The sequence below is a fragment of the Pseudomonas sp. MIACH genome, assembly GCF_001269925.1.
Lineage (GTDB): Bacteria > Pseudomonadota > Gammaproteobacteria > Pseudomonadales > Pseudomonadaceae > Aquipseudomonas.
The window spans coordinates 169,221-226,891 of sequence record NZ_LHVO01000063.1 but is presented as its reverse complement, the minus strand read 5'-3'; the positions used below and the strand labels follow the sequence as shown (position 1 = coordinate 226,891).

Sequence of the window (57,671 nt, the reverse complement as noted above, 5' to 3'; positions counted from 1 at the left end):
CGGCAGCATCGCACTGCCGGTCTTGAACACGGCGATCATCATGCTCAACAGCGTAAGACCGCGCGGCGCCAGCAGCGCGACCAGTTGGCCTTCGCCGGCACCGGCTTCGCGCAAGGCGTGGGCCAGTCGCGTGGCGCGCTGATCCAGTTCGCGGTAAGTCAGTGACTCACCGTTGCAAACGGCGGCAACCTGGCCCCCGCGCTCGGCCACTTGCGCGGCAAACAGCTCGGCGTAGCTTTTATCCAGGGGGAAGTCGTGTGGGTTGACCGCCCATTCGTCGAGCAACTGCTGACGCTCATCGGCCGCCAGCAGCTCGAAGCTGCCCAACTGAGCGTCAGGCGCGGCGAGCATGTCGCGCACGAGGCTGGCGATATGGCCGAGCAGGCGTTGTACGGCGGGTGCGTCGAAACGTTCACGGTCGTAAGACACGCGAATGCCCAGTTGCTCGCCGGGCAGAATCACCACGGTCAGGCCGTAGTGCGTATGCACGCTGTGGTCCATGCCGTCGAGGCTGAACTGGAAACCACCTTCGAGAATCTGTTCATCGATGGGGGCGTTTTCGAACACCAGAATGCTGTCGAACAGGGTTTCGCCGCGAGGGAAATCGCTCCAGCCCTGGATATCGGTGAGCGGCGTGTGTTCAAAGTCGCGCATATCGACGTTCACGCCTTGCAATGCGCTGAGCCAGTCGCCCAGCGATGCATCGGGATCAACCGAAACGCGCAACGGCAAGGTGTTGATGAACAGGCCGATCATTTCTGCGACGCCGGACAGTTCTGCCGGACGCCCGGCGACCGTGACACCGAAGATGACTTCACGTTGGCCGCTGTAACGCGACAGCAGCAGCGACCAGACGCCCTGGAAGAACGTGTTCGGGGTGATGCGCTGGGCGCGACAGAATGCGCCCAGCGCCTGGGTTTGCGATTCAGTCAGGTGAATCAGTTGGTCGTCCACCAGGACCGCGTCTGTGTAGCGGTCACGGGCCACGCCGTTGTCCACGGTCAGTGGGGTCGGCGCATTGAGGCCCTGTAGCTGGCGGCGCCAGAACTGCTCGGCCTTGCCGGCGTCCTGGCGTTGCAGCCACTGGATGTAGTCGCGAAACGGCCGTGGGCTCTTGAGTTCCGGCGTGCGGTCATTACACAGTGCTTCGTAGACGTTGAGGAAGTCCACGGTCACCAGGGAAATGCACCACGCGTCCATCAGAATGTGGTGGAAGCTGCGAATGAACTCGTAGGTTTCGTCGGCCAGGCGCACCAGCCGGAAGCGAATCAGCGGCGGTTTCGACAGGTTGAAACCGACTTTCTGTTCCTCTTCAAGCAACGTGCGGATTCGCGCTTGCTGTTCGTGTGCCGCGAGGCCGCGCAGGTCGAGGGTGTCGAGCGGCACCTTGACCTCGCGATGGATCACCTGCACCGGTTGCTTCTGGGTTTTCCACTGGAAACTGGCGCGCAGGGAAGGGTGCAGCGCCACGACCTGGCGCCATGATTCGAGGAACGCAACCTCGTCAATGGCGCCGCCGATGCGGTAGCGATCCTGCATCAGATACACGCCGGAGTCTTCGTGCAGCAGCGAGTGGAACAACATCCCTTGCTGCAACGGCGACAGTGGATAGATGTCTTCAATCGGGTTGGCAGTGGTTTTTTCGGTGGTCATTGAAAGCGTCCTGCAAAAATAGGGGCTGCGGCAACGGCATGACGACGAGGGCAATCCATCACAGGTCGGACTCGTTCAATTCGGCCATCAACGCCTGCATTTCGTCATCGGACAGGCCTGACGCGCTGAACTCGGTGCTCTCGGGCTGCGCTTCTGCCGCGCCCGCGACCAGTGGCTGCGCGACTTCGGCCATGGCGGCGATGGTCTGGCGTTCGAAAACGTGTTTGGCCGATAGCGCGATGCCTTGCTCATGGGCCTGCGCCACCACTTGCAGGCTGAGAATCGAGTCGCCGCCGATGGCAAAGAAGTTCTCGGTGACGCTCACGTTCGACAGCTTCAGGACTTTGCCGACGATGGCTTGCAAGGTGGTTTCCATGGCATTGCGCGGGGCCACATGGCTGTTCTCGTCGAGCTGGTCCGGGTCGGGCAATTGGCGGGTGTCGAGCTTGCCGTTGGGGGTGCGCGGGAAGGTCGCCAGGGTCAGCACCTTCGCCGGCACCATGTAGGACGGCAGGCGTTCGGCGAGGAAGCCCTTGATCGCCTCGGAGTCCGGCGCGTAGCCATGAGCTGCGAGGATGTAGGCGAGCAGGCGTTTGCCGGCAGCGTGTTCCTGCACGATCACCGCCGCTTCGCGCACGTCGCTGTGGCTGCACAGTTGGCGTTCGATTTCGCCGAGCTCGATGCGGTAGCCGCGCAACTTGACCTGGTGGTCCTTGCGGCCGAGGAACGCCAGGCGTCCATCCGCCAGCCAGCAGGCGAGGTCGCCCGTGCGGTAGGCGCGGGTGCCGTCGGCCAGAGTGACGAAGGCTTTGGCGGTTTCTTCAGGTTTATTTCGATAACCGCGTGCCAGCGTCGGGCCGGCGAGGACGATTTCGCCGGTTTCGCCGATGCCGCTGGCGATGCCGTGCTCGTTCAGCACGCGCAGGTCCATGCCGGCAATCGGTCGGCCAATGGTCAGCGTGCGGTTGGGCTCCAGTACCTCATAAGTGGCCCAGACCGTGGCTTCGGTGGGGCCGTATTCGTTGACCAGGCGCGCCTGCGGCAGCGTTTTACGGTGTTGCGCGACCAGTGAAGGCGGGCAGGCTTCGCCGGCCACGATCCAGCACTCGAAACTGTCGGCGCCGTGGGTGCGCTGCAACTGGTCGAGCAGCGCCTGGTAGAGCGAGGGCAACGACAGTCCGTGGCTGACTTGATACTGGCCGATCAGGTGGGCCAGGCGTGGCATGTCCAGCTCTTCGCCGGGGGCGGGCAAGACCAGGCGCCCGCCTTGGGCCAGGGTCCAGAAAATCCCGGCTACCGAGCTGTCGAAGGCAAACGAGGACAGCAGTAGATACGCGCGCACCGGTGCGTCATAGGCCGCCATGCGGACCTGGGTCGAGTAGCTCAGTGCGCCGTGGCTGATTTCCACGGCCTTGGGTGCGCCGGTGGAGCCCGAGGTGTAAATCAGGTAGGCCAGGTCATCCGCGCCTGGCATCGGCAGTTGCGGCAGGTCGTGGCTGCTCGGCGGCGTCAGGTCGTCGAGGACGAATCGGCGCAGGCTGGCCGGCACACTGTCGGCCAGCCCGGCGCTGACCACGATGTGCGCAATGGCGCTGTCGGCGAGCATGTAGGCGCGGCGATCTGCGGGGTAGGCAGGATCAACGGGGACATAAGCACCACCGGCCTTGAGCACCGCAAGCATGGCGACAATGGCCGCGTTGCTGCGCGCAAACAGAATGCCGACCGGTACGCCGGCGCCGATGCCGGCCGCCACCAACTGACGCGCCAGATGCGTTGCACAGGCATCCAGGTCGGCATAGCTGAGGTCGCCATCCTGGTCGCTCAGGGCAATCGCATCGGGCTGTTGCGCGACCTTGCGGGCAATCAGCTCAACCAGGGTCACTTGTTCGATGACCGGCGATTCCGCTTGCGTCGCGATGATCTGTGTTTGCAGCGGGCCGCTCAACGGCAGCTGTGCCCAGTCCTGTTGCGGGTTGGCCAGCGCGCTCTGAAGCAGTTGCAACCATTGCTCGGCGAGGCACGTGGCGGCCTCGTGGCTCAGCAGGTGTTGGTCGAACACCACGTGGGTCTGTAGGCGGTCGGGCAATTGGCGGATGTTCAGGCACGCCTTGACCGGGGCCATCACCGCACTGGCATGGTGTTCGCGGGCATCGCCCACACGCCAGGCGAAGGCATAGCCGCCGTCCAGGTTCAGGGTGTAATAGTCCTGCCAGCCCACCGCGCACTCGATCATGTCGCCGACGTGCCGGCTTTGCTCCAGCAGGGTCGACTGCGCAGCGAGCTCAATGCGCAGCGGCAGGCATTGTTCGAACAGGCCCAGGGCGAATTCCAGTTCTGCACCACGGCTCTCATGGATCAGCGTCAGCGGGACTTGCTGCTGGCCGGCAAGACGTCCGAGCACCGCCGCCCAGGCCGTCAGCATCAGGTTGGCCGACAGAGCCGGGTTTTGCGCAAGCTCAAGGGGCAGCGGCAAGTGCACGAGGGCCGGGGCAAAGCCTTGGCCGCTGACGGACTCAAGGGACAGCTGCAAAGCCGGTTGTTCGGTTTCGCTCAGGGGCTTCCAGAAACTCACGCCCGGATGATCCGGGGCGTCTTCCACCAGGCTCCAGCGCCACTCGGCGTAGTCGGCGTATTGCAGGGCTTCGCTGACATCCTCTGGGGTGTCCTGCAACAACAGATTGGCCAAGTGTTCCAGGCTGAGCAGGTCGAAGTGGCTGCTCGCAGCGGCGAGGTCCAGCAGGCATTGTTCATCCGACAACTGCACCAGCGTGACGGCCAGTGGTTCGGACCACTCGCGCGATTCGGTGGCGAGACGCTTCAATACAGCCGCTTGATCGGCGGCGTTCAACTGACGCAGGTCCTGCACGGCGACGGTCGGTGCACCGCTGTCGTGGATCACCTGGACCGGATGCCGCAGGCCCGGCACGGGCGTCAGCCGCGTGCGCAGGATTTCACTGGCGCTGGCCAGGGCCTGGAGACGCTGACTTAGCCTGTCGGCGTGCAGTGGCCGCGAAACGCACCACTGCAAGTGGCAACAGAACGGATGTTCGGTGGCGCCGTTGATGTGCGGGTACACAGAAGCCTGCTGCGGCGAAATTCGAAAACCTTGGAGTCCGCTCATGTTCAACTCGACTGGAAATTGGGCTTGAAAGCGGGGCACGCCAGCGGCGCCATGGCGTGCCCGTCAATAAAGGACACGCCACCGGCCAATCACCGGAGCACCCGTTGAAATCAGACGGCGACGTCGCTCTGCAGCAAGGCTTCCGCCATGCCGGTCATGATGGCGCGCTTGCCGGTAAAGGGTTCGCGACCGTGCACGGCGAGCATGTTGTCGATAAACAACACGTCGCCTTGCTGCCAGCTGAACTTCACCAGTGAGTCGAGGTAAGCGGCGCGCAGCGACTCCAGCACATCGGCTTCGATGGCCTCGCCGTCGCCGTAGAAGGTGTTGGTCGGCAGGTCAAGATCGGTGAAGTTGCTTTGCAGCGAGTCGCGAATCGACGGCGGTAGGGTGCTGATGTGAAAGAACGTCGCGTGGTTGAACCAGACCTCTTCGCCGGTGCGCGGATGGCGCACCACTGCCGGGCCACGCTGACGAGTGCGCAGGCGGTTGTTGTCTTTCCATTCCACTTCGATACCAACGCTGGCGCAGTAGGTCTCGACTTCCTGGCGGTCTTCGGACTGGAACACGGTTTGCCATGGCAGGCCGAAACCATCGCCGTAGTTGCGTACGTACAACACGCCTTTCTCACGGAAGCGCGCTTGGATTTCAGGGCTGATCCGCGACTTCACCGCACGGGTCGAGCCGATTGGCGTTTCGCCACCGGTCTCGGACGGAAGATGGCAATAGAAGAACAGGCGCAGCGGGAAACGCGGCGAATAGGAGTGTTCGTTGTGCGCAAAGATCATCTGGTCGGCCGGGTAGTCGGTCGAGGTGTAGATGTTGCCGCCGACCCGGGTGCGCGGCGAGGCGCGGAACATGTATTCCAGTGCGCCGGGAGAGAGCGCGGCGATCACCTGGTCGAACTGCTCCACGGACCCTACCGAAAAACCGCGGAACAGCACGGCGCCGTACTGGAGCAGCTTCTGTTCGATGCTTTCGCGCTCGCGGGTGGCCCAGGCAACCAGATCGACACCACTGACGGCGGGTTCGATCACCAGCGGCAGGGCGTGGTCCGGGCTGAGCAGACGCTCGCTGACCAGTTGCTGTTCCGAGACGTTCATGGCTTTGCGACGCACGGCGCCGAGGGCGCGAGGCGATGGGGGCACGATAGACATAAAGGCATCCAACTCGGTTAAAGGGGCAGGGAGCGACGTTTGGTTTGCATCAACTGGCCGCGACCGGCCTGGGCCTGGGCCTGCTGGCGTTCGCGTTGGAAAGTCTGGTCCCAGTTATTGATGCATTGCGTGATGACCGACAGGGGTTCGTCCAGAAGCGGGCGGGTTTCGTCGAGCAGGCGTGTCCACACATGTTGCAGGCGCAATGCCCGGTCCTGGTCGAAGTACTCGCCGCGATACTTGAGGTTCGCCTCGATACCCGCGCTGCCGTGCACCAGGTCGAGCACCAGATGGAAGTCGCCCGGCGCTTGTGCGACGTCCAGCGCCGACAATTGGGCGCCGGCGATAACGCTCGGCGTCACGCGTGACGGTTGGTAGTTCAACTTGACCTGGAACAGCGGCGAGTGACCCGCGCGGCGTTCCGGCGCGAGTGCCGAGACCACCAGGTCGAAGGGCAGGCCCTGGTGCGCGTAGGCCAGTCGGGCCTGATCGCGAACCCGTGCGAGGAAGCCGGCCAGTGTCAGCTCACCCTGGAGGTCGCACCGCAAGGTCAACTGGTTGACGAAGAAACCGATGACGTCGTGGTGTTCCGCCAATGGGCGACCACTGACGTCGGTGCCCAGCAGGAACTGCGACTGGCCGCCCAATTGCCGGATGACCAGTTGATAGCTGGCCAGCAACAGCATGAACAGGGTCATGCCGTGCTCGCGGGCCAACGTCGCAAGCAGCTGGCACGTGGCCTCGGGCAGGGTGAAATTCACACTGTGCTCACCGTGGCTCTGGCCTGGCCCACCCAGCGCCAGGGTTTGCGGAATGTGCGCCAGATGCTCACGCCAGAAGTCCTGTTGTTCAGCGATCCGCTGCGGGCTCCAGTAGTTGGCTTCCCATCGGGCAAAGTCCAGATATTGCACGGGCAGTTCAGCGCGGGCGCTGCCGGCCAGTTCTGCCAGCAGTATCTGCGCCGAGCGGCCATCGAACGCGATGTGGTGCAGGGTCAGGAGCAGGTCGTGCTGTTGATCACTGCGGCTGAGCAGTTGTGCACGCAATACGGGCCCGGCTTGCAGGTCGAGCGGCGTGGCGTGTTCCCTGGCCAGGCAGGCGTTGAGCGTTTGCAGCGACTGCGGCTCGGCCTGGCTGCGCAGATCGTGCCAGTCCAGCGCGACCGGACTTGCTGGCAGGACCTGCTGCTGCGGTCCGGTGGCGCTCTCGCGATAGACCGTGCGCAACACGCCATGACGTTCGACCAGGGTATTGAGCCGCAGCGCCAGGGTTTCGATGTCCAGTGGACCGTGCAATTTCAGCTGCAGTACCAGGTTGTGTCGGGTGTCGTCCGGGTTCAACTGGCGCAGGAACCACAGTCGGCTTTGGGCGAACGATTGGCGGTGGTTGCTCGATGGCATGTGCGCCGCAGGTGCCTCGCGGGTGGCGCGCGGTTGCTGGAGGAAATGCTGCAGCGCATGTGCCCATTCGGCCAGGGTCTGCTCGCCGAACAGGCTCTGGGTATCGAGGCTCCAGCCAAGGTCCTGTTGCAGGCGGGCGGCGAAGTCCGCCACGCTGATGGAGTCGAGACCCAGCCCGATCAAGCTCGATTCGACCTCCACGGCGATGTAAGGGTTGACCTCGCGCAGGGTCTGTTCAAGCCATTGCCGGCAAGCGGCGTACGCCGATGCGGGCGCCTGGCTCGCCCGTTGTTTGAGTTCGCTGAGGCTTATGGTGTCGACGGGGACGGCACTCTGGCCACCGCTCTGGGCGATGATGCTCAGCGTGCCGGCGGCGAGTTGTTTGCGCGCGCCCTGGCGGGCGATCTTGCCGCTGGTGGTCATCGGGATGGTGCCGGCCTCGACCAGCACGATCTGGTCAATGCCACAGTCGGCGGCTTCGCGCACGGCGTTTTGCAGCGACGCAAACAGCGCCGGATGATGCTGCGGGTCGACGAACTTGCGTTGTGGCTCAGCCACGATTACCAGCTTCTCGCGGCCCAGCAGCGGGTCCATCTGCGAAAACGCGGCGATGCGTCCGGTGCGAATACCCGGCTCGCTGTCGGTAATGGCAAATTCAATGTCGTGGGGATACAGGTTGCGTCCATTGAGGATCAACAGATCCTTCAAGCGTCCGCAGATCACCACCTGGCCCTCATGCATGAAGCCCAGGTCGCCGGAACGCAGGTAATGGCCCGGCTCGCCGACGATTTGCGCGGCGAACGCTTCGCGACTGGCTTCGGGGTTTTTCCAGTAGGCTTCGGCGTTGCTGGGGCCTTGCAGCCACACTTCACCCACCTCGTCGGGCGCGCAGCGTTCAAAGGTCTGCGGATTGGCGATGGCGATGCTGTGCAGCGCCTGGGGGAAACCGCAGGCCACGAACTCCACCGCCGGCGTATCCGCCAGTGCCAGGGCCGCGCGCCCAGTTTCGAGGACGGCTTTGTCCAGGCGCAGTACCACGGGCAAGGCATCGGCCGGTGTGGCACTCACACAGAGCGTGGCTTCAGCCTGCCCATAGCCTGGGCTGATCGCCAGTGGATTGAGGCCGCACGCGGCGAAACGCTGGGCAAATGCGTCCAGCGTGCCCGGATGAATCGGCTCGGCGCCATTGATCGCGTGCTGCCAGGCGCTCAGGTCGAGCTGGGCGATCAGGGTGTCGCTGACCACGCGATTGCACAGGGCATAAGCGAAGTTGGGGGCGAAACTGGCGGTGGCGCGGTATCGGCTTAACGCTTGCAGCCAGGTAGAGGGGGCGTTGACGAAGGTCTGCGACGCCATCAGGTAGCACGGCATGCCGCTGTAGAGTGGGGCGAGCAGGCCGCCGATCAAGCCCATGTCGTGGTACAGCGGCAGCCAGTTGACCATGCCGCCGTGCTCGTCAAAGCCGTAGGCCTGGCGCATCAGCTCGACGTTGGCGATCAGGTTGCGCTGGCGCACCTCAACGCCTTTTGGGGTGCCGGTCGAGCCCGAGGTGTATTGCAGGAACGCCACGCTCGCGCTATCCGTCGGCGGGCGCTGCCATGCACTGGCCGGCGGCGTGCCGAGGTCCTGAACCGTCATGACCTCCACGCGATGCTCGACCAGTTCCAGCAAGCCCTGGCAATGATCGGCGGGCGCGAGGATCAGTGCCGGCGCGGCATCCACCACCACATTGCGCACACGTTCCAGATGTCGAGGCTTGCGCGACGGCGGCGCAAACAGCGGCACGGCGATCAGCCCGGCATACAGGCAGGCGCAAAACGCGCGGGCATAATCGAGGCTGCTCGGCAGCATCAACAGCACGCGGTCGCCTGGCGCATAACGCGATTGCAGCGCCGCCGCGAGCGACTGCGACTGTTCGTGCAATTGGGCAAAGGTCAGGGTTTCGCCGATCTCGACGCCGTCCGGCAGAAAATGCAGGGCAGCACGCTGCGGGAAGTGCAGGGCGTTGGCCTCCAGCACTTCGATCCAGTGATTGAATGAGGACATGGTGGGATTCACGCCATGGCAACGATGACTTTGCGGTCACCGGTGAAAGGATTACGACCGTGTGCGACCAGCCGGTTGTCGAGCATCAGGATGTCGCCGGGCTGCCAGGGGAAGCTGATGGCGGTTTGGCGATACACCTCGCGCACGGTGTCGAGCAACTCGTCGGGAATCGCCGAGCCGTCGCCGAAGTAGACGTGGCGAGGCAGGTTCTCTTCGCCGACGGCGGCAAGCAGGCTGGCGCGCACGCCGGATTCGATCGCCGAGACGTGAAACAGGTGTGCCTGATTGAACCAGACCCACTCACCGGTCTCGGGATGCTGCAGCACGGCGGCGCAACGCTGGCGTGTGCGCAGGTCACCGTCGGCTTTCCATTCCCATTCGATGTCGTTGTCCTGGCAATAGCGCTCCACCTGGGCGCGATCTTCGGTGTTGAACACCTTCTGCCACGGCAGGTCCAGCGCACCGCTGTAATTGCGCACATAAAGCAGCTCGCGACTGGCGAACTGTTCACGGATTTCGGCGGGGATGCGCTGGTAGATCAGGCGGCTGTCGGCAATCGGTGTTTCGCCCCCGGTTTCGCTGGCCTTGATGCAGTGGAACCAGATGTGCGAAGGCCACGGCCGGGTGTAGGCCTGTTCGTTGTGCAATGGGATGAATTGGTGCGCCGGGTACTCGGTGGAGCTGTAGACGCCGGCGAACACCTTGCTGCGCGGCGTGGACCCGAACTCATAGCTGGCCAGCGGCGCGCCGAAACTGGCGGCAAAGCGCTTGAAATCAATCGGAGTGGGGACGCTGAAACCGCGAAACAGAACGCCGCCTGCCGTCGTCAGCGCATGGGGCAGCGCGTCGCGGACCGCCGCATCGAGATGATGAATCGACTGTCCCGGGGTCGCTTGCACCAGCACGGGCAGCGACTGCTCGCCGTCCGTTTCAGCCAGGCAGAAAGACTCGGAACGCCCGCTCAGGTGTTCGATTGAGATCATTCTTTGCACATCCTTTTTATCTTTATTCGTTCAATCGAGCAGCGTGGACGGGCCTTGTAAGCAGGGCAGAGGCTACCGGCGCAGTGCGCGATTGAAATGTATGCGCTCTGTTACATGGCGACATGTTAGTCGTGAATGAGAGCTATTATCAATCTTATTCCTTTAACTTTTTTTTTCGATTAGACTCCGCCACGCTGGGCCGAAAGAGCGTCTGGCCGGTCGAAAAACAACAAATATCTGTCGCATGGGAGCGGGGCGTGAATTTCAAAAAAAATACAATTGCGTTGGCTGTAGGGTCGGCCGTGTGCCTGGCTAACAGCGCGTGGGCTGCCGAACCGTCGAGCGCCATGGAGATCGCTCCGATCACGGTGACAGGTGAAAAGATCAACCGCACCCTTGAGCAGACCCAATCGAGTGTCGTGGTGGTCACCGAGCAGCAACTGCGCGATAAGGCCGATCACAGCCTGGTCGATGTATTCGCTCGCACCCCTGGCGTATATAGCCAGGCCGGCAACGAAAACTGGGGCATTCGTGGTGTGCCGGTTTCCGGTTTCGATGACCAGGGGCCGGCAACCATGAACGGTGCCGTATCGGTGTACGTCGATGGGGCCGTACAGCCTAACCGTGCATTGACCCTGAGCCCGAACCCTTTGTGGGATACGGAACAGGTCGAAGTGTTCCTTGGTCCGCAGTCCACCACCCAGGGGCGCAATTCCCTGGCGGGCGCCGTGGTTATCCAGACCAAGAACCCAACGTTCCAACCCAGCTTCTCTGCACAAACCAACGTGGGCAGCTATGGCGAGAAAGGCTTGGCGGTAGCCGGCGGCGGGGCGATCGTCGAGGACAAGATTGCCGGGCGTATTGCACTGGATCGGCAGGATGGCGACGGCTATATCGATAACGTTGCCCTGGGTAAGGATGCCAACCCGCACCGCACCAGCAATGCACGCGGCAAATTGCTGATCCTGCCTAACGATGATGTCGACGTATTACTGACTTACGCCCACAGCGAACACCGGCAGGGCGACAACTCGGTGATGCGCGTCAACGACAAGGTCCGCTATTACAAGATTTCGTCCGACACCCAGGCGTTCGACAACCTCAAGCAGGACACCGTCAGCGCCAAGGTCGACTATCGCCTGAACGATGCATGGTCCCTGACCAGCATGACGGTCAACACCCAGTCCGACTACAGCAACCGCCTGGACTTCGACCAGACGGCAGACGCCAACGAAGTCATTCTGCGCAGGCAGGACGGCAACCTGTTCAGCCAGGAACTGCGCCTGAACTACGCCTCCGATGATGTCAAAAGTTTTGTGGGCGCCTACTACGGCCACAACACCAACAATTTTCACGACCGGTTGTTATTCGACGATGTGCTGGCGGTGACGGTCAAGGGCGACACGACCATCGAGAACAAGGCGCTTTTCGGTGAGGTCAACTGGACGTTCGCCCCGCGCTGGACACTGGTCACCGGCCTGCGCTACGACCACGAAACCAACGACACCGACATCAAGGAGGACGACCTTTCCGAACCCGCGAAGGTCAACAAGTCGTTTGCCGCCTTGCTGCCGAAACTGGGGATCAACTACGAACTCGCCGCCGGGCAATACCTGGGCTTCATGGTGCAGAAAGGCTATCGCGGCGGCGGCGTGAATGTGCGCTCCGGCACCGGTCACGAAGCGTACGACCCTGAATACACCACCAACTATGAGCTGTCGTACCGCGGCTCATTCCTCGACGACAGCCTGCGCGCCCGTGCCAACCTGTATTACACCGACTGGAAAGACCAGCAGGTCAGCGTGCGGCAAGGCAACAGCAACATCATCAACGTGTACAACGCGGGCCGCAGTGACATCAAGGGCTTGGAAGTCTTTGTCGAGAAAGACCTCAGTGAGCAACTGACGCTGACCGTGGGTGGCGCGATCACCGATGGCAAGTACAAGGATTTCGTCGCAGGCAATGGCGAGGACCGCAGCGGCGAAGCGTTCCTGTATTCGCCCAAGTACAAGATGTCGGTGGGCGGTATTTACCGTTGGAACGATCGCCTGACGTTCAACACGGACGTCACTTACCAGAGCGCAGCACCGTCGGAATACGAGTTTGATTCCGCCGGCAAGGTCAACGGCGAGCGCAGGAGCGACAACTACGTGCTGGCCAACTTCAGCACCGAATACAAAGTCACCAAGAACATTGCCGTATCCGGCTTCCTGAAAAATGCCTTCGACAAGGAATACGTCACCAACAACCGTGGTGGCGACATCATCGACGCCGGCGCGCCACGCACGATGGGTCTGGCGCTGCGCTACGACCTGTAACCCCATGGGCGCGGGGAGGCTGACTCCCCGCGTTCGGTTTCAAGGTTGACGCGGCCCAGGGCATCCGCCGGCAGGCCGCTCCGTTTCCTTCCAAGCCCAGCCTCCCTGGAGGACATCATGAGTGTTTTTCCGAATGCCACAGCAGGTGGTGCGCTACAACTACGCCTGCTGCACACCGGTCTATCGGCGCCTTACTGCCTCGATCCCACGCCGATGCTGGAGCGCCAGCAACAGCAGGAGTCCAACGCCCGCAGTTATCCGCGGCGTATTCCGCTGGTGCTGGAGCGTGCTTACGGCATTTACGTGCAGGACAGTCGCGGGCAGGTGTTCGTCGATTGCCTGGCTGGCGCTGGCACGTTGGCGCTGGGTCACAACCACCCGCTCATTATCGAAGCCATCACCCAGACCATGGCAGCAGGTGTGCCCATGCACACGCTGGACCTGATGACGCCAGTCAAGGATGCCTTCGTACAAGAGATTTTCGGCAGCCTGCCGACAGCATTCGCCCGCAACGCACGCATCCAGTTTTGCGGCCCGAGTGGCGCAGATGCCGTCGAGGCCGCGCTGAAACTGACCCGCACTGCCACCGGTCGTCACTCGGTACTGGCGTTTGAAGGGGCTTATCACGGCATGACCCTGGGGACGCTCGCGATCAGCGGCAACCTGTCGCCGAAAAACGCCCTTGGTGCCCTGATGCCCGGCGTCCAGCGCCTGCCATTCCCGCACGATTACCGCTGCCCGTTCGGTGTCGCCGGAGACCAGGGCGTCACGCTGAATGTGCGTTACCTTGAGCACCTGCTCAATGATCCTGAAAGTGGTGTGACCGCACCCGCCGCGATGATTCTTGAACCCATCCAGGGGGAAGGTGGGGTGATTGCTGCACCTGATCGCTGGCTGCAAGAGTTGCGACGCCTGACCCAGGCTCACGGCATTCCGTTGATTGTCGATGAAATCCAGTGTGGCATTGCCCGCAGTGGCCGGATGTTCGGGTTCGAGCAGTCGGGCATCACGCCAGACGTGATTACCTTGTCCAAAGCCATCGGCGGTGGCCTGCCGTTGTCGGTGATGGTCTACAACGACTCGCTGGATGTGTGGCAGCCGGGCGCTCACGCGGGCACGTTCAGGGGTAACCAACTGGCCATGGCCGCCGGTACGGCGACGTTGCGTTTTATCCGCGAACAAGGCCTGGCAGCCCACGCCGAAACAGTGGGTGCCCACCTGCGCAAGCACTTGCTGGCCCTGCAGAGCGAGTTTGCCTGGGTGGGCGACGTGCGCGGTCGCGGCCTGATGCTCGGCATGGAGATTGTCGATCCGCAAGGCCCGCTCGATGTCCAGGGTCACCCGCCGGTGGACACGGCTCGGGCCAAGGCATTCCAGCAGGCGTGTCTGAAGCACGGCCTGATCGTCGAACTCGGTGGGCGTCACGGGGCGACGGTGCGGTTCCTGCCACCACTGATCATCACAGCAGAGGAAATCGATTTCGTCGCACAAATCCTGTTCCAGGCGGCGACCACGACCAACCAGCCGGCCCATTGATCGCGGGATTGCGGGCGACGAGCTGCAGGGGATTTGGGCTTGGTGTTCGGTCGGCAGACGCTGGGGACACCGCCGCGATAAGACCTTTGGTGCCGAACGCGACGGTGTAATGAAGGCTTTTAGTGCAGGGGGCCCGAGACTTGCCGATAACGTTCTTCGCCCTGCGGCGTCTGGCGGGTCAGGTTGATTTCCAGGCCAAGGGGATCGACTTTGCGGTTGCCGGCGAGCTGGCGCCAGCCCTGGCCCGGTTCCCAGATACGTACCTGCAGGTCACTGATGCCGGACAAGACGGCCAGCGCTTTTTTTGGGGCCGGGAGCGGGTATCGATCACTGGCCGCTGATATGGCGCGGTACAGCGTGTCACCCTCCAGCCACCAGCGCACCCGTTGCAAACCGTTTTCGGGAAGCGCTGCGCTACGAATGATATTCAGCTGAAAATCACGCCTGTCGGCGCTGCGCACGTTGATTGCGGAGAGACCGTCGGGCTGCTCGTCATCGTTAAGGCTTGGCGTTCGCAGTTCGATGCTGGCGCGCAAAGCCAGGTCGCGGTCCAACTGGTTGAGTGTGCGCAACAACGCCTCGGTCTGTTCAGTGCTGGCCTGCAGATGGCTGTCGGCCCGGCTCACGCTGTCGAGGCCGCGCCAGGCAATCAGGCTGACAATGGCCATCAGCATGATCGCCACCATGACCTCAATGAGGGTAAAGCCGTGCTGGTCTGTTTTCATGGTTGGTTCGCCACGCTTATTTGTCCGGTCGCCGTGCGCTCAAGGGTGAGGCGATGCTGGCCATCCGAAAGTTGCAGTTGCAAGGGGGAGGCCAACCATTCGGCAGTCAGTATCACCGTTTGCCTGGGGATTACGCGCACGCTCATCGAGGGGGTTTCCCAGGCACGGGGACGCAGTTGCGGGTCGTTGGTAAAGTGATCCCGGCCCTGGCCCGGCGCGTTGCGCCGACTGAAGCGAAACCCCTTATTGTCGGCCTGCCAAGTGATCGGGCGGCCATCGGCCCGGGCTTCGGCCTGGGCGATTTGCAGCATCTTGACCACGCGGTTGGCGTCCTTGCGCAGCAACTGCAACGGGTCGGGTTTGATGCTCAGGCTGATCGCCGCTGAGGCGATGCCGATGATCACCAGGACCACCATCAACTCGATCAGGGTGAAGCCTTGCTGATTGGCCTTGCTCATGACACAACGCTCCTTCGTCGTGGGTCTCTCCTGTAGACTGCCCGGCAGGACAACAAGGAGGTTTTGTCTTGGTCGCTATATTTCGTTTGACCGCGCCGCGTGTGGTGCAGGCAGTGGCATTGGCCACGGCATTCGCGGGTGTGTTGGTCTGGTCTTCAGTGTTGCTGACGTCGGCCGAGTCCCAGGTGCCGCAGGTCGAGCCGCCGGCTTTGGCCGCTCGCCCGGATACCCCGGCATTACAGTGGTTTTCCAACCAGCCGGCGACGGTGGATATCAAGGTCTCCGGCCTGATGGCGGGCGCGCGCGGGGCGGTGGCGATCCTGAGCCTGAACGAGGGGCCGCCGCGCAGTTTCCTGGTGGGCGAGTCGTTGGCCCAGGGTGTGCGCCTGGCGGCGATCGAGGGCGATGCGGTGGTGATTGAGCGGGGCACCCAGCACACCCGGATTAAGGTCAGCACGCTGCCGGACTCGGTGGTTCTACCGCGACTGACCCAGCCCTGAGCACGCTCACGGTGACGTTTGCTTCGGCGGGTTGAGCAGCGTTTCCACCCGCGCCAGCGGCGGCGCCTCGCGCTTGCGCTCCGACACCTGCACGGTGACGCGCATCAGGCGTCCATCGGCGCTCGGTGCGATGCTCTGCTCGCAGCGCAATTGCAAACGCCCCTGATCACAGTCAAACGCTTTGTGCCCTCTGGGCAGTTGCCCCTCCAGGCGCAGTTCGGCGAGCCTGCTTTGAGCCGACAGCAGCGCCATCGAACGGTCGCGCAGCAACCCATTGCTCTGGGTCATCAAGCCTGCCACGCGGACCGCCGCCGCCATCGCCACGGCAATGATCGCCAAGGCCACGAGCACCTCGATCAACGTAAAACCTTGCTCCTTGCGCGACAGCTCCATGGGTCACTCTTGGCGTAAAAACACGCCGTAGAGTAGCACTCAGAGCGCAGCGGGCAGCGGCCAATTATTTTTGCTATCCAGATAGTTAGTTTTGTTACACTGCGCGCCGAATTAGGATCAAGCCAAGGATGGTGGATATGGATTTCGCGCGCATCAAATATGGGCATCGCGCCCGCCACGCTCAGCAAGGATTCACGCTGATCGAGATCATGGTGGTGGTGGTCATCCTCGGCATTCTGGCGGCGATTGTCGTGCCTAAAGTGCTGGACCGCCCGGACCAGGCCAGGGCGATTGCGGCCAAGCAAGACGTCGCCGGCCTGATGCAGGCGCTCAAGCTTTATCGTCTCGACCATGGCACCTATCCCAACATGAACCAGGGCCTCAAGGTATTGGTCGAGCGCCCGGCAGATGCAAAAAATACCAACTGGCGTTCTTATCTGGAGCGCCTGCCCAACGACCCCTGGGGCCGTCCTTACCATTACCTGAATCCCGGCGCGAACGGCGAAGTCGATATCTTCTCCCTCGGTGCCGATGGCCAGCCTGACGGCGACGGTGTGAATGCCGATATCGGATCCTGGCAGCTCTAAGCGCCGCCATGAAATTCCACTCGCCGACAGTGGCGAAACAGCGCGGCATGGCGATTATCAGCGCCATGCTGATCGCGGCGGTGGTCGCCGTGCTCGCCGCCGGCATGCTCACCCGCCAGAGTGTTTTTACCCGTTCACTTGAGGCCGAACAGGCGCGAGTGCAGGGCAGTGCCTCATTGCTGGGCGGCCTGGAAGTCAGCCGGCGATTGCTCCGGGACGCCCGCGAGCAGGATGTGCTGACGCGGCTTGATCAGCCTTGGGCCCGGCCGATCAGCATCGCTCAGGACGGCGAATTCGAAGGTCGCGTTGAGGACCTGCAAGGCAAGTTCAATCTGCGCAATTTAATCGCCCAGGAGCATGTTGATCTCGGGCAGATGCGCAGCTTTGAGCGGTTGTGCGAAATGATCGGTGTCGAGGCACGCCTGGCGCAGCGCATCAGCCAGCGCGTGATTGCGGCCTACCCACATAGGCCGGTTGCCTCAACAGTGGGACAGCCGCCCCCGCCATTACCCGCCACCCAGCCAATGCTGCGCAGCCTTGATCAGTTAAGCGGTATCGAAGGCGTCAATGAGCAGCTCTTGGCGCGGCTCGATCGCTACGTCAGCATTATTCCGGTCAACACTTGGGTCAACAGCAATACCGCCAGCGCTGAAGTGCTGGCTGCGGTGGTGCCGGGTTTGTCCTTGGCGCAGGCCAAGGCGCTGGTCGCCGAGCGTGATCGCGGCCAGTGGTTTATCAATCGCGGCGACTTCGTTAACCGCGCGCGCTTGCCCAACCTGAACGTGGATCAACTCAACGTCGGGATCACCAGTGAATGGTTTCTGCTCCAAGGTCAGGCCCGCCGCAATCAGCGCCGTGTTCACATGGCTGCGCTGCTGCATCGTCCCGAAGACGCAATGCCCAGGGTCATCTGGTCGAGGTTGGGCGTATGACGCGCCTGCGCCTGGCCTTGCCGCCACTGGAGAACTTGACGTCAGACGCCGAGCTGGAGTTTGCGCAACTGGACCGCAAGGGGCGTGTCAGCCAGACCGGCATCAGCACCCTTGCTCAGTTGGGCCAGCAGGCCAAGTCTCAGGCCGTCGAGTGTTTCCTTCACCCCATGGACACGGTACTCACGCGCATAGAGCTTCCGCCTCTTTCACCCGCCCGTATCGATGCGGCCGTTGCCTGCGCCGCGCAGGCGTTGATCCTGGGGCGCAGCGAGCAGATGCATGTGGCGCACAGCGCCCGGCATGCCGACGGGCAGGTGTATTTGAGTTGGCTGCCCCAGGTTGGACTGGATCGCCTCGGTCAGTTGTTGGGGCAGCACCGGCTGAAACTGAGTGGCCTGTATCCCGCGCCTTACCGGTTAGCCGTGCCACCGGCCGGGCAGGTCAACGCGTGTGTGGTGGCGGGCCAGTTAGTGCTGCGTTTCTCCCGCGAACATGGCGCGGTGGAACCGTTGGTTGAGGCCCGTCTGGAGGCACTCGCCGCCACGGGCGCAACAGTGCTGTGGCCGACGGAGCACCCGCGTTGGGACGGTGCCACCCCAGGCTGGGGCTTGCACGGCGGCCTCGGTAAGCACGCTGCACAGGCGGCAGGGTGGGGGCGGGCGTTGGGTTGTTGTGCGTTGGCCGTGGGCGTCTGGGTAGCCGGACTCAACCTTTACGCCGCCCGCGAGGTTGCGCAGGGCCAGCAGCTCAAGCAGCAGATGAGCCAGCGTGTGAAGCGCGCATTTCCCGAGCTGCCGGTGATTCTCAATCCCCTGCAACAGGCTCGCCAGCAATTGGCGATCCGGCAAGGAGGCGGCCCCGCGCAGGCCAGTCACGACTTTGCTTACCTGGTGCAGCAAACCGCCATTGCGCTGCCGTTCATGGCCGGCAGCGTCCAGCAGTTGACCTTCAGCCAGCGCCAGTTGCAGGTGCAGATGACCGCCGAAGCCACTCCCGCTGCCGACAGCGCTGTGCACGCGGCCTTGAGCCAGGCGGGACTTTCTGCCAACCGTAATGAGCGCATCTGGACGCTGAGCGCGCTGGCCGAACCGACGTCGGCAGAGGGTGATTCCAGCGTGGAAAACGACGATGAATAATCAGATATGGATGCTCTTGAGAGGGCGCTGGAAAGCGTTGGCCCCGCGCGAAAAAGCCATGGTCAGCGGCGCGGCGGTGTTTCTCGCCGGCCTGCTGGTCTGGCTGTCGCTGATCCAGCCGGCGCTCAAGAACATTGACTATTGGCACGCCGAAACCCCGAAATTGCGCGCCCAGAGCCAGGCACTGGCGCTGTTGCTTCGCGAGGTCACCACGCCTGTCGGGCTGGACCTTGAACACTCATTGCGGCAATCCCTCGACGCCGCCGGACTGACGGGGCACTACCGGTTGCAGGCCCAGGATCTGTCCTGGCGACTGACACTGGACGCGGCCCCCGCCGATGCGGTACTCGGCTGGTTATTGAGTGACCCACGGCAATTTTCGCTGGAGGTGGTCGAGGCAAGTCTGCAACGCACAGGCGAAGCCTCGACCGATGACACGGCAGGCACTCTTTCAGGAACCGTCCGTATGGATCAGGTGAACGGCGCTAAGGAAGCATCATGAAGTGGTCAGGTTCCCATTATGGACGTACGGCTGCGCCGTTTCTGTTGCTCGCACTGAGTGCGTGCAGCTCGCAGCCCACAGCGGATGTGCCGCTGGACAGTGAACTCGGGCTGCCCCTCGCCACCACCCAGCGCAGCGGCGATGCACTGGTAGACAGGCAGCGTGCGCAGGTGCAGATCGAACGGCAGGCGCGGCCGTTGCATAAGGTCACCAACCCAGCACGCGCCGGCAGTGCTGGTCACAGCGGCGCGGCGCCGAGTGCGCCACTGGGCAATCAACCGGTCACGCTGAATTTCGTCGAGGCCGACATTCAAGCCGTGGTGCGGGCGTTGTCCCGCGCGACGGGGCAGCAGTTCCTGGTCGACCCGCGCGTCAAGGGTTCCCTCACGCTGGTTTCCGAAGGGCAGGTGCCGGCGCATCAGGCCTACGACATGCTGCTGGCGGCATTGCGCATGCAGGGCTTCAGTGTGGTGGACGTGGGCGGTATCGCGCACGTGGTGCCCGAGGCCGATGCCAAGCTGCTCGGCGGGCCGATCTACAGTGCCGACAAGCCGAGCGGAAACGGCATGCTCACGCGCACCTTCCGCCTGCAATACGAAAACGCGGTGAACCTGATCCCGGTACTGCGGCCCATCGTTTCGCCAAACAACCCGATCAACGCCTATCCGGGCAACAACACCATCGTTGTCACCGACTACGCCGAGAACCTGGCGCGGGTGGCGCAGCTTATCGACGGCATCGATACACCGAGCGCCATCGACACCGACGTGGTGCAGGTTCAAAACGGGATTGCCGTGGATATTGCCGAGATGGTCTCGCAACTGCTGGAGCAGCCAGGCAGTGACCCTACCCAGAAAATCACCGTGGTCGGAGACCCGCGCTCCAACGCGATTGTGATCCGCGCGGGCAGCCCGGAGCGGACCGAGCTGGCGCGCAACTTGATCTACAAGCTCGATAACGCCCAAGCCAACCCAAGCAATTTGCACGTGGTGTACCTGCGCAACGCCCAGGCCGCGAAACTGGCGCAGTCGTTACGCGGGTTGTTCACCGGTGAAAGCGACAGCGGTGGCGGTGACAATGCGCGGTCGGTGCTCAGCGCAATGGGCGCCAATACCTCCGGCAGCCAGACCGGGCAGGGCAGTGGCCAGAGCAGCACCACCAGCGCCAATGAGTCGGCGCAGACGACCAGCAGCTCGAGCAGCCAGCCCGGCGGGCAGTCGAATGAGCAAAACGTTGCCTTCACCGCCGGTGGCGTGACCCTCCAGGCGGACTCGACCACTAACACCTTGCTGATTTCTGCCCCGGAGCCGCTGTACCGCAACCTGCGTGAAGTCATCGATATGCTCGACCAGCGCCGCGCCCAAGTGGTGATTGAAAGCCTCATCGTGGAAGTCGGCGAGGACGATGCCAACGAGTTCGGCGTGCAGTGGCAGAGCGGCGACCTGGCCGGCAAAGGTGTGGTTGGCGGTACTAACCTGGGTGGTGCGGGGTTCAACCTGAATGGCAAGACCAGCGTTGACGTGCTGCCTGGCGGGCTCAGCCTCGGCTTCATCAACGGTACCGTGGATGTGCCCGGCATTGGCAAGGTCATGGACCTCAAGGTGTTGGCCCGCGCGCTTAAAAGCAAAGGCGGCAGCAACGTACTGTCGACGCCGAACCTGCTGACCCTGGACAACGAGGCGGCGAGTATTTTTGTTGGTCAGACTATCCCGTTTGTCAGTGGCAGCTACGTGACCGGTGGCGGCGGTACCAGCAATAACCCCTTCCAGACGGTCACCCGTGAAGAGGTCGGTTTGAAGCTGAATGTGCGGCCACAGATCTCGGAGGGTGGCACGGTCAAACTCGATATTTACCAGGAGGTCAGCAGCATCGATGAGCGTGCGTCCAGCAGCGCAGCGTCGGCCGGTATCGTCACCAACAAGCGCGCGATCGACACCAGTATTTTGCTCGACGACGGGCAGATCATGGTGCTTGGCGGGCTGCTGCAGGACGGTTACAGCCAGAGCAATGAAGCGGTGCCGTGGCTGTCGAGCATTCCAGGGCTGGGCGCGTTGTTTCGCAATGAGCGCCGGGCGGTCACCAAGACCAACCTGATGGTGTTCCTGCGCCCGTATATCATCCGCGACAGTGGTGCCGGGCGCGCGATCACCCTGAATCGGTATGACTACATGCGCCGTGCCCAGGGGCACTCCCAGCCGGAACACAGCTGGGCGATGCCGGATGTACAGGCGCCGCAATTGCCGGCGGTGGAGAAGGCGATTCCGGGCGGGCAGCAGCCGGGGCCGAGGGCGGTCATCCGCGCGGTGCCTGTAGGTGCACGACCATGAGCCTGCTCCCTTACGCCTGGGCCAAATCCCAACGCATCCTCCTGCGCCCCGGCGAGGACGGCATGCTGCTCACCGTCTGCCCCTCAACCCCCGGCTGGTCGATCAGCGAAGTGCAGCGCCAGTTCGGCCAGTCGCGGGTTGAGCAGATACGCGATGACGAACTCGACGGTCTGCTGGCCAGCGCCTACGCCGACACCGGCAGCGCCGCCGCTGTGGTGGGTGCGGCGGAAAACGAGGTCGACCTCGACCGCCTGATGCAGGACATGCCCGAGATCACCGACCTGCTCGACACCCAGGACGGTGCGCCGGTAATCCGCATGATCAACGCCTTGCTCACCCAGGCCGCGCGGGACGAGGCCAGTGATATTCACATTGAGCCGTATGAAACCCACTCCGTGGTGCGTTACCGCGTCGACGGCACCCTGCGTGACGTGGTGTCGCCGCGCAAGGCGCTGCATGGTGCGTTGGTGTCGCGGATCAAGATCATGGCCCAGCTCGACATCGCCGAAAAACGCCTGCCCCAGGACGGGCGTATCGCCCTGCGCGTGGCCGGGCGACCCATCGACATTCGTGTGTCGACCGTGCCCACCGGGCATGGCGAGCGCGTGGTGATGCGCTTGCTCGACAAGCAAGCCGGGCGTTTGCAGCTGGAGACCCTGGGCATGGAGCCGCAGTTGCTGGCGCGCCTCGACACCTTGATCCGCCAGCCCCATGGCATCGTGCTGATCACCGGGCCCACGGGCAGCGGCAAGACCACCAGCCTTTACGCGGCGTTGGCACGGCTGGATGCGAGCACCAGCAATATCCTCACCGTGGAAGACCCGGTGGAATACGACCTGCCGGGCATCAGCCAGATCCAGGTCAACGCCAAGATCGACATGACCTTCGGCCTGGCGCTGCGGGCGATTCTGCGCCAGGATCCGGACATCATCATGATCGGTGAAATCCGCGATCTGGAGACCGCACAAATCGCGGTGCAGGCTTCTCTCACCGGACATTTGGTACTCGCTACATTGCACACCAACGATGCGGTGTCAGCGGTCAACCGCCTGATCGATATGGGCGTCGAACCGTTCCTGTTGGCCTCGTCGTTATTGGGTGTCCTGGCGCAACGCCTCGTGCGCCGCCTGTGCCCGCATTGCAAACAGGAAGACCCGGCCGCGCCCGGCACCTGGCGTCCGGTGGGCTGCGCGCAGTGCAACCAGATCGGCTACAGCGGGCGGACCGGGATCCATGAATTGTTTTGCGTCGACGACGAGGTGCGCAGCCTGATCCACCAGGGCGCCGGCGAGCAGGATCTGCGCGTGGCGGCGCGCCGTGCGGGGATGTTCAGCATGCGTGAAGACGGCGAGCGCTGGGTGCGCAGCGGCGCCACCGCGCCGGAAGAGATCCTGCGCGTGACACGGGACGCCTGATGAATCGCTATCGCTATGAAGCCGCCGATGCCATGGGCAAGATCGAGAGCGGGCACCTGGAAGCCGATAGTCAGCGCGAGGCCTTCGGGATTTTGCGCCGGCGTGGCTTGACCGCCTTGTCGGTGCACCTTGAGCAGCCTACGCCGTCGGGGGCGGGCGCAGGCCTGTTCAGCGCCAAACTGTCGGACAACGACCTGGCCTGGGCCACTCGACAGTTGGCCAGCCTGCTCAGCGCCAGCCTGCCGCTGGAGGCCGCGTTGAGTGCCACGGTGGAGCAGGCCGAGCGCAAGCACATCGTCCAGGCCCTGAGTGCGGTGCGTGCCGATGTTCGCGGCGGCATGCGCCTGGCGGACGCCTTGGCCGCGCGGCCACGGGACTTTCCGGAGATCTACCGTGCGCTGATCGCGGCGGGGGAGGAGTCCGGTGACCTCGCCCAGGTGATGGAGCGGCTGGCCGACTACATCGAAGAACGTAATAACCTGCGCAGCAAAATCCTCACCGCGTTTATCTATCCGGGGGTGGTAGGGCTGGTCTCGATCGCCATCGTGATTTTCCTGCTCAGCTACGTGGTGCCCCAGGTGGTCAGCGCGTTTTCCCAGGCACGCCAGGATCTGCCCGGGCTGACATTGGCGATGCTCAATGCCAGTGATTTCATTCGCGGTTGGGGCTGGCTCTGCTTCAGCGCCCTGGTGGCAGGTTTCTGGGGCTGGCGTATGTTCCTGCGCAACCCGCCGGCGCGCTTGCGTTGGCATCGGCGCGTGCTGCGCCTGCCGCTGATCGGGCGTTTTGTGCTGGGCCTGAATACCGCCCGCTTTGCGTCGACCCTGGCGATTCTCGGCGGCGCCGGGGTGCCGCTGTTACGTGCACTGGAAGCGGCCCGCCAGACCTTGTCCAACGACTGCCTGAGCCAAAGCGTGAGCGACGCCACCGCCAAGGTGCGCGAAGGCGTCAGCCTGGCCACGGCGCTGGCAGTCGAGAAAGTATTTCCACCACTGTTGATCCACCTGATTGCCAGCGGCGAAAAGACCGGCTCGCTGCCGCCGATGCTCGATCGCGCCGCGCAGACACTGTCCCGCGATATCGAGCGCCGGGCGATGGGCATGACCGCACTGCTGGAGCCACTGATGATCGTGGTGATGGGCGCGGTGGTGCTGGTGATTGTGCTGGCGGTGCTGTTGCCGATCATCGAGATCAACCAACTGGTGCAGTAGCAAAAAAGCCCTCGTCACCGAGGGCTTTTCATTTCACGAAGGTGACACCGCAGCTTAGAGCTTACCGGCGCCGGCCTTGGCCTTGACGTCGGCGGCGACCTTGTCGGCGGCCAGCGGGGTGTAGCTGTACGGCGGGGTCCAGCCGATGCTCGAACTCCACGAGCAGCTCAATGCGCTGCCGTTGAGGGTCGAGCCGGTGTCGCGGTAGACGCTGCCACCGTAATCGCCGGCGATCTTGTCGCAACCGCTGATACCGCTGATCTCGAAGGCATTGCGTTCGGAGAAGATCTTCGAGTTCTTGCCCACGCCATGGGCGTATGAGAACGGGTACACCTTATGGCTGGTGCTGCCCACGTGGTAGTTGTTGTACAGGTGCACCTGGCCGAAACGCACCCGCGGCGCGCGGGCAGAGATGTTTTCAAACAGGGTGTTGTGGATGGTGACCTTGAGCTTGCCGTCATCGGTGGTGCGGCTGTCGCTGGAACCGATCAGGTTGTTCTTCTCGTGTGACTTGAACGCCGAGTACGAGATGGTCACGTAGTTGGCGCCATTTTTAACATCCAGCGCGCCGTCGTGATGCTGCTTCGGACGGCCGTTGGCACTGCCGTTCTGGTCATCGGTACGGCGGCCATCGGTGAAGGTCACGTGATCGACCCACACGTTGTTGGCGCCTTCAATGGTCAGGCCGTCGTATTCCGAGTTCCAGTTGCCGGCGCTGCCGTCTGTAGGGTCCCACTTCGGCTCGGGATCCCAAGGGTTTTCGATGGTGATGTTGCGGATGATGACGTCGTTTTCCTTGGCATAGAAGAAACCCTCACGGATCTCGGCATTGCTGGTGGTACCGACGATGGTGGTTTTGCCAGGAATATCCAGGCGACCGCGTACCTTCATATCAGCAGTCGTCGTATAAGCCTTGCCTTCGCTGACATCGATGATGCCGGTGATTTTGATGATACGGCCGTTGGTGCCCACCGAAGCGCTCAGTGCGGTTTTCAGCTCAGCCGCGTTTTTTGCCGTGTAGATATTATTCGCCGCAGCTCGCGAGCCGCCCTTGGTGCCGCCGTTCTGAGTGGCCCAGCCGGTGGTGGCCGAATCCAGCCAGATGTCCGCAGCATGCGCCGGAACGCTGGAAAAAAGCAGGGCACCGATAATGGCACTGGCCAGTTTGGAGGCAGTGAAGGTTGAGGGTTTTGTCATGAGTAATCAGATCCTTGATTAACTTGAGTGTTTAAACGCGCACAGGCATGCGCGTTTCTCGAGCGGACGTCCTTGCCACTGGTGCAGCGAATCGAACGTCCGCTGCATGAGAAATCCTATCATATGGAATTGCGTTGTCGTACAACTCATTTCAAGGTTAACGAGTAAAAAGTTTTATTGACTAAAATAAAATATCGGATAATTATTCCTGTGCATCTGCTCTCATGCAGAGTCATCTTCAGGGTTATCCCGATGAGTCTTAAAACCCCGTCTGTACTGGCGACTCTTTACGTCGAGGCCAATGAATCGTCACCGGCAGCGCGCGTGGCTCCTGTCCTGATGCAGGGCTTCCCGGCCGAGCCGAAACACCGAGTAACGTGGCACAACTGGATGCGCGCGCCCTTCAGCCAGTGGGGGTTCCGTCATCTGGCGCGGCTGCGTCCCACCATTGATGTGGCGGCGGGTTCAAGGCCTGCCACTCAGCTCAAGGAAGCGCCCAAAGCGCTGGACCAACTGTGTTTCGACAGCGAATGCGGGCTGAGCATCAGCGTTATCGAACACCTTGTGGCCAGCCAGACCGATGCCTTTTTGGTGATGCAGGGCGACACGGTGTTGTTCGAGCGCTACTTCAACGGCCAGCGCGTGGATGACCGGCACATCATGTTCTCGGTGACCAAGTCGCTGATCGGCACCCTCGGCGAACAACTGGTTTCCAACGGCCTGCTTAAGCCCGAGCTGCCCGCCGCGTACTACGTGCCTGAGTTGGTGGGCAGTGCGTTTGGTGATGCCACGGTGCGTCAGTTGTTCGACATGGCGGTGGGCATCGACTACAGCGAGGTGTATGACGATCCCCGCTCTGAGAGCTCGCAGTATGGTTATGCCTGCGGCTTTCAACCGGCACCGGCGGAGTACGCCCAGTTCGAGTCGCTGTACCAGTACTTGCCGTCGCTCAAGAAGCGCGGCAGCCACGGTGGTTTTTTCCATTACGTGACGGCAACCACCGAAGTGCTGGCATGGGTCATGGAACGTGCCTCGGGCAAGGCCTGCAGTCAGATGCTGGAAGCGATCTGGGGGCGCTTGGGCTGCGAGCGCGACGGTTATTTCATGGCCGATCCCTGGGGCCGTAACGTTGCCGGGGCGGGCTTCAGTGCCACCTTGAGAGACATGGCGCGCTTCGGTCGCCTGCTCGCCAACGACGGTCGCCAGGACGGCGTTGAGCTGCTGTCGCCCGAGACCGTGGCCCGTATCGCCGCCGGCGCTGATCCGGCGATCTATGCGCAAAATGCCGAGTTCTTCAGCTGGACGCCGGGTGCGTCCTATCGCAGCCAGTGGTACGTGTTCAACGACCACAGCCAAGCCCTGATGGCTGGGGGGATCCACGGCCAATACCTGTTTATCGACAAGCCGTCCGGTGTGGTGATCGTCAAGCAATCGTCGCTCACCGATGCGGTCAGCCCGTTCGATAACGACAGCGTGCGCATGCTGCGCGCGATCGCTGCCCACCTGAGTCGCTGACCCACGCCCAAAAAATAAGAGTCTTGCGTTCTATTCACCTGGCTTGCCCAGGTGTTGGCGGCGCTCTGCGTCGCCATTGACTGCCCTGTAACAACAATAATTCCACAGGAGCTTCTTATGGTTTTCACCAAGCGTTTTTCCCGAGCGCTGTTAGCGTTCGGCTTACCCTTGACCACCCACGTCGCGTTAGCGGGCTACACCTTTGAGGACGGCGATCTCAAGGGTGAAGTCAATCTCACGGCGGGTGGGGCGACGCTGTTTACCCGTGGCGTCAACTTCGGCAGCGGCCAGGTCGATGCGCGTAACGGTAAAAACGGCGGCGCCCGGATCAACTGGCAAGAGGTCTACGTAAAGCCGGGGTTCAAGCTTGAGTATGCGTTGCAACCGGATTTCAGCCTGCTCGCGGGCGGTTCCCTGGTGGCGGCGAGCACCTTCGGCGATGGCGATGCGGGTGGCTTCACCCGCAGCTCCGACGGCAAGGTCGCAGCCGAAGAACTCTACGGCGGTTTTCGCGCCGGCGAGTGGAAGTTCACCGCCGGCCGCCAGAACTACATGATCGGTACGGGGTTCATCGTCATGGACGGTAACCTCGACCAGTACAAGGATGGCGCCTACTGGCTCGGCCCGCGAACCGCGTTCAAGGATTCGGCGATCCTCGCCTGGGACCATGGCGCGCTGAAGTCCCAGGCCTTCACCTTGCGCACCGATGATGACTTGGGCGACTTCCGCATGACCGGCGTCAACCTCGATTACAACCTCGATGACCAGGTGACGCTCGGCGCCATGGCCATGAAGGTCAATGCCCTTGGCCCCCGAGGCAGCACGCTCCCGCGCCGTCGGGACGGCATGCAGGTGTACAACCTGCGGGCGCTCAACGCCAAGGTGCCCGGCGTACAGGCGCTGACGCTGAATGCCGAGTACGCGCTGGAGCGCGGCAGCGGCGAGGGCGTCGACTACGATGCCAACGCCTGGTACGCCCAGGCCGACTACGCCTTCAGCACCGTGCCGCTGACGCCGATTCTCGGCTACCGCTACGCGAGCTTTTCCGGCGACGACAACCTCACCGACAACCGGCAAAAAGCCTGGGACCCACTGAGCAAAGGCTTCGTCGACTGGAGCACCTGGCTGGTCGGGGACGTGGTCGGCAACTACCTGCTGTTCAACAGCAACGAAAACGTCCAGCAGTTCTCCCTCAAGACCCACCTCAACGACACCCTGACCCTCGGCGCGATTCACTACCAGTTCTGGCTGGACGAGAAAAACTACATGGGCGCACCGGTCAGCGATCGGCGCTTTGCTGACGAAAGTGTGGTTTTCCTCGACTGGACACCCACGCCGTCGTTCTATACGTCGCTGTCCTACAACTGGGTCAAGCCACTGGCCGCCGCCAAACAGGTGTTCGGCAACGACCAGATGTTCAGTGCGCTGGAACTGTATTTCACCTACCGCTATTAAGTGCTGCGAGCCATCGCGGCCGCGCTGGAGTGTTTTGATCATGAACAGATTTTTGCGTAACACCGTGCTGGGCACTGTCGCCTCGTTGCTCATCAGTGGTTTTTGCCTGGCTGAAGAACGCACCGTACGGATCTACAACTGGATCGAATACCTGCCACCCGAGGTGCTCAAGAGCTTCCAGGAGGAAACCGGCATTCGCCCGGTTTACGATGTGTTCGACACCGTCGAAACCATGGAGTCCAAGCTGCTGACGGGCAACTCCGGGTATGACGTGGTGTTTCCCGGCTCCGCCAACCTGGGACGCTTGATCACGGCCGGGGCCGTGCAGCCGCTGGATCGCAAGCAGTTGCCAAACTGGCAGCACCTGGACCCGCAATTCATGCAAACCCTGGAAACCGCAGGTGACCCCGGCAATCGCTACGCCGTGCCTTACCTGTGGGGCACCACGCTGATCGGCTACAACGTCGACAAGGTGCGCAAAGCCCTCGGCCCTGACGTGCAGATGAACAGCTGGGACATCATCTTCAAGGAAGAAAACCTCGCCAAGCTCGCCAGTTGTGGCGTGGGTTTCCTCGACGCCGCCAACGAGATCCTGCCGATTGCCTTGCACTACAAGGGCCTCGACCCCAATAGCCAGAAGCGCGAGGACTATGTACAAGCCCAGGCCCTGATGATGAAGATTCGCCCTTACGTCAGTTACTTCAACTCGTCGCGCTACGGCATGGACCTGGCCAACGGTGATATCTGTGTGGGCGTGGGTTGGTCCGGCGGTGTCGCACTGGCCACACGACTGGCAGATGCCGCCGGCAAGGGCGTCAAGGTCGAGATGGCACTGCCCAAGGAAGGCGCGCCGATGTGGTCGGACGTGATGACGATCCCGGCCAAGGCACCCGATCTGGCGGAGGCCCATGCGTTCATCAATTACATCCTGCGCCCGGACGTGATTGCGCGCATCAGCAACAAGATCGGCTACCCCAACCCGAACAAGGACGCCACTGCGCTGGTGGACGCCAGCATCCGCAACGACCCGAACATGTATGTGCCGGACGAAGCGCGCAAGACCCTGTTCGCCCTGGAGCCGATCCCGGCTGCTGCGGAGCGCATCCGTACCCGCACCTGGACCGCCATCAAGAGCAACCGCTGATCAGTGTGGCCCGGTGCGTACGCGCCGGGCTTGGAGCTTGCCATGACTGAACGGATGGACATTGCCCCCAACTTGCAGCGGGTGCTGACCCTTCGCGTCGCGATAGGGCCGGGCGTGATGCTGGGCGACAGCGTTGAAGGCCTGCGCTGCAATTACCCGATTGTGGGCGGGGATTTCGATGGGGTCGGCATCAGCGGCCAGGTCCTGGCGGGCGGAGAAGATTGCTTTCTTTTGCGCCCCGATGGCATCGGTCAACTGGATGCCCGCTACAGCGTGAGGACCGACGAAGGCGAGGTGATCAACATCCGTAACCGGGGTGTGCTGAGCATGACTGAGTACGGACGCCAACTGGAGCGCGACGGCCAATGGCCGATTCCTGAGACGGAGTATCGCTGCACCTGTACGCCGGTGTTCCAGGTGCCCAAGGGGCGGCTGGACTGGCTCACCCGTTCAAGTTTTATCGGCCTGGTGCATTACCCGTGCGCCGACCAGGTGGTGATTCGTTGCTATCGCTTTTACTGAGGCCCGACCCTGGAAGCGCTCAGGCCTGCATGCCGTAGAACAGCAACTCGGTGATACGCCTGACCTGCATCGAGTGCGCGTCGATATCCGGGTGTTCCTGGTTCACCAGCCGGAACAGTTGCAGGTGCGAATAATCGTTCAACAGGAACGCGGCCAATTCCACATCGAGTTGCGGGCGCAGCTTGCCGGCCTGTTGCAATTCCCGCAGCAATTCGCTGATCTCGGCCCTGAGCGCATCGTTCATGGCCCGATAGCCTTCGGGCAGTCCATTGCTGCCGCCGAACAGGATCAGCGGCAGCAGTTCACGCCACAGGCTGGGGTGCATGACTTCCAGTGCATAGCCGGTAAGAAGACGTTCCAGGTGGCAGAGCGCTTCGACCGGGTCGTCGATTTCGTGGATCCGGCTGCGGGTGTCGATGATCGCGCGTTGATCGGCCTGGTGCAGGATTTCCAGGATGATTTCCTGCTTGTTGCCGAAGTACTTGAACACCGTCGGCGGCGACACCCCGGCCTGGCTGGCGATCTGTTCGATGGTGGTGTTCTGGAAACCCTGGCGCTCAAACAACTCGATCGCGGCCTTGCTGATGGCTTGCCGGCGTTCGGCTTTCTGACGTTCACGCAGTCCGCTCACAGGAGATCCTTGTCACGAGTAAAAAGAGGGGCGCTTGTCGCCCCGGTATCCCTGCAAAATACTTAATTGGGTAAAGCTTTTAAAGCACTAATTGCCATTCAAGGGATTTGCCGCTGATGCTTTTTCAACCGGTAGGCGAATTGAGCACGGCTGAGCCCCACGAGCCGGGCGGCGGCGGCCAGGTTGCCGGCGTTTTGTTGCAGTGCTTCATTGATCAGGCGTGACTCCAGGCCGTCGATGGAAAACCCTTGGTCCAACTGGCCAAGGGTGTCCAGCAGCGCAGGGCGGGGCGCTGGCGCAGTGTTTGACAGGCTGCCGTGATCGTCCAGGCCATAGGGCGCGGCGGGCATCGGTTCGTTGCGAAACAGGTGCACCAGGTCAATGGCCTGGCCTTCGTCACTGGCGATCAGGCCGCGCTCTATCAGGTTCTGCAGCTCGCGCACATTGCCCGCGAAGTCATAGCGCAGCAGAACCTTCAGCGCGCGCATGGTCAGGCCCACCGGCGTTCTGGCGTATTCCTGGCAGAAACGCGTGAGGAACGCGTTGATCAGCAGCGGGATGTCGTCCCGGCGTTCGCGCAGCGGGGGCAGGGCGATGGGGTAGACATTCAGGCGGTAGAACAGGTCTTCACGAAAGGTGCCGTCGGCCACGGCTTTACGCAGGTCGATATTGGTGGCGGCCACCACGCGCACATCCACCTTGATCCCGCGCACCCCGCCGACCCGTTCGATTTCCCGCTCCTGCAAAGCCCGCAGCAGCTTGCTTTGCCCGCCCAGGCTGAGGCTGGTGATTTCATCCAGAAACAGCGTGCCGCCCTGGGCCCGCTCGAACCGTCCAGGGCGCGAGTGCGTCGCGCCGGTGTACGCGCCGCGTTCAACACCAAACAGCTCGGCCTCGATCAGGTTGTCCGGAATGGCGGCGCAATTGAGCGCCACGAACGGGCTGTCATGGCGTCGGCTGAGCTGGTGCAACTGGCGCGCAAACATCTCCTTGCCGACCCCGGACTCGCCGCTGATCAACACCGTTGCCGGGGTCAGCGCGACCCGTTGCAGGGCTTGCATCGCCGCGTTGAACGCCGCGCTGGCGCCTACCAACGGCTGTGGCTGGCTGAGGCCGCCGCCGCTGCGCAGCGGATTGGCGAGCGTGGGGGCGGCAGGGTGGGTGACGGCTTGGGACACATTCAGGTAGCGCAGGTCCTGCTCGACGTCACCCCATTGCTCGGCGGTCTTGCCGATCACCCGACAGCTGCGGTGGCCCATGCCCCGGCATTCGACTTCGCGGAAAATCACCATTTGCCCGAAGAGGCCACTGACAAACCCGATGGCATAGCCGGTTTCAGTCCAGCACACCGGGTCCTGGCCGATGCCGTAGGCACTCACATGTTCATCGGCCTCGCAGGAGTGGTGCCAGAGGAACTCGCCTTCATAGAAGCCCGAATCGGCATCGAATTTGAAGTGCAGCGGTTCAACCTTGGTCATGCCTTCCAGGGTGTGCAGGTGGGTCCCGGCGCGAAACACCGCGGCGGCATCCGCCTGTGGCCATCGCTCGCGGATCAACCGCGCATCCCGCGCGCCGGAGGCATAACCGGTGCGGGTGAACAGGCCGCGTGCCTGCTCCAGCCCCAGGCGCTCGATGACTTCCCGGCGCAGGGCGCCGAACGACGAACTGTGCAGCAACAGCATGCGTTGATCGTTGAGCCAGATACGCCCGTCTTCGGGCGAAAAGAACAGGCAGTCGGTCAGTTCCGCCGGGGTGGGGGAGCTGCTGTCACTGAGTTGGCGGCTGTCACCGCGCGGATGGTAGGGCGCGTTGGCCACCCGGTCGTCGGGCAGTGCGCTGGGGGGATTAGTCATTGTTATGCCCCTGCAAAGCGAGTGATCGATATGAGTAACTGCTCAGATAGTTATTAAACATAACCTTATCAATTGAACAAGTGGCAAGGCCCCGGTTTTTACAGGTGATCGGTGGGTGAGGTCTGAACGGCGCGTGGCAGGCCCCGTTCCAGAGCCCTCGACGCTGTATGTCGGCGTCGTTGCGTGCAAGCGGCACAGCCTTTGCTCAAGGCTAGATGCGGCGTTTGCACACTGTGCAGGCGATGACAATTACAAGAACCGGGAGTTGCCATGTCAGTGTCTGAAACCACCCACTTTCTACAGCGGGCCATTGCGTCCGAATGCCTGTTCAACGGCGATTGGATACCCGCTTCGGGATCCGTGATCCCGGTGATCGAACCTGCCACCGGCGAACCCCTGATGCGTTGCGCCATGGCCAATCCGGCTGACATCGCCGTCGCCTGCCGCAGCGCGGCCCTGGCCCAGCCGGCCTGGGCTGCACTCGGCCCACGGGAGCGTGCCGAGGTGTTTCGCAAGGCGGCGGACCTGGCCCAGCAGTCCTTTGCCGAGCTGGCGCTGTACGTGGCGCGGGAAACCGGCGGCGCGTTGTTCAAGGGCGAGCACGAAGTACGCGAAGCAATTGTGCTGCTGCATCAGGCGGCGGGGCTGTTGTCCCAACCTCACGGGTTGGTGCTGCCCAGTGAAGCAGGGCGGCTGTCCTATGCCCGGCGTCAGCCCCATGGCGTGGTCGGGGTGATTTCGCCGTTCAATTTCCCGCTGGTGCTGTCGCTGCGCTCGGTGGCCCCGGCGCTGGCGGCGGGCAATGCGGTGGTGCTCAAGCCCGATCCGCAGACCCCGGTCAGCGGCGGTTTTCTCATCGCCCGTCTGTTCGAGGAGGCGGGCTTGCCCAAGGGTCTGCTGCAGGTATTGCCCGGTGCCGCGCCGGCGGGGGAGGCGCTGTGCCGCGATCCGAATGTGCGGATGATCGCGTTCACCGGCTCCACGGCGGCGGGGCGCAAAGTCGCCGAAGTGGCCGGCCGACACCTGAAAAAAGTCGCGCTGGAACTGGGCGGCAAAAACCCGCTGATCATTCTCGAAGACGCCGACCTCGACCTGGCCGCGAGCAATGCCGCCTGGGGCGCCTGGTTGCACCAGGGGCAAATCTGCATGGCGACCGGCTTGATTCTCGTGCATGAATCCATCGCCGAACGCCTCACGCGCAAGTTGGTGGACAAGGCCCGGGAGCTCACCGTGGGCAATGCCGCCCGCGGTGAAGCCGCGCTCGGCCCATTGATCAACCAACGGCAATTGCAGCGCGTGCACGAGATCGTCAGCGACAGCCTGCAAGCGGGCGCGCGGTTGGAGGCGGGTGGCGAATACGACCGGTTGTTCTACCAGCCCACCGTGCTCAGCGGCGTGCGCCCAGGGATGCGCGCGTTTGAGGATGAAATCTTCGGTCCCGTGGCCACGGTGGTCAGTTTTGCCACGGACGAGGAGGCCATCGAGTTGGCCAACCGCACCGAGTACGGCCTCTCGGCCGCCATCATTTCACCGTCGGTCGGGCGCGCCATGGCCATCGGCGAGCGGCTTGACTGCGGCCTGCTGCACATCAACGACCAGACCGTCGCCGACGAATGCATCAACCCCTTTGGCGGGCGCGGCGCTTCCGGTAATGGCGGCAGCGTGGGCGGGCCGGCCGACTGGGACGAGTACAGCCAGTGGCAGTGGGTCACGGTGAAAAACACCCCGCCTGCCTATCCGTTCTGAATCCCGGCGCATCAATTTGATTTACCCATGCCTATACAAAAATAAGAGGGCTTGAACATGAACCTGCACAACAAAACCTTGATCGTCACCGGTGTCGCTTCGGGCATTGGTGCCGAGCTGGCACGGCTCGCGCGTTTCCAGGGCGCGACGGTGATCGGCGTTGATCGCCATGAACCGCAACTGAGCCTGGATGGCTTCTTCCAGGCTGACCTGGGCGACCCTGCCAGCATCGATGCCCTGGTGGCACGCCTGCCCGCACGGGTCGATGGGCTGTGCAACATTGCCGGCGTGCCCGGTACCGCGCCCGTGCAAGCGGTGGCCACGGTCAATTACCTGGGGTTGCGGCACCTGACTCAATCGCTGCTGCCACGCATGTCGGCGGGCGGCAGCATCGTCAATGTCGCCTCGGTGCTCGGCGCGCAATGGCCGCAACGCCTGGAGCTGCACAAGGCCCTGGCCGCGACGCACAGCTTCGACGCTGGGCAGCAGTGGCTGGCGGCCAATCCGGTGGAGCAGGCCAGCTGTTATCAGTACTTCAAGGAGGCGCTGATCGTGTGGAGCTTCCAGCAATCCCAAGGCTGGTTTCGCGATCATTCGGTGCGCCTCAACTGCGTTGCGCCGGGGCCGGTGTTTACCCCGATTCTCGGCGATTTCGTCAGCATGCTCGGGCCGGAGCGGGTGGCTGCGGACAGCCAGCGCATGACCCGTCCGGCCCTGGCCGATGAGGTGGCGGCGGTGATTGCCTTCCTCTGCTCGGACGCCGCGCGCTGGGTCAACGGGGTCAATCTGCCGGTGGACGGTGGGTTGGCGGCGACCTACGTGTAGGGGTTGCAACAGCGGTAAACCCCGGCGCGGATCCACCGTGCCGGGGGGCTTGAACAACAACAAAAATACAGGACATACAAGATGCTCAAGCCTATCTTGCGGACGGTTGCGGCCACGACGTTTGTCGCACTGACATCGACTGCTTACGCTTATGATTTGCCCGGACTCAACCTCGGCAGCACCAGTTTCTACGACGGCTCACCGGCCCCGGCCGGCCCTGGCTGGTACCTGGAGGAATACCTGACGTACTCCCGGGCCAGCCGCTTCAATGATGTCAACGGCAACAAGCTGGCGTTGCCCAAGCAGGACGTGGAAGTGGTGGCGCCTACCACGCAGATCATCTACGTCGGCCAACCCCTGGCCAATGGCGCGATGCCGGGAATCACCCTGATCAACACCTCCCTGGCCCATGTGGACGTCGACGATGGCTTGAACAATGCGGCGCTGAGTTCCCGCGCCGGCTTTGGTGATGTGATTGTGGGGCCCTTCCTGCAACTGCCGACCCTGAGCCGCGCCGATGGCAGCCCACTGCTGACCCAACGTATCGAAGCCGATATCTCGGTGCCGGTGGGTGCCTATGACCGCAAGCGCTCGATCAACCCAGGCAGCAACTTCTGGTCATTCAACCCGTATTACGCGGCGACGTACTGGTTCAGCCCGAAGTGGTCGGCGAGCGGGCGTTTCATGTACCTGTGGAATGGCAAGAATGATGATCCGCAGGCAGGTTTTGGAGATGTTTCCGATACCCAGGCCGGGCAGGCGTTGCATGCCAACCTGACCCTGCAATATGCCGTGAGCCAGCAACTGAGCGTGGGGGTCAACGGCTATTGGTTGAAGCAGATCACCGACACCCAGGTCGATGGGCACGCCGTGAGCGGGCGCCGGGAGAAGGTCTGGGCCATTGGCCCAGGCCTGGTCTATGCGTTCAGCAAGGAAGACGTGCTATCGGTAAACGCCTACTTTGAACAGCAGGCGGAGAACCGTACCGAGGGCAACAAAATGGTGCTCAATTGGCTGCATAAGTTCTAGTGGGCGCCGTACGCACCATCACGCTGATGATGGTCAGTGCGGCAATCACCACCCCGGGGGACGTCGCCAGCAGTACCCCGGCGGTGCCGGCGCCGGCGGCGAGCAGTTGCCCGGCCGCCAGCGGTCCGGCCACCGAACCCAGGCGGCCGACGGCCACCGCTGCACCGACACCGGTGGCGCGCACCGAGGTTGGGTAGGAGGGCGGTGCCGACGCATACAGCACCAACTGCGCGGCCATCACGAACAGGCCGGCGGCAAAACCGGCAATGGCCATGGGCACGATGCCCACCGACAACCCGACCCCCGCCAATGCCGCCAGCAACCCGGCATACACCGACAGCACCACTTTGACGGCATTGCAGCGGTCCAGCAGCACGCCACCGAGCAGCGAACCGAGGGCGCCGCCGATATTGAAGAGCATCTGCACCATGCCTGCCTGAGGCTTGCTGAAGCCTTGTTCCAGCAACAGCGACGGCAGCCAGTTAAGCAGCATGTACATCACGGTCAGGGTGAAGAAGTAGCTGAGCCACAACGCCATTGTGGTGCGGGCGCGACCTTCGCCAAACAGCGCCTGGCCGGTGGAAGGGCGGGCGCCGTGCGTGGTGTCGAGCTGTTGACGAAAGGCGCTGGATTCCGGCAGCAGCAGGATCATCAAGGGTACGGCCAGCAAGGGCGCCAGGCCGCCGATGATAAAGGTGGTCTGCCAGTGCTCACTGGAAAACATCGCCACCACTGCGGCCAATGCACCGCCCAGCGGCACCCCGCAGTACATCACGCTGATGGCCGTGCCACGGTTGCGTTCGCTCACCGCTTCGGCGCACAGCGCGATCAGATTGGGCAGCGCGGCGCCCAGGCCCAGGCCGGTCAGGAAGCGCACCAGCAACAGGCTGGAGTAGCTGTCGACAAACGCGGTGCTCAGGGAAAACAGCCCGAACAGCAGCACGGCGCTCACCAGGATTTTCTTGCGTCCGATGCGGTCGGCGACCCAGCCGCCGAAGAACGCCCCCGGCAGCAGACCGATGATGCCGACGCTGAAGACCCAGCCGAGCATCTTCGGATCCAGGGCGAACGTTTGACGTAATCCGGCGGCGGCGGTGCCGGCGGCTTGCAGATCGAACCCCTCGATCAGCGCAACGATAAAGCACAACGCAATAGTCAGCGTCGAACGACGCGATGGACTGTCCATGGGCAAACCTCATTGTTGTTGTTTTTGTTGTGGTGGCGAGCTTGAGTGGCTGCTGGGGATTAAGATAACAAAGATAACTAAAAAATGAATCGTAGATTAAATTGACCAAAAATCATGAATAAATACTTTTAATTCAAAGGCTTAATATATTGATCCATGCGCAACTAAAAAATAGATAGTTTTATTAATGTTCGATTATCGCTCAGTTGCGGTTGACGGGCAGCGCCGGCTGTTTCCATTCTTGGCTCGCGAAGCCGACCCGGCCAAGCGTGTGTCACCCCAAAAACAACAACAAAAAATGGACATCGAACATGCCAGAACTCCCTATGGAGCACGCCGTTGCAGCGGCGCCCGTCGCCTGTGTGTCGAACACCACTCCACGCCTGCTCATGGCATGCCTGGCCTTGAGCGTGTTGCCCACTCCGTTGTGGGCGGCAGGCTTTATCGACGACAGTCACGGCACCTTGACCCTGCGCAATTACTACCTGGACCGCGACTACAAGGACGACGGGGCGAAGACCGCCGCACGGGAATGGGCCCAGGCGTTCATCCTCAACCTGGAATCGGGCTACACCCCGGGCCCGGTGGGCTTCGGCCTGGATGTGCGCGGGTTGATGGGGGTCAAACTCGACTCGTCGCCAGACCGCAGTGGCACCGAGTTGTTGCCGGTGTCCGCCAGCGACAAGCGCGCCGCCGATGAGTACTCGCGCCTGGCCCCGACCGCCAAGCTGCGGTTTGCGCAAACCACGGTCAAGGCCGGCGATGTGTCGATCTTCCTGCCGTTCGCCTTTGCCAGTCCGTCGCGCCTGCTGCCGCAAACCTTTCGCGGCACCACCTTGAGCTCCAAGGACATCGATGGCCTGACCCTCAACACCGGCTACATCGACCGCATCAACAAACGCGACTCCACCGACTACCAGGCCATGACCATCGCCTCGCCCAACCGGCGTTTCAACGCCACCGCCACCACGTCGCACCTGGCGTATGTGGGCGGTGACTATCAGGTCAACAAAGACCTCAGCCTGCGCGTCTATCACTCGCAGGTCGCGGACCTCTACCAGCAGGACACCCTGGCGTTGCTGCACAACCTGCCGCTGGGCGATGGCGTGCTCACCAGCGACCTGCGCAGCTTTTTCAGTCGCGAGGATGGCAGTGCCAACGCGGGTAAGGTGGATAACCGCAACCTTTCAGCCCTGTTCGGCTACCGCCTTGGCGGCCACCGCGTCAGCCTTGGCTACATGCACTCAAGCGGGGAGACGGCCACCCCCTATATCTCTGGCACTGAGTTGATGGGCATGAGCGAACTGACCATGAGCTCGGACTTTCTCAACGCCAAGGAGCGCACGTGGCAGGCCATCTATGACTATGACTTCGCCGCAGCGGGTGTGCCGGGGCTCAAGAGTCGGCTGCGCTATGTGCGCGGCGACAATATCGAACTGGCGGCTTTCAACGCCGAGGATCGCAAGGAGCGCGAGTTCCAGATGGAGTTGGGCTACGTGATCCAGGATGGTCCGCTGAAGAACGTCGGGTTCATGGCGCGCAAGTCGATCTACCGCAATGACTTCCCCAGCGGCGCGGCGTTTCGCGATGAAAACCAGACCCGTTTCCTGGTGCTCTACACCGTGGCGCTCTGGTAGGTGGATCAGTCCTGGTAGACCTTCTTCAGCAAGCGCAGCAGCTCTTCACGTTCCTGGCCGTCGAGGGCGGCCGTGGCGTCCAGGTCACTCTGGGCGGCGATCGCCTTGAGTTCCTTGAGCAGGGTTTCGCCGCTCTTGCTGAGGAAGATCCCGTAGGAGCGCTTGTCCGGCTTGCAGCGTACGCGCACGGCAAGTGCGCGGCTTTCCAGCTTGTTCAGCAACGGCACCACCTGGGGCGGCTCGATGGCCAGTGCGCGGGCCAGATCGGCCTGCATCAGCCCGGGGTTCTGCTCGATGATCGCCAGGGCCGAGAACTGCGCAGGGCGCAGGTCGTGGTCCGACAGCCGGCCGATCAGGTTCTGGAACAGCTTGAGCTGGGCGCGACGCATGGCGTAGCCGATCAGATCGTCCAGGGCCGAATCCAGCGGCGCGCGTACGTCGGCGTTATCGGACAGGGCCTGGCTGGCGTCGGCGAGGTTGGAAGGCTTGGCCATTAACAGTGCAATCCTCAAAAGGTGGAGGTTAAGAAGGCTATCTAGTTTGCCGAGGTTGGCGAGCCATGGCTATGCCGGCTTTTCACAACGCCTGAAAAACGCAGGTTTTACCGCAAAAAAATATTGGTTATCCAGATTAATAGTTAATTGACATAACTATATTTGCGGTTTAATTTCGAATCATCTTCAAACCCAGAACAAGAGCGTACCGCCATGAGCAATTACGAAGGCCGTTGGACCACCGTCAAGGTTGAGATCGAAGAAGGCATCGCCTGGGTCATTCTCAATCGCCCGGAAAAACGCAACGCCATGAGCCCGACCCTGAACCGGGAAATGATCGACGTCCTCGAAACCCTCGAGCAGGACCCTGCCGCCGGTGTGCTGGTACTGACCGGCGCCGGCGAAGCCTGGACCGCTGGCATGGACCTCAAGGAATACTTCCGCGAAGTGGACGCCGGCCCGGAAATCCTCCAGGAAAAAATCCGCCGCGAAGCCTCGCAATGGCAATGGAAACTGCTGCGCATGTACGCCAAGCCGACCATCGCCATGGTCAATGGCTGGTGCTTCGGCGGTGGCTTCAGCCCGCTGGTGGCCTGCGACCTGGCGATCTGTGCGGACGAAGCGACCTTCGGCCTCTCGGAAATCAACTGGGGCATCCCGCCGGGCAACCTGGTGAGCAAGGCCATGGCCGACACCGTGGGCCATCGCCAATCGCTGTACTACATCATGACCGGCAAGACCTTTGGCGGGCAGAAAGCCGCCGAAATGGGCCTGGTCAACGAAAGCGTGCCGCTGGCTCAACTGCGCGAAGTGACCATCGAACTGGCGCGCAACCTGCTGGAGAAAAACCCGGTAGTGCTGCGTGCCGCCAAGCATGGCTTCAAGCGCTGCCGCGAATTGACCTGGGAGCAGAACGAGGATTACCTCTACGCCAAGCTCGATCAGTCGCGCCTGCTCGACACCGAAGGCGGTCGCGAGCAGGGCATGAAACAGTTCCTCGACGACAAGAGCATCAAGCCTGGCCTGCAGGCGTATAAACGCTGAAGGACGCGGCCGCCTGGCCGCGCCGTTGTACCCTGCTTGAACGTATTCCCGATAAAGACAATAAAGAGGAATCACCATGCTGGACGTGCCCCTGTTGATCGGCGGCCAGTCGTGCCCCGCCCGTGACGGTCGAACCTTCGAGCGTCGCAACCCGGTGACCGGTGAAGTGGTCTCGCGGGTGGCCGCCGCGACCCTGGAAGATGCCGACGCCGCCGTAGCGGCCGCCCACGCCGCGTTCCCCGCGTGGGCCGCGCTGGCGCCCAACGAACGCCGCACCCGCTTGCTCAAGGCTGCCGAGCAATTGCAGGCGCGCAGCGCCGAATTCATTGCCGCCGCCGGCGAGACCGGCGCCATGGCCAACTGGTATGGCTTCAACGTGCGCCTGGCGGCCAATATGCTGCGCGAAGCGGCGTCGATGACCACCCAGATCACCGGTGAAGTGATCCCTTCCGATGTTCCCGGCAGTTTCGCCATGGCCTTGCGTCAGCCTTGCGGCGTGGTACTGGGCATCGCGCCGTGGAATGCCCCGGTGATCCTCGCCACCCGCGCCATCGCCATGCCGTTGGCCTGCGGCAATACCGTGGTGCTCAAGGCCTCGGAATTAAGTCCTGCGGTGCACCGCCTGATTGGCCAGGTCTTGCAGGACGCCGGCCTGGGCGACGGCGTGGTCAACGTCATCAGCAATGCCCCGGCGGATGCCGCTGCGATTGTCGAGCGGCTGATCGCCAACCCGGCCGTGCGCCGGGTCAACTTCACCGGCTCCACCCACGTGGGACGGATTGTCGGCGAACTCTCGGCGCGTCACCTCAAGCCGGCCTTGCTGGAGTTGGGTGGCAAGGCGCCGTTGCTGGTGCTCGACGACGCCGACCTCGACGCTGCGGTCGCGGCAGCGGCCTTTGGCGCCTATTTCAACCAGGGCCAGATTTGCATGTCCACCGAGCGCCTGATTGTCGATGCCAAGGTCGCCGATGCGTTCACCGCCAAGCTCGCGGCCAAGGTCGCGACCCTGCGCGCGGGCGATCCCGTTGCAGCGGATTCGGTCCTGGGTTCCCTGGTGGACGCCGGCGCCGGCACACGCATCAAGGCCCTGATCGACGATGCCCTCGCCAAGGGCGCGCGGCTGGTGGTGGGTGGCCAACTGGACGGCAGCATCCTGCAGCCGACCCTGATCGATGGCGTCACCGAACACATGCGCCTGTACCGCGAAGAGTCCTTCGGCCCGGTGGCGGTGCTGCTGCGCGGTGACGGGGATGAAGCCTTGCTGCGCCTGGCCAACGACTCCGAGTTCGGCCTCTCGGCGGCGATCTTCAGCCGTGACACCGGGCGTGCACTGGCCCTGGCCCAGCGTGTCGAGTCGGGCATTTGCCATATCAACGGCCCGACCGTGCATGACGAGGCGCAGATGCCGTTTGGCGGGGTCAAGTCCAGCGGCTACGGCAGCTTTGGCGGCAAGGCTTCGATCGAGCACTTCACGCAATTGCGCTGGGTGACCTTGCAGAACGGGCCACGGCATTACCCGATCTGAGCAGGCGTCGCGACATAACAATAACAAGGCGGCGTTGACCCGCCTTGCTGGAGGACACCCTTGTGAGTTCCGAATTCAGACCGCAACCCCAGCCCGCACCGCGATACCGCGAGGTCTCCATCGGCCACGCACCGGTGGCGGTCACTGAAGAACACGGCGTGCTGCATATGCGCTCCCTCGAGCCCCTGGCCGAGTTGCCGGCGCGCTTGCTCGATCGCCTGGTGCATTGGGCCCAAGTGCGCCCCGAGCAGACGTTTATCGCGGCCCGCCAGGCCGGTGGTGATTGGCGCCGGGTCAGCTACCGCGAGATGCTCGACAGCGTGCGTGCGATTGCCCAGGGCCTGTTGAGTTACGGGCTCTCGGCGCACAAGCCGCTGGCATTGCTGTCGGGCAACGACATCGAGCATTTGCAGGTCGCCCTCGGCGCGATGTACGCCGGTATTCCTTACTGCCCGGTATCGCCGGCGTATTCGTTGTTGTCCCAGGATTTCGCCAAGCTGCGGCATGTGTGCGACCTGCTGCAACCGGGGCTGGTATTCGTCAGCGATGTGGCGGCTTACCAGCGCGCCATCGACGCTGTCTTGCCGGCCGAGACCCCGCTGATCAGCGTGCGCGGCCACGTGCCTGGGCGCACTCAGGTCAGCTTCGCCAGCCTGCTGCAAACGCCGGGCGGCGCCGAGGCCGACGCGGCGTTCCAGGCCACCGGCCCCGACAGCATCGCCAAGTTTCTCTTCACCTCGGGCTCGACCAAATTGCCCAAGGCGGTGATCACTACGCAGCGCATGCTCTGTGCCAACCAGCAAATGCTGTTGCAGACATTCCCGGTGTTCGGTGAAGAACCGCCGGTGCTGGTGGACTGGCTGCCGTGGAACCATACGTTTGGCGGTAGCCATAACGTCGGCATCGTGCTCTACAACGGCGGCACCTTTTACCTCGACGACGGCAAGCCCACGGTCCAGGGCTTTGCCGAGACCCTGCGCAACCTCAAGGAGGTTTCGCCCACGGCCTATTTGACGGTGCCCAAGGGCTGGGAAGAATTGGTCAACGCCCTGGAACAGGACGCCGAGTTGCGCGAACGGTTTTTTGCGCGGATGAAACTGTTCTTCTTCGCCGCCGCCGGCCTGTCGCAAAGTATCTGGGATCGCCTCGACCGCGTGGCCGAACAGCACTGCGGTGAACGTATCCGCATGATGGCCGGGCTGGGCATGACCGAAGCCGCGCCGTCCTGCACCTTCACCACCGGACCGTTGTCCATGGCCGGCTATATCGGATTGCCTGCGCCGGGCTGCGAGGTGCGCCTGGTGCCGTTGGACGGCAAGTTCGAAGGGCGCTTTCGCGGGCCGCACATCATGCCGGGGTATTGGCGGGCGCCGGAGCAAACCGCCGCGGTGTTCGACGAACAGGGTTTCTACTGTTCAGGTGACGCGATCAAGCTCGCCGACCCGCACCAGCCGCAATTGGGGCTGATGTTCGACGGGCGGATTGCCGAGGATTTCAAGTTGTCTTCCGGGGTGTTTGTCAGTGTCGGCCCGTTGCGCAATCGCGCCGTGCTCGACGGCGCGCCCTATGTGCAGGACCTGGTGATTGCTGCGCCGGACCGCGAATGCCTGGGAGCACTGGTGTTCCCCCGGCTTTACGAGTGCCGTCGGCTGGCCGGCTTGAGCACCGACGCCAGCGACGCTGAGGTGCTGGCCAGCGCGCCGGTACGCCAGTGGTTCGGCGACTGGTTGCAGCGCCTCAACCGCGAGGCCACCGGCAATGCCAGTCGCCTGGAATGGATTGCCCTGCTCGACGAGCCAGCGTCTATCGATCGTGGGGAAATCACCGACAAGGGTTCGATCAACCAGCGCGCCGTGCTGCAATGGCGTGCGGCCAAGGTCGAGGCGCTGTATCGCGGTGAAGAGGCCACGATCCTGCGCGCCGGGCCCAAGCCTTGAGCAGCGCCGGGCAGTACTCGGCGTTTGCCGATGCGGCGATTTTCGAGGCGGTGCGCACGCCGTGGGTCGACCTTGGCGGCGCACTGTCCCAGGTGTCGCCCATCGACCTGGGCATCAAGGTCGGCCGTGAAGTGTTGGCCCGGGCCGGCATCGACCCCCAGGCGGTGGACAGCGTTTTGGCCGGTTCCATGGCCCAGGCCAGCTTCGATGCCTACTTGCTGCCACGGCATATCGGCTTGTACAGCGGGGTGGCGCAAGCGGTCCCGGCACTGGGGGTGCAGCGCATCTGCGCCACCGGTTTCGAACTGCTGCGCCAGGCCGCTGAACAGCTGCGCGACGAGGTGCAACTGGCCCTGTGCGTGGCCAGTGAATCCATGTCGCGCAACCCGATTGCGGCCTACACCCATCGGGATGGGTTTCGACTCGGCGGCGAGGTGCAATTCAAGGATTTTCTCTGGGAGGCCCTGTACGACCCGGCCCCCGGCCTGGACATGATCGCCACCGCCGACAACCTGGCGCGCCGTTATGGCCTGAGCCGCAAGGCCGTGGACCGCCACGCCTGCGACAGCCATCAGCGTGCCTTGCAGGCGCAACGTGACGGCGCGTGGGTGGAAGAAATCGTCACGGTCGATAACCAGGTGTTCGAGCTTGAGGGGTACCAGCCGAGGGGCATCAGCCTGGCGCGTCGGGCCAGTGCCGTCAGCGCCGACAGCCACCCACGTCCCACCGACCTTGACGCCCTGGCACGCTTGCGCGCCGTGCATGCTGGCGGCGTGCAAACCGCCGGCAACAGTTGCGCGGTGGTCGATGGTGCGGCGGCGGCTTTGGTGGGGCGTGCCTCGGCCTGCACGCGTCCGGCCCTGGCGCGGCTGTTGGCCAGCGCGGTGGTCGGTGTGGCCCCCGAGTTCATGGGCATCGGCCCGGCACCGGCGATCCGCCTGCTGCTGCAACGCAGCGGGTTGAACCTGGGTGACATCGGCCGCTTCGAGATCAACGAAGCCCAGGCCGCCCAGGTACTGGCGGTGGCCCATGAACTGGAGCTGGACAGCACCCGCCTCAACGTCCAGGGCGGCTCGCTTGCCCTGGGGCATCCCCTGGCCGCCACCGGCCTGCGCCTGGTGATGACCCTGGCCCGACAGCTGCGCCAGCACAACTTGCGCTACGGGATTGCCGCAGCGTGTGTGGGCGGCGGGCAGGGCATGGCGTTGCTGATCGAGAACCCTGCCTACCGCGCTTGATGGTTTTTCTTAGTCGATGAGGTGTCCCGATGTGGAGCTATGAGGCGCCCCTGCGCGATATGCAATTTGTCCTTGAGCACTGGTTGCAGGCGCCCGATACCTGGCAGCGCCACCCGGTGTTCTCGGCCCTGGACCTGCCGCTGGCACTACAGGTGCTGGAGGAGGCGGCACGCTTCAGTCAGGGCGTATTGGCGCCGTTGAATAGCAGCGGTGATCGCCAGGGCTGCCGCTGGCAGGCGGGCCGGGTCAGCACCCCGGACGGCTTCGTCGAGGCCTATCGCGCCTATGTCGACGGTGGCTGGCCGGCGCTGGCGTGTGCCGAGGAGCAGGGCGGGCAGGGCTTGCCGCAACTGCTCGATGCGGCGCTGCAAGAGATGCTCTACGCCAGCAACCACGCCTGGGCCATGTACACCGGGATCGCCCACGGCGCCTATCTGTGCCTCAAGACCCACGCCGCTCCGTGGTTGCAGGCGCGCTACCTGCCCGACATTGTCAGTGGCCAGGCCTTGCCCACCATGTGCCTGACCGAGTCCCAGGCCGGCAGCGATGTCGGCTTGCTGCGCTGTCGCGCGCAGCCCCAGGCGGATGGCAGTTATCGCCTCAGCGGCAGCAAGCTGTTTATCTCCGGCGGCGAGCACGACCTCACGGCCAATATCCTGCATCTGGTGCTGGCGCGCCTGCCCGATGCGCCGCCGGGCAGTCGTGGCATTTCACTGTTCCTGGTGCCCAAGCACCTGGACGATGGCCAGGCCAATGGCGTGCACTGCGATGGCATCGAACACAAGATGGGCATCAAGGGCAGCGCCACCTGTTCCCTGGTGTTCGACGCCGCCCAGGGCTGGCTGATCGGCGAGCCCAATCGCGGCCTGGCGGCGATGTTCGTGATGATGAATTCGGCGCGCCTGCATGTGGGCCTGCAAGGCCTGGGGCATGTCGAGGCGGCTTGGCAGAACGCTCGCCAGTACGCCGCCGAACGCTTGCAGATGCGTGCGCCGTCAAGACCGGAAGAGGTGGTCGCCCAAGCGGCTGACCCGATCCGTTATCACCCGGCCATGCGCCGCGTGTTGCTGGAGCTGCGCACCACCAGCGAGGGCATGCGCGCCATCGGCTATTGGGCGGCGCACCTGCTTGATCAGGCCGAGCATGACCAGGACTCGTCGGCCGCGCAGTTGGCGCCGTTGCTGACGCCCATCATCAAGGCGTTTTTCACCGAACAGGGCTTTCGCCAGGCCAGTCATGCGCTGCAGGTGTTCGGCGGTTACGGCTACGTCACCGAGTTCGCCATCGAGCAAACCCTGCGCGACAGCCGTATCGCGATGATCTACGAGGGCAGTAACGAGATCCAGGCCAATGACCTGTTGCTGCGCAAGGTGCTGGGGGATGACGGCCGAGCCTTTGGCCTGCTGCTGGCCGAGTTGCGCGCCGAGGCCGGGCAGGGCGCGCAGTATGAGGAATGCGCAGGCTTTTCCGGCGCGTTGGCCAACCTGTGCGACGCGTTGGCCAGTGTGGTGCACGCCATCCGTGAACGCACCCACGAGGACAGTGAATACCCCTATCGGGCGGCGCCGGATTTCCTCCAGCTCTGTGGCGTCGCGTTGCTGGCCTTTGCCTGGGCGCGGGCCGCGCGGGTCTCCAGGGCACTGCGCGAAGACGATCCGCTGCGTGCCGCCAAGCTGCAAAGCGCCGGGTTCTTTTTCGATTACCTGCCGTCGCGGCTGGCCCAGCACCTGGGCGCCATAGACGGGGCACGGGCAGCGCTGGCGTTCATCTGACGCGGCCAGGTGCTTGCGGTACTACTTGCGGTACCATGGCGGCTCACGTTTTCTGGAAGTTGCCTGGATGAGTAAACCCGGTCAATTGGTGCTGGTTGCACTGCGCAAGATGATTGCCAGCGGGGAGCTGGCGGCGGGCGAGCGGCTGATGGAGATTCCCACGGCGCAGTTGTTCGGCGTGTCGCGCATGCCCGTGCGCATGGCCTTTCGTACCCTCGAACAGGAAGGACTGCTGGTGCCGTTTGGCGGGCGCGGCTATCAGGTGCGTTCGGTCAGCCCCAGCGACATTGCCGGCGCCGTCGAAGTGCGTGGCGTGCTTGAGGGCTTGGCAGCGCGTCAGACCGCCGAGCTGGGTTTATCCGATGCGGCACGTGCGGCGCTGGAGCACTGCCTGGTGGAAGGCGATCAACTGTTCGAAAAGGGCTACGTGACCGAGGATGACCTTGAGGTCTATCACGACCTGAACATGCGCTTTCACCAGGTCATCGTCGAAGGCAGCCACAACCCGGCAATCGCCGACGCGCTGGCCCGCAATGATCACCTGCCGTTCGCCTCGGTGACCGCGCTGGCGGTGGATCGCGAGGACATGGCCCGCGAGTACCGACGCTTCAACTATGCCCACATGCAGCACCATTCGGTGTTTGACGCCCTGGTCAATCGCCAGGGCGCGCGGGCCGAAGCCATCATGCGCGAGCACGCCAATGCGACGTTGCGCTATGCCGAGATCTTCAGTTCAGCCACCGCCGCCGCGCGCATGAAGGTGATTTTGCCCGCGTCGTGACACCTGTCAGATATCGAGCACCAGCAGCGGGGTCTTCGAGCGTGAACAGCAGGGCGTGAACTGGTCATTCAGCGCCTGTTCCTGCTCGGTGAGGAACAGGTCGCGGTGCTCCGGTATGCCCTCCAGCACACGGGTCAGGCAGGTGCCGCAAATCCCCTGTTCGCAGGACACGGCAATCTCGATGCCATGGCTTTCCAGGACCTGGACCACGGTCTTGTCGGCGGGGATTTCGAAGACCTGGCCGCTGCTGCCGAGCTTCACCGAAAAGCCGCCGTCGAGGCTGCTGTCCACCGGTGCTGCGCTAAAGTATTCGCGGTGCAGGCAGTCTTCCTGCCAGCCCTGTGCGCGTGCGCTGTCGAGTACATGCTGCATGAACCCGCCAGGGCCGCAGACATACAGGTGCACGTCGTCTGCGGGCGCCGCCAGCACCTGGGCAGCATTCAAGGCCGTGTGCGGCTGTTCATCGAAATGCAGGAACACCCGCTCGGCAAACGGCGACGCCTTGAGCCGCTGCACAAACGCCGCACGCTCACTGGCGCGGGCGCAGTAATGCAGTTCGAAGTCGGCTCCCGCATGGGCCAGGCGCTCGGCCATGCACAGGATCGGAGTGATGCCGATGCCACCGGCAAACAGCAGACTGCGGCGCGCGTCGTGGGCCAGGGGGAACAGGTTGCGTGGCTCGCTGATGGTCAGGCGGGAGCCCTCGTGGACCTGCTCGTGCAGGCTGCGCGAGCCGCCCCGGGAGGCCGGGTCCTTGAGCACGCCGATCAGGTAGCGATGACGTTCCTCGGGGTGATTGCACAGGGAATATTGCCGGATCACCCCATTGGGCAGGTGCACGTCAATATGCGCGCCGGCACTGAAGGCCGGCAGCGGCTGGCCATCGACACTGGCCAGTTCATAGCTGCAAATGTCCTGGGCTTCGTTATGACGGGATACCACCACCACATCGATCATGTTCAGTCCTCGCAAAGTTGTCGCGCTGTTCAGGCGGTGGTGGTGGCGATCAGTTGCGGTTCGAGGGCGCGTTCCTTGGCAATCAGTCGCTCCAGGATCTTGCGTGACTGCACGCCACCCGCGTCGATATTCAACTTGAGCAGGTTGCGCTGCGGGTGGGCCAGCAGGTTCTGTTGCTGGCGTTCGAGCATTTCCAGGTCTTCGCTGAAAATCTTGCCCTGGCCCTCGCGAATGCTTGCGGTCAGTGCCTCATCGTGGGGGTTGAAGTTGCGCGCCATGCCCCAGAAGTACCAGATCGAGGTCTCGGTTTGCGGGGTGATGAAGTCGACCACGATGCTCGCAGCCTTGTGTTCGGGGGCGGCGTTATAGCCACCTTTGCCGGCGTGGGCCACGCCGACTTCGATCAGCACATGGCTGGGCGGGGTGAAGCGGCAGATCTGCCAGCGGTCCACCGGCACGTCATCGGCGAGGTTATTACCGCGCAGGGCCATGCGCCAGAACGGCGGGGCCATGATGTTTTCCATGTGCCGGGCGGTGACGACCTCATCGCCGTCCACCGTGGTCACGGGCGGCGCTTCGTCGATTTCCTTCTGGCCGATGCTGGAGGCGTGCACGTAGGTTTCGTGGGTCAGGTCCATCAAGTTGTCGATCATCAGGCGGTAGTCGCACTGGATATCAAACAGCCCGCCGCCATAGGCCCATTGATCACTCACGGCCCATTCCAAGTGGTGGATCAGCGCCGGGTCGGCCTGGCTCTGATCGCCGGGCCACACCCAGATGAAGCCGTAGCGTTCAACGGCGGCAAAGGTCTTGTTGCACGGAAAGCCACGCACCCGCTGGCCGGGCATTTCCACGGTCTTGCCGTCGCCGCCCATGACCAGGCCGTGGTAGCCGCAGACCAGGTTGCCGTTCTCGACATAACCCAGTGACAGCGGCGCACCGCGATGGGGGCAGAAGTCCTCGACCGCCACCACGGCGCCTTCCTGGCCACGATAAAACACCATTTTTTCGCCACAGATCTGTCGACCCAGGGGCTTGTGCGCGATTTCATCGGGGGTGCAGGCGACATACCAGGTGTTCTTCGGGTACATGATGACTCTCCAGGCGGCGGATTGTTTTTATTTAATGGATCCATTAAATGGCTGGCCTGATGGAGAGTCAATCTATTGTGGTCGCTTTATTGGGCGATTATCGGACGATTACGTTTCAATGGATCCACTGGTTGGATTCAGTAGCGAATCATCACCGACTTCAGCTCGGTGTAGTCATCGATGAACGCACTGCCGAACTCCCGGCCTATCCCCGAGGATTTGTTGCCGCCAAACGGCACCGCCGGGTCCAGCATCGTGTGCATGTTCACCCACACCGTGCCCGCCTCGATGGCGGGCACCATGCGCAAGGCTTTGCTGAGGTCGTTGGTCCACAGGCTGGCGCTCAAGCCGTAGGGTGTGTTGTTCATCAAGGCCAGCAGTTCTTCTTCGCTGTCGTACGGCAAGAACGTGGCAATGGGACCGAAGGTCTCCTCGTTGAGCAGGGTGTCGTCGACGCTGTTGGCGAGGATGATCGTCGGTTCGACGTAACAGCCAGGACGGTCGATCAGGTTGCCACCGTGAATGATGCGGTTGTTTTCGGCGCGGGCCTTGGCGAAGAACTCGCCGAGTTTGAGTTGGTGCTGGCGGTTGGTGACCGGGCCGAATTCGGTGCGCTCATCCAGGGGCGAGCCGATGTTCAGCGCGCCCAGGCGCTGGGCCAGTTTGCCCATGACCGCTTCGATCTGCGAACGGTGCACAAAGAAGCGTTCGGCGGCGGCGCAGATTTGCCCGGAGTGCAAAAAGCCCGCTTCGATGATGCCGTTGACGGCCTTGTCCAGGTCCACATCGCGCAGGAACCCTGCCGAGTTTTTTCCGCCCAGTTCAAGGGTAGCCCGGGTCAGCCCGGCGCCCATGGCACTCTGGCCCACCGCAATCCCGGTCGGCACGGAGCCGGTGAACGACACCTTGTCGGTGCCGGGGTGTTCGATCAGGCCTTTGCCGACGCTGCCGCCGCCGGTCAATACGTTCAGCGCGCCGGCGGGAAGGCCGGCGTCAATCGCCAGCTCGGCGATGCGCAGGATGGTCAGCGGGGTGAACTCGCTGGGCTTGATGATGATGCTGCAACCGGTCACCAGCGCCGAGGCGAGTTTCCAGATGGCGATCATGGTCGAGAAATTCCACGGCACGATGCCGACCACCACCCCGACCGGCTCGCGCAGGGTGAACGCGGTGTAGCGCTCGCCGGCGAAGGAGGGCAGCGACGGAGTAATGGTCTGGCCGCTGATCTTGGTGGCCCAGCCCGCGTAGTAACGCAGGAAATGCGCGGCCTGGTCGACTTCGAAAGCACGGGAAATCTGGATGATCTTGCCCGACTGGCAGGTTTCGATCTGTGCCAGTTCTTCGCGGTGTTGCTCCAGCAGGTCGGCCAGCTTGAGCAGTACATTGCCGCGCACCGCCGGTGCGACCTGCGACCACTGCTTGAAGCCGCGGCTCGCCGACGCCACAGCCGCGTCAATGTCGGCCGGGTCGGCGGCGGCGACGTCGGCAATGACCTGGCCGGTCGCCGGATTGATCACCTCCAACCGCTGACTGGAATGGCTCTCGACGTAGCCACCGTCGATGAACAACGTATGGTTTCGACGGAGGAAGGCTTCAACCTGGGGCAGCAGTGGAATATCGCTCATGGGGTTTTTCCTGGTGGCAGACATTGAAAAGCCCGAGGTTAATCGCAGTGGCCGGAACGGGCTTGACTGTGGCTGCCCAGTGGCATGTCTGTGGCTGCCAACGCCTGTGCGCGACGGATCAGCCTGAGCCTTTGAAAAGTACAATCTTGACTCTGGAAGGTGCATGTCCTGCCAGGAAGGCGCGCTCCATACTGGCCCTGCATCCGGCGTCACGCCTCGATTTCTGGCGGTGCCCGGACATCCAATAATAAGCAGGGCCATCCATGAAAAAGCCAAACCCGCTCCTCGAAGACCTCAAGTCCATCCTGCCGACCATCGCCGCCAATGCCTTGGTGGCCGAGCAGGACCGCAAGGTGCCCGCCGAGAATATTGCGCTGCTCAAGAGCATCGGCATGCACCGTGTGTTTCAGCCGAAAGTGTTCGGCGGCATGGAGTTGTCGCTGCCGCAGTTTGCCGACTGCATCGCGTTGCTCGCCGGAGCCTGCGCCAGCACGGCCTGGGCCATGAGCCTGTTGTGTACCCACAGCCATCAATTGGCACTGTTCTCGGCCCAATTGCAGCAGGAGGTCTGGGGCGCTGACCCGGATGCCACTGCGAGCAGCAGCATCGCGCCGTTCGGGCGCACCGAGGAAGTCGATGGCGGCGTGTTGTTCAGCGGGGAAATGGGCTGGAGCAGCGGCTGTGATCACGCCGAGTGGGCTATCGTGGGTTTCCGCCGCAACAACCCCCAGGGCACCCAGGATTACTGCTTCGCGGTGCTGCCGCGCAGTGACTACCAGATCCGCGATGACTGGTTTGCCGCCGGCATGAAAGGCAGCGGCACCAAGACCTTGATCATCGACAAGGCCTGGGTGCCGGAACACCGCATCCAGAAAGCCAAGGACATGATGGAAGGCCAGTCCGCCGGCTTCGGTCTGTACCCCGACAGCAAGATTTTCTACTCACCGTACCGGCCTTACTTTGCCAGCGGCTTTTCCACCGTCAGCCTGGGCGTCGCCGAGCGGATGCTGGAGGTGTTCCGCGAAAAGACCAAGACCCGCGTGCGCGCCTACACTGGCGCGGCAGTCGGTGCCGCGACCCCGGCGTTGATGCGCCTGGCCGAGTCGACTCACCAGGTGGCCGCCGCGCGCGCCTTCCTCGAAAAAACCTGGGACGAACACGCCGAACACAGTGAGCAGCAGCGCTACCCAAGCCGCGAGACCCTGGCGTTCTGGCGCACCAACCAGGCCTACGCGACCAAGATGTGCATCCAGGCGGTGGACCGTCTGTTCGAAGCCGCCGGCGGCAATGCCTGGTTCGAGCACAACGAGATGCAGCGCCTGTTCCGCGACTCGCACATGACCGGCGCGCATGCCTACACCGACTACGACGTCTGTGCACAGATCCTCGGCCGCGAGTTGATGGGCCTGGAGCCCGATCCGAGCATGATCTGAACGCGCTTTTGAAAACAACAATCAGGGCTGCGCCTGACGCAGCCCGGGAGTCTTGCATGTCTGAATCGACCTTCGACCCACGCGCCTTTCGCCGGGCCCTGGGCAACTTTGCCACGGGCGTGACCGTGGTCACCGCCGCCGACGCCTCCGGCCGCAAGGTGGGCGTTACCGCCAACAGCTTCAACTCGGTGTCCCTGGACCCACCGCTGGTGCTGTGGAGCATCGACAAACGCTCCAGCAGCCACGGGGTATTCGAGGAGGCCAGCCACTTCGCGGTCAACGTGCTGGCGGCGGACCAGATCGACCTCTCGAACAATTTTGCCCGGCCCAAGGACGACCGCTTCGCCGAGATCGCCTATGAACCGGGGGAGGGCGGGGCGCCGGTGTTCGCCGATTGTGCGGCACGTTTTCACTGTGAAAAATACCAGCAGGTGGACGGCGGCGATCACTGGATCATGATCGGCAAGGTGGTGGCCTTCGACGATTTCGGGCGCTCGCCGCTGCTCTACCACCAGGGCGCCTACTCCATGGTCCTGCCCCACACGCGCATGACCAGGCGCGACGAAAGCCAGCCGCCGAGCAGCCACTTCCAGGGGCGCCTGAGTCATAACCTGTATTACCTGATGACCCAGGCGGTACGCGCCTACCAGTCCAGCTATCAGCCCCGGCAACTGTCCACCGGCCTGCGTACCAACGAGGCGCGGATGCTGATGGTGCTGGAGAACGACGCCCGCCTGAGCGCCAGCGACCTGCTGCGGGAAGTGGCGATGCCGGTGCGGGAAATCGACGACGCCGTGGCCAACCTCAAGCGCAAGGGGCTGGTCGACGACGATGAACACGGCGTACGCCTGACCGCTGCGGGTATCGAACAGACCGAAGACCTCTGGGCCATTGCACGGGAACAGCAGGACAAGGTGTTCGCCGAGTTCAGCCAGGACCAGATCGACACCTTCAAGACGGTGTTGCAGCGACTGATCAGCCACTGCTGACTGGCCAAAATCCGATGCCGGCAACGACATCGGATTTTTTTGCATCACGCTCAGCGAGCTTCGGCCAACTCATCGACTAAGCGCAACTGAAACGCCGCCAGCGCCGCGTTCGGTTGCTGCAACTGCACAAACTCCAGCATGGGGTCGCCGACCTGTGTCCTCACGCCCACCAATTCCTCAATGGTAGCCAGCCCGCAAAACGGTACATAGGCTTCGGAATAGCCGCCTTCGTGCACCAGCACCAGGCGGCCCTGGCACAGGCGTTCGGCTGCTTGGCGTACAAGACGGGTCATGTGCCGGAACGAGTCACTGTGCAACAGCATTCGCGCCAGTGGGTCGACGGCGTTGGCGTCGTAGCCGCAGGCGACGATGATCAATTCCGGCCCGAAGCGCTCCAGCGCTGGAATCACGATGCGCTCCATCGCGTGCATATACGCCTCATGACCGCTGCCGGGGGGCAACGGGATATTGATGTTCGCACCCAGCCCCGCGCCGCGCCCGCGATCGGCTTCACCGCTGTAACCTGCCGGGAAACAGCCGTCCTGATGCAGGGAAATCGTCAGCACATCGCCGCGCTCTTCGAAGATCGATTGGGTGCCGTTGCCGTGGTGCACGTCCCAGTCGATCACCACGACGTTGCCCAGGCCACGCCGTGCTTTTGCGGCTTCGATGGCGATGGCGATGTTGGCCAGGAAGCAGAAGCCCATGGCGTTGTCGGCGAGGCAGTGGTGGCCGGGTGGGCGCGACAGAGAATAGGCATTGTCGACTTCGCCGGACAGCACCGCATCCACTGCCGCCATGGCCAGCCCGGCGGAGAGCCTGGCTATTTCATAACTGCCAGGCCCGATGGGCGCGTGGGGCCCCAACTCGCCGCCCCCGGCATCGCTCATCGCCTTGAAGCGTTGCAGGTAGTTGGGCGTGTGCACCCGCAGCAGGTCTTCATCGGTGGCCGCGTTGGCACTGCGCACCTGTAAGTGGCGGGTCAGGCCGGAAACGTCCAGCAGGCTCTTCAAGCGACGTTTGGTTTCCGGTGACTCGGCGTGGCCGGCGGCGGCAGGCGGCTGAACCCACCCGCCCACCGGTAAGGTCAAGGCGTGCAACCCGGCGCTGTGCCAGAGGCTGAGTTCGTCGAAGAAAAATGCACTTTTTCGGCTCATCGTCTTTCCATTTTCGTTGGGGTAAAAGGGCCTGTCAGGCATTTGGGCGGCTGCTCAGCATCAACACCAGGGACAGCACAGTGATGCACGCCCCTGCGATCAGCAGTGATTGGAAGCCGCCGCTGGCTTCGATCATCCGGCCAGCCACGGTCGGGCCGATGGCCAGGCCGCCACCGATCACCAGGTTGGAGGCGTTCATCAATTTTCCGGAGCGGTCGAGGTCGGCCAGGCAGGCCAGGACCAGCGGCAGGATGAAGGTCCAGGTGAACTTGAAAAGCAGCGCCGCCAAGGCAAAACGCAGCATGTCGGGCTGGCCCAGCAGCAACAGCACGGCGCCTGCCATCAACGCGTACCCCAGCAGTAACAGCAACAGGCGTGGCAGACGGTCGCCGATCAGTGAGGTACAACCGGCCCCGACGATGCCCATCACCGTGGCGAGCGCCAGAATCTCGCCACTGGCCTCGGCAGATAGGCCGGCGTGGCTGCTGATGGAACCGATAAAGGTCCAGACACCGCTCAGGCTGACGTAGAAACTCAGCAGGCCCAGAATGCCCAGTGCGGCTTTCCACCGGGAGGCGAGGGCGATGCGCTCGGCGGCTTTTTCAGGCGCCGGGCTGCCCTGGGGAAAGTGCCGTGCCAGGGGCAGAAAGAGCGTCATCAAGGCGGCGAGGATCAGGTAGCAGGCTGACAACCCGTAGTGCTCGAACAGCCGGGGCAGAATGCTCAGACCGATCGCCCCGACCACCAGTTGCCCCATCACCCATAACCCGTAGACACGCCCGGGATTGGCCGTGGAGGCCGCACTGGACAGGCAGATGATCATCAACGAGCCACCGGCCAGGGCGCTGCAAAAGCGCAGTGCCAGGAGTATCGGGTAGTCGTGGGCCAGCATTGAAAGCAGGTTGGCGGCGATGAACAGCAACCCGGCCAGCAAGGCGGCGCGGCGCCAGTCGACACGCTTGAGCCACCACAGTGCGGGCAGGGTGGCCAGGCTCATGGCTCCGAGTTCGGTGGAGAACAGGTCCCCGATCTGTGACGGGCTCAACTGCCATTGCGTCGCCAGTTGCGCAGCCACGGCCGGTGCGGTCATGAGAATGGTCGGGGTGATGGCAGCGAACAGCACAATGGCTGCCAGCAATGCCAATGGGGATGAGGCGTGGGCGCGTTCATCGGTGAGCGGTTGGATCTGGGTGTTCATGGGCAAGCTCCGATGAGGGGATTCAGAACACATGGACCAGGCGCAGCAGCGCGTCGGTACCGTGATAGCCGTTGTCGGTGGCGACGTTCTGCGAGAGGCCGACCATCAACTGGTTCTGTTTATCCAGCCAGTGACCAACCTCGAAGCCCACTTGGGTGTAGCGCTTGTGGGTGTTGTCGATGCGCTGGTCATTGATCCGCAATTCGCCGCCATCGGCGTGGATCAGTCGCAGTGCGCCGTAGGTGCTGGGTGTGAAGTCGTAGGAGGCGAAGGCTTGCAGGCGGTACAGCGGGTCCTGTTTCAGGTCGCTGCCGAAGTAGTCGTCGTTCTTGCCATAGAGTTGGGCTTCGAGGTTGGCTTCCAGCACCCATTTTTCACCGATGCCCTGGGTGTAGTTGTAAACGAAGGTGGTACCCCAGCGATTGGCACCGGGCGACACATCGGGATTGTTACCGTGGTATTCGCCCACAGGCAGGGTAATCAGGGTCAGTAGGCCGCTGTAGGTGCGCGAGGCTGGATCGTTGATGAAAAACACCGTGCCGCCGACCTGGGGATCACCGAAACCGCTTTCTGCGCTGTGCTGGCCGGCACCAGGCAGGCGGGCGTTGATGTCGGCGAAAGGCACGATGAACTGTGGGGTACAGAGGGTGCCGCAGAGGTCGGTGAAGAACACTTGGCGGTACGCCACGGCGTTGACCTTCAGGTCGGCCTTGCCGGTGCTGTCGGCCGGGCCGTGGAAGTCACTGGCGCGGCTTGCCGGCAGGTACAGCACGCCCAGGCTGGTACCCGAGGGGGCGCCGAAAAAGTCCCGGGCGTTGAGGTCGGCCGCACTGGCGTGCAGGCTCGACAGGCCGCCGAGCAGGGCCAGTGTGGTGGTGCGGGTGAAGGTGTGGATCATGGGCATGGCATCTCTCTTTGAGGTGTTGTGTGGCGAACGGCTCGCCCGTGGGTGGCAGGGGGGACAAAAAAAGCGCAAAGGTGTCCCGTGGCCGTCAAAACGACAGCGAAAAAGTCAGCGCGGGTCAGTGGTGCCGATCAATCAGGCGGGGCGTGCAGCAGGTGGGCGATTCGGGCTTTGTCCTTGACCCCGAGTTTGCTGTAGATGGCGCGGATGTGATGGCGCACGGTATTGGGCGACATGCCCAGGTCGCGGGCGACTTCCTTGTAGGTCTTGCCTTCGCCGAAACCCTGGGCCACCGCATTCTCCCGAGGGCTCAGTTGCATCAGCACCGTACGGCTGCGGGCAGCCAGCAGGAGCAGGTCGCCGACCGTCGAGGCCTCGACCTGCAG

The 57,671-nt window shown here is 63.1% G+C and carries 46 protein-coding genes (2 of these 46 cut by a window edge); 26 read left to right on the top strand and 20 right to left on the bottom strand.

Annotated elements, in window-relative coordinates; translation table 11 throughout:
* The 5 genes from AD670_RS27825 to AD670_RS27805 all read right to left on the bottom strand — a co-directional run.
* Positions 1 to 1,653: the 5' end (the start) of a non-ribosomal peptide synthase/polyketide synthase gene (locus AD670_RS27825; RefSeq protein ID WP_053139760.1), read on the bottom strand. Its footprint begins 12,282 nt before the window's first position; 1,653 of the gene's 13,935 nt are visible here — the first part of the coding sequence; the start codon lies at positions 1,651 to 1,653; its stop codon lies off the left edge, out of view.
* Positions 1,654 to 1,711: 58 nt separating this feature from the next.
* Complete coding sequence (locus AD670_RS27820) at positions 1,712 to 4,774, bottom strand: amino acid adenylation domain-containing protein (protein WP_053139897.1); 3,063 nt, start codon at positions 4,772 to 4,774, stop codon at positions 1,712 to 1,714.
* Positions 4,775 to 4,884: 110 nt separating this feature from the next.
* A complete protein-coding gene (locus AD670_RS27815; RefSeq protein ID WP_053139757.1) occupies positions 4,885 to 5,931 on the bottom strand; it encodes a TauD/TfdA family dioxygenase in 1,047 nt (348 codons plus the stop codon).
* 17 nt (positions 5,932 to 5,948) lie between these two features.
* On the bottom strand, positions 5,949 to 9,377 hold the full coding sequence (locus AD670_RS27810; RefSeq protein ID WP_053139755.1) for a condensation domain-containing protein: 3,429 nt from the start codon (positions 9,375 to 9,377) through the stop codon (positions 5,949 to 5,951).
* Between the two features lie 8 nt (positions 9,378 to 9,385).
* A complete protein-coding gene (locus AD670_RS27805) occupies positions 9,386 to 10,360 on the bottom strand; it encodes a TauD/TfdA family dioxygenase (RefSeq protein ID WP_053139753.1) in 975 nt (324 codons plus the stop codon).
* 257 nt (positions 10,361 to 10,617) lie between these two features.
* Between AD670_RS27805 and AD670_RS27800 the strand changes: the two genes are divergently transcribed.
* Together AD670_RS27800 and AD670_RS27795 are read left to right on the top strand one after the other, a co-directional pair.
* On the top strand, positions 10,618 to 12,678 hold the full coding sequence (locus tag AD670_RS27800) for a TonB-dependent receptor (protein ID WP_053139751.1): 2,061 nt from the start codon (positions 10,618 to 10,620) through the stop codon (positions 12,676 to 12,678).
* A 117-nt stretch (positions 12,679 to 12,795) separates the two neighbouring features.
* Positions 12,796 to 14,214, top strand: a complete 1,419-nt coding sequence (locus tag AD670_RS27795; protein WP_082341058.1) for a diaminobutyrate--2-oxoglutarate transaminase — start codon at positions 12,796 to 12,798, stop codon at positions 14,212 to 14,214.
* A gap of 119 nt (positions 14,215 to 14,333) precedes the next feature.
* On the opposite strand, the gene gspJ is transcribed toward AD670_RS27795, so the two are convergent.
* Together gspJ and gspH are read right to left on the bottom strand one after the other, a co-directional pair.
* Entirely contained in the window at positions 14,334 to 14,939 is a 606-nt protein-coding gene (gspJ, locus tag AD670_RS27790; protein WP_053139749.1) for a type II secretion system minor pseudopilin GspJ, read from the bottom strand.
* Positions 14,936 to 15,397 carry a type II secretion system minor pseudopilin GspH gene (gene gspH, locus AD670_RS27785; protein WP_053139747.1) on the bottom strand — a complete coding sequence of 154 codons (462 nt, stop codon included), beginning with the start codon at positions 15,395 to 15,397 and terminating at the stop codon, positions 14,936 to 14,938. Before gspH ends, gspJ begins: the two co-directional genes overlap by 4 nt.
* Positions 15,398 to 15,465: 68 nt before the next feature.
* Between gspH and AD670_RS27780 the strand changes: the two genes are divergently transcribed.
* Positions 15,466 to 15,897: a type II secretion system protein N gene (locus AD670_RS27780; RefSeq protein ID WP_053139745.1), complete on the top strand. Its 432-nt coding sequence runs from the start codon at positions 15,466 to 15,468 to the stop codon at positions 15,895 to 15,897.
* 6 nt (positions 15,898 to 15,903) lie between these two features.
* Here AD670_RS27780 and gspI read toward each other — a convergent pair whose 3' ends face one another.
* Complete coding sequence (gene gspI, locus AD670_RS27775) at positions 15,904 to 16,290, bottom strand: type II secretion system minor pseudopilin GspI (RefSeq protein ID WP_053139743.1); 387 nt, start codon at positions 16,288 to 16,290, stop codon at positions 15,904 to 15,906.
* 137 nt (positions 16,291 to 16,427) lie between these two features.
* Between gspI and gspG the strand changes: the two genes are divergently transcribed.
* From gspG to gspF, 7 genes are read left to right on the top strand one after another with little or no spacing between them, the layout of a single operon-like run.
* Complete coding sequence (gspG, locus tag AD670_RS27770) at positions 16,428 to 16,877, top strand: type II secretion system major pseudopilin GspG (RefSeq protein ID WP_053139740.1); 450 nt, start codon at positions 16,428 to 16,430, stop codon at positions 16,875 to 16,877.
* An 8-nt stretch (positions 16,878 to 16,885) separates the two neighbouring features.
* Positions 16,886 to 17,809 (top strand): type II secretion system minor pseudopilin GspK, encoded by a 924-nt coding sequence (gene gspK, locus AD670_RS27765; protein WP_053139738.1) that lies wholly within the window; start codon positions 16,886 to 16,888, stop codon positions 17,807 to 17,809.
* Positions 17,806 to 18,945 carry a type II secretion system protein GspL gene (gene gspL, locus AD670_RS27760; RefSeq protein WP_053139737.1) on the top strand — a complete coding sequence of 380 codons (1,140 nt, stop codon included), beginning with the start codon at positions 17,806 to 17,808 and terminating at the stop codon, positions 18,943 to 18,945. The genes gspK and gspL overlap by 4 nt, the downstream gene beginning before the upstream one ends.
* Positions 18,938 to 19,447, top strand: a complete 510-nt coding sequence (gene gspM, locus AD670_RS27755) for a type II secretion system protein GspM (RefSeq protein ID WP_053139735.1) — start codon at positions 18,938 to 18,940, stop codon at positions 19,445 to 19,447. The genes gspL and gspM overlap by 8 nt, the downstream gene beginning before the upstream one ends.
* Positions 19,444 to 21,774 (top strand): type II secretion system secretin GspD, encoded by a 2,331-nt coding sequence (gspD, locus tag AD670_RS27750; RefSeq protein WP_053139734.1) that lies wholly within the window; start codon positions 19,444 to 19,446, stop codon positions 21,772 to 21,774. The genes gspM and gspD overlap by 4 nt, the downstream gene beginning before the upstream one ends.
* Positions 21,771 to 23,189 (top strand): type II secretion system ATPase GspE, encoded by a 1,419-nt coding sequence (gene gspE, locus AD670_RS27745; RefSeq protein ID WP_053139733.1) that lies wholly within the window; start codon positions 21,771 to 21,773, stop codon positions 23,187 to 23,189. The genes gspD and gspE overlap by 4 nt, the downstream gene beginning before the upstream one ends.
* A complete protein-coding gene (gspF, locus tag AD670_RS27740) occupies positions 23,189 to 24,400 on the top strand; it encodes a type II secretion system inner membrane protein GspF (protein WP_053139732.1) in 1,212 nt (403 codons plus the stop codon). Before gspE ends, gspF begins: the two co-directional genes overlap by 1 nt.
* A gap of 54 nt (positions 24,401 to 24,454) precedes the next feature.
* Here the strand turns inward: gspF and AD670_RS27735 are convergent, their stop codons facing one another.
* Positions 24,455 to 25,597, bottom strand: a complete 1,143-nt coding sequence (locus AD670_RS27735; RefSeq protein ID WP_053139730.1) for a polysaccharide lyase family 1 protein — start codon at positions 25,595 to 25,597, stop codon at positions 24,455 to 24,457.
* 252 nt (positions 25,598 to 25,849) lie between these two features.
* On the opposite strand from AD670_RS27735, the gene AD670_RS27730 reads away from it, so the two are divergent.
* The 4 genes from AD670_RS27730 to AD670_RS27715 all read left to right on the top strand — a co-directional run bounded on the left by AD670_RS27730 (position 25,850) and on the right by AD670_RS27715 (position 30,233).
* Entirely contained in the window at positions 25,850 to 27,112 is a 1,263-nt protein-coding gene (locus tag AD670_RS27730; protein ID WP_053139728.1) for a serine hydrolase, read from the top strand.
* 117 nt (positions 27,113 to 27,229) lie between these two features.
* The gene (locus AD670_RS27725) at positions 27,230 to 28,567 is read left to right on the top strand and encodes an alginate export family protein (protein ID WP_053139726.1); all 1,338 of its coding nucleotides are present in this window, start codon (positions 27,230 to 27,232) and stop codon (positions 28,565 to 28,567) included.
* Positions 28,568 to 28,607: 40 nt separating this feature from the next.
* Positions 28,608 to 29,711, top strand: coding sequence for a polyamine ABC transporter substrate-binding protein (locus AD670_RS27720; protein ID WP_053139724.1), 1,104 nt, complete (start codon positions 28,608 to 28,610; stop codon positions 29,709 to 29,711).
* Positions 29,712 to 29,753: 42 nt separating this feature from the next.
* Positions 29,754 to 30,233 (top strand): DUF3237 domain-containing protein, encoded by a 480-nt coding sequence (locus AD670_RS27715; protein WP_017139047.1) that lies wholly within the window; start codon positions 29,754 to 29,756, stop codon positions 30,231 to 30,233.
* 19 nt (positions 30,234 to 30,252) lie between these two features.
* On the opposite strand, the gene AD670_RS27710 is transcribed toward AD670_RS27715, so the two are convergent.
* Positions 30,253 to 30,864 carry a TetR/AcrR family transcriptional regulator gene (locus tag AD670_RS27710; RefSeq protein WP_053139722.1) on the bottom strand — a complete coding sequence of 204 codons (612 nt, stop codon included), beginning with the start codon at positions 30,862 to 30,864 and terminating at the stop codon, positions 30,253 to 30,255.
* Positions 30,865 to 30,962: 98 nt separating this feature from the next.
* On the bottom strand, positions 30,963 to 32,717 hold the full coding sequence (locus AD670_RS27705) for a sigma-54-dependent Fis family transcriptional regulator (RefSeq protein WP_053139720.1): 1,755 nt from the start codon (positions 32,715 to 32,717) through the stop codon (positions 30,963 to 30,965).
* Between the two features lie 270 nt (positions 32,718 to 32,987).
* Here AD670_RS27705 and AD670_RS27700 point away from each other — a divergent pair, with 270 nt between their 5' ends.
* The 3 genes from AD670_RS27700 to AD670_RS27690 all read left to right on the top strand — a co-directional run bounded on the left by AD670_RS27700 (position 32,988) and on the right by AD670_RS27690 (position 36,317).
* Positions 32,988 to 34,463, top strand: a complete 1,476-nt coding sequence (locus AD670_RS27700) for a benzaldehyde dehydrogenase (RefSeq protein ID WP_053139718.1) — start codon at positions 32,988 to 32,990, stop codon at positions 34,461 to 34,463.
* A 57-nt stretch (positions 34,464 to 34,520) separates the two neighbouring features.
* The gene (locus AD670_RS27695) at positions 34,521 to 35,288 is read left to right on the top strand and encodes a coniferyl-alcohol dehydrogenase (RefSeq protein ID WP_053139716.1); all 768 of its coding nucleotides are present in this window, start codon (positions 34,521 to 34,523) and stop codon (positions 35,286 to 35,288) included.
* Between the two features lie 81 nt (positions 35,289 to 35,369).
* Positions 35,370 to 36,317, top strand: coding sequence for a transporter (locus tag AD670_RS27690; RefSeq protein ID WP_053139714.1), 948 nt, complete (start codon positions 35,370 to 35,372; stop codon positions 36,315 to 36,317).
* On the opposite strand, the gene mhpT is transcribed toward AD670_RS27690, so the two are convergent.
* Positions 36,295 to 37,503 (bottom strand): 3-(3-hydroxy-phenyl)propionate transporter MhpT, encoded by a 1,209-nt coding sequence (mhpT, locus tag AD670_RS27685; protein ID WP_053139712.1) that lies wholly within the window; start codon positions 37,501 to 37,503, stop codon positions 36,295 to 36,297. The two genes, AD670_RS27690 and mhpT, sit on opposite strands and share 23 nt — an antisense overlap.
* 311 nt (positions 37,504 to 37,814) lie before the next feature.
* Here mhpT and AD670_RS27680 point away from each other — a divergent pair, with 311 nt between their 5' ends.
* Positions 37,815 to 39,140: an OprD family porin gene (locus AD670_RS27680; RefSeq protein ID WP_053139710.1), complete on the top strand. Its 1,326-nt coding sequence runs from the start codon at positions 37,815 to 37,817 to the stop codon at positions 39,138 to 39,140.
* Positions 39,141 to 39,145: 5 nt separating this feature from the next.
* Here AD670_RS27680 and AD670_RS27675 read toward each other — a convergent pair whose 3' ends face one another.
* Positions 39,146 to 39,634 carry a MarR family winged helix-turn-helix transcriptional regulator gene (locus AD670_RS27675; protein WP_053139708.1) on the bottom strand — a complete coding sequence of 163 codons (489 nt, stop codon included), beginning with the start codon at positions 39,632 to 39,634 and terminating at the stop codon, positions 39,146 to 39,148.
* A gap of 213 nt (positions 39,635 to 39,847) precedes the next feature.
* Between AD670_RS27675 and AD670_RS27670 the strand changes: the two genes are divergently transcribed.
* The 6 genes from AD670_RS27670 to AD670_RS27645 all read left to right on the top strand — a co-directional run bounded on the left by AD670_RS27670 (position 39,848) and on the right by AD670_RS27645 (position 47,931).
* Entirely contained in the window at positions 39,848 to 40,678 is an 831-nt protein-coding gene (locus AD670_RS27670) for a p-hydroxycinnamoyl CoA hydratase/lyase (RefSeq protein WP_010567568.1), read from the top strand.
* Positions 40,679 to 40,754: 76 nt separating this feature from the next.
* Positions 40,755 to 42,203, top strand: a complete 1,449-nt coding sequence (locus AD670_RS27665) for an aldehyde dehydrogenase (protein ID WP_053139707.1) — start codon at positions 40,755 to 40,757, stop codon at positions 42,201 to 42,203.
* A 62-nt stretch (positions 42,204 to 42,265) separates the two neighbouring features.
* Positions 42,266 to 44,140 (top strand): feruloyl-CoA synthase, encoded by a 1,875-nt coding sequence (locus AD670_RS27660; protein ID WP_053139705.1) that lies wholly within the window; start codon positions 42,266 to 42,268, stop codon positions 44,138 to 44,140.
* Positions 44,137 to 45,378: a thiolase family protein gene (locus AD670_RS27655; protein ID WP_053139703.1), complete on the top strand. Its 1,242-nt coding sequence runs from the start codon at positions 44,137 to 44,139 to the stop codon at positions 45,376 to 45,378. The genes AD670_RS27660 and AD670_RS27655 overlap by 4 nt, the downstream gene beginning before the upstream one ends.
* Before the next feature lie 29 nt (positions 45,379 to 45,407).
* Positions 45,408 to 47,150 carry an acyl-CoA dehydrogenase gene (locus AD670_RS27650; RefSeq protein ID WP_053139701.1) on the top strand — a complete coding sequence of 581 codons (1,743 nt, stop codon included), beginning with the start codon at positions 45,408 to 45,410 and terminating at the stop codon, positions 47,148 to 47,150.
* 67 nt (positions 47,151 to 47,217) lie between these two features.
* On the top strand, positions 47,218 to 47,931 hold the full coding sequence (locus tag AD670_RS27645; protein WP_053139700.1) for a GntR family transcriptional regulator: 714 nt from the start codon (positions 47,218 to 47,220) through the stop codon (positions 47,929 to 47,931).
* A gap of 6 nt (positions 47,932 to 47,937) precedes the next feature.
* Here the strand turns inward: AD670_RS27645 and AD670_RS27640 are convergent, their stop codons facing one another.
* The 3 genes from AD670_RS27640 to AD670_RS27630 form a co-directional block, all read right to left on the bottom strand.
* Entirely contained in the window at positions 47,938 to 48,888 is a 951-nt protein-coding gene (locus AD670_RS27640; RefSeq protein ID WP_053139698.1) for a PDR/VanB family oxidoreductase, read from the bottom strand.
* A 29-nt stretch (positions 48,889 to 48,917) separates the two neighbouring features.
* The gene (locus tag AD670_RS27635) at positions 48,918 to 49,979 is read right to left on the bottom strand and encodes an aromatic ring-hydroxylating dioxygenase subunit alpha (RefSeq protein WP_053139697.1); all 1,062 of its coding nucleotides are present in this window, start codon (positions 49,977 to 49,979) and stop codon (positions 48,918 to 48,920) included.
* Between the two features lie 137 nt (positions 49,980 to 50,116).
* Positions 50,117 to 51,604, bottom strand: a complete 1,488-nt coding sequence (locus AD670_RS27630) for an aldehyde dehydrogenase family protein (protein ID WP_053139695.1) — start codon at positions 51,602 to 51,604, stop codon at positions 50,117 to 50,119.
* A gap of 263 nt (positions 51,605 to 51,867) precedes the next feature.
* Here AD670_RS27630 and AD670_RS27625 point away from each other — a divergent pair, with 263 nt between their 5' ends.
* Positions 51,868 to 53,037, top strand: coding sequence for a p-hydroxyphenylacetate 3-hydroxylase oxygenase component (locus AD670_RS27625; RefSeq protein WP_053139693.1), 1,170 nt, complete (start codon positions 51,868 to 51,870; stop codon positions 53,035 to 53,037).
* 56 nt (positions 53,038 to 53,093) lie between these two features.
* On the top strand, positions 53,094 to 54,026 hold the full coding sequence (locus AD670_RS27620; RefSeq protein ID WP_053139691.1) for a p-hydroxyphenylacetate 3-hydroxylase reductase component: 933 nt from the start codon (positions 53,094 to 53,096) through the stop codon (positions 54,024 to 54,026).
* Positions 54,027 to 54,076: 50 nt separating this feature from the next.
* Here AD670_RS27620 and AD670_RS27615 read toward each other — a convergent pair whose 3' ends face one another.
* The 4 genes from AD670_RS27615 to AD670_RS27600 all read right to left on the bottom strand — a co-directional run.
* Positions 54,077 to 55,183 (bottom strand): class II histone deacetylase, encoded by a 1,107-nt coding sequence (locus AD670_RS27615; RefSeq protein WP_053139690.1) that lies wholly within the window; start codon positions 55,181 to 55,183, stop codon positions 54,077 to 54,079.
* A gap of 34 nt (positions 55,184 to 55,217) precedes the next feature.
* Positions 55,218 to 56,381 carry a nitrate/nitrite transporter gene (locus tag AD670_RS27610; protein WP_053139688.1) on the bottom strand — a complete coding sequence of 388 codons (1,164 nt, stop codon included), beginning with the start codon at positions 56,379 to 56,381 and terminating at the stop codon, positions 55,218 to 55,220.
* 22 nt (positions 56,382 to 56,403) lie between these two features.
* Positions 56,404 to 57,285 carry a transporter gene (locus tag AD670_RS27605; RefSeq protein ID WP_156338324.1) on the bottom strand — a complete coding sequence of 294 codons (882 nt, stop codon included), beginning with the start codon at positions 57,283 to 57,285 and terminating at the stop codon, positions 56,404 to 56,406.
* Between the two features lie 131 nt (positions 57,286 to 57,416).
* Positions 57,417 to 57,671 carry the final stretch of a helix-turn-helix transcriptional regulator gene (locus AD670_RS27600; RefSeq protein ID WP_053139686.1) on the bottom strand. It continues 723 nt past the right edge of the window, so only the last 255 of its 978 coding nucleotides appear in the window; its start codon lies off the right edge, out of view; the stop codon is at positions 57,417 to 57,419.

Coding starts and splice junctions, on each gene's coding strand:
- AD670_RS27730 (WP_053139728.1), top strand. CDS start 25,850: ATGAGTCTTAAAACCCCGTCTGTACTGGCGACTCTTTACGTCGAGGCC.
- gspJ (WP_053139749.1), bottom strand. CDS start 14,939: ATGAAAACAGACCAGCACGGCTTTACCCTCATTGAGGTCATGGTGGCG.
- AD670_RS27700 (WP_053139718.1), top strand. CDS start 32,988: ATGTCAGTGTCTGAAACCACCCACTTTCTACAGCGGGCCATTGCGTCC.
- AD670_RS27620 (WP_053139691.1), top strand. CDS start 53,094: ATGTCTGAATCGACCTTCGACCCACGCGCCTTTCGCCGGGCCCTGGGC.
- AD670_RS27815 (WP_053139757.1), bottom strand. CDS start 5,931: ATGTCTATCGTGCCCCCATCGCCTCGCGCCCTCGGCGCCGTGCGTCGC.
- AD670_RS27695 (WP_053139716.1), top strand. CDS start 34,521: ATGAACCTGCACAACAAAACCTTGATCGTCACCGGTGTCGCTTCGGGC.
- AD670_RS27715 (WP_017139047.1), top strand. CDS start 29,754: ATGACTGAACGGATGGACATTGCCCCCAACTTGCAGCGGGTGCTGACC.
- AD670_RS27720 (WP_053139724.1), top strand. CDS start 28,608: ATGAACAGATTTTTGCGTAACACCGTGCTGGGCACTGTCGCCTCGTTG.
- gspL (WP_053139737.1), top strand. CDS start 17,806: ATGACGCGCCTGCGCCTGGCCTTGCCGCCACTGGAGAACTTGACGTCA.
- AD670_RS27820 (WP_053139897.1), bottom strand. CDS start 4,774: ATGAGCGGACTCCAAGGTTTTCGAATTTCGCCGCAGCAGGCTTCTGTG.
- gspI (WP_053139743.1), bottom strand. CDS start 16,290: ATGGAGCTGTCGCGCAAGGAGCAAGGTTTTACGTTGATCGAGGTGCTC.
- AD670_RS27625 (WP_053139693.1), top strand. CDS start 51,868: ATGAAAAAGCCAAACCCGCTCCTCGAAGACCTCAAGTCCATCCTGCCG.
- AD670_RS27665 (WP_053139707.1), top strand. CDS start 40,755: ATGCTGGACGTGCCCCTGTTGATCGGCGGCCAGTCGTGCCCCGCCCGT.
- gspK (WP_053139738.1), top strand. CDS start 16,886: ATGAAATTCCACTCGCCGACAGTGGCGAAACAGCGCGGCATGGCGATT.
- AD670_RS27650 (WP_053139701.1), top strand. CDS start 45,408: ATGTGGAGCTATGAGGCGCCCCTGCGCGATATGCAATTTGTCCTTGAG.
- AD670_RS27630 (WP_053139695.1), bottom strand. CDS start 51,604: ATGAGCGATATTCCACTGCTGCCCCAGGTTGAAGCCTTCCTCCGTCGA.
- AD670_RS27670 (WP_010567568.1), top strand. CDS start 39,848: ATGAGCAATTACGAAGGCCGTTGGACCACCGTCAAGGTTGAGATCGAA.
- mhpT (WP_053139712.1), bottom strand. CDS start 37,503: ATGGACAGTCCATCGCGTCGTTCGACGCTGACTATTGCGTTGTGCTTT.
- AD670_RS27735 (WP_053139730.1), bottom strand. CDS start 25,597: ATGACAAAACCCTCAACCTTCACTGCCTCCAAACTGGCCAGTGCCATT.
- gspF (WP_053139732.1), top strand. CDS start 23,189: ATGAATCGCTATCGCTATGAAGCCGCCGATGCCATGGGCAAGATCGAG.
- gspE (WP_053139733.1), top strand. CDS start 21,771: ATGAGCCTGCTCCCTTACGCCTGGGCCAAATCCCAACGCATCCTCCTG.
- AD670_RS27705 (WP_053139720.1), bottom strand. CDS start 32,717: ATGACTAATCCCCCCAGCGCACTGCCCGACGACCGGGTGGCCAACGCG.
- AD670_RS27810 (WP_053139755.1), bottom strand. CDS start 9,377: ATGTCCTCATTCAATCACTGGATCGAAGTGCTGGAGGCCAACGCCCTG.
- AD670_RS27725 (WP_053139726.1), top strand. CDS start 27,230: ATGGTTTTCACCAAGCGTTTTTCCCGAGCGCTGTTAGCGTTCGGCTTA.
- gspD (WP_053139734.1), top strand. CDS start 19,444: ATGAAGTGGTCAGGTTCCCATTATGGACGTACGGCTGCGCCGTTTCTG.
- AD670_RS27680 (WP_053139710.1), top strand. CDS start 37,815: ATGCCAGAACTCCCTATGGAGCACGCCGTTGCAGCGGCGCCCGTCGCC.
- AD670_RS27640 (WP_053139698.1), bottom strand. CDS start 48,888: ATGATCGATGTGGTGGTGGTATCCCGTCATAACGAAGCCCAGGACATT.
- gspH (WP_053139747.1), bottom strand. CDS start 15,397: ATGAGCAAGGCCAATCAGCAAGGCTTCACCCTGATCGAGTTGATGGTG.
- AD670_RS27615 (WP_053139690.1), bottom strand. CDS start 55,183: ATGAGCCGAAAAAGTGCATTTTTCTTCGACGAACTCAGCCTCTGGCAC.
- AD670_RS27690 (WP_053139714.1), top strand. CDS start 35,370: ATGCTCAAGCCTATCTTGCGGACGGTTGCGGCCACGACGTTTGTCGCA.
- gspM (WP_053139735.1), top strand. CDS start 18,938: ATGAATAATCAGATATGGATGCTCTTGAGAGGGCGCTGGAAAGCGTTG.
- AD670_RS27610 (WP_053139688.1), bottom strand. CDS start 56,381: ATGAACACCCAGATCCAACCGCTCACCGATGAACGCGCCCACGCCTCA.
- AD670_RS27795 (WP_082341058.1), top strand. CDS start 12,796: ATGAGTGTTTTTCCGAATGCCACAGCAGGTGGTGCGCTACAACTACGC.
- AD670_RS27675 (WP_053139708.1), bottom strand. CDS start 39,634: ATGGCCAAGCCTTCCAACCTCGCCGACGCCAGCCAGGCCCTGTCCGAT.
- AD670_RS27605 (WP_156338324.1), bottom strand. CDS start 57,285: ATGCCCATGATCCACACCTTCACCCGCACCACCACACTGGCCCTGCTC.
- AD670_RS27805 (WP_053139753.1), bottom strand. CDS start 10,360: ATGATCTCAATCGAACACCTGAGCGGGCGTTCCGAGTCTTTCTGCCTG.
- AD670_RS27645 (WP_053139700.1), top strand. CDS start 47,218: ATGAGTAAACCCGGTCAATTGGTGCTGGTTGCACTGCGCAAGATGATT.
- gspG (WP_053139740.1), top strand. CDS start 16,428: ATGGATTTCGCGCGCATCAAATATGGGCATCGCGCCCGCCACGCTCAG.
- AD670_RS27635 (WP_053139697.1), bottom strand. CDS start 49,979: ATGTACCCGAAGAACACCTGGTATGTCGCCTGCACCCCCGATGAAATC.